At 60.1% G+C, this 51,880-nt stretch carries 50 protein-coding genes and 8 pseudogenes (1 of these 58 only partly in view); 22 read left to right on the top strand and 36 right to left on the bottom strand.

Annotation, left to right across the window (positions count from 1 at the left end):
• The 3 genes from CUN63_RS00595 to CUN63_RS00610 all read left to right on the top strand — a co-directional run.
• Positions 1–661 carry the 3' portion of a DUF3422 domain-containing protein gene (locus tag CUN63_RS00595; RefSeq protein WP_129445037.1) on the top strand. It extends 557 nt beyond the left edge of the window, so 661 of the gene's 1,218 nt are visible here — the last part of the coding sequence; its start codon lies beyond the left edge, outside the window; it ends in the stop codon at positions 659–661.
• 474 nt (positions 662–1,135) lie between these two features.
• Complete coding sequence (locus tag CUN63_RS00605; RefSeq protein ID WP_129436740.1) at positions 1,136–1,336, top strand: hypothetical protein; 201 nt, start codon at positions 1,136–1,138, stop codon at positions 1,334–1,336.
• Between the two features lie 183 nt (positions 1,337–1,519).
• Positions 1,520–1,960, top strand: coding sequence for a hypothetical protein (locus tag CUN63_RS00610; RefSeq protein ID WP_129436741.1), 441 nt, complete (start codon positions 1,520–1,522; stop codon positions 1,958–1,960).
• 20 nt (positions 1,961–1,980) lie between these two features.
• Here the strand turns inward: CUN63_RS00610 and CUN63_RS00615 are convergent.
• The 10 genes and pseudogenes from CUN63_RS00615 to CUN63_RS00660 form a co-directional block, all read right to left on the bottom strand.
• Positions 1,981–2,195, bottom strand: a pseudogene (locus tag CUN63_RS00615) (class II aldolase/adducin family protein); the annotation flags it as partial.
• A 223-nt stretch (positions 2,196–2,418) separates the two neighbouring features.
• Positions 2,419–3,840, bottom strand: coding sequence for a mannose-1-phosphate guanylyltransferase/mannose-6-phosphate isomerase (locus CUN63_RS00620; RefSeq protein ID WP_129436742.1), 1,422 nt, complete (start codon positions 3,838–3,840; stop codon positions 2,419–2,421).
• 133 nt (positions 3,841–3,973) lie between these two features.
• Positions 3,974–5,065: a mannuronate-specific alginate lyase gene (locus tag CUN63_RS00625; protein ID WP_129436743.1), complete on the bottom strand. Its 1,092-nt coding sequence runs from the start codon at positions 5,063–5,065 to the stop codon at positions 3,974–3,976.
• Entirely contained in the window at positions 5,065–6,462 is a 1,398-nt protein-coding gene (locus tag CUN63_RS00630; protein WP_129436744.1) for an alginate biosynthesis protein AlgX, read from the bottom strand. Before CUN63_RS00630 ends, CUN63_RS00625 begins: the two co-directional genes overlap by 1 nt.
• Before the next feature lie 11 nt (positions 6,463–6,473).
• On the bottom strand, positions 6,474–7,991 hold the full coding sequence (gene algG, locus CUN63_RS00635; protein WP_129436745.1) for a mannuronan 5-epimerase AlgG: 1,518 nt from the start codon (positions 7,989–7,991) through the stop codon (positions 6,474–6,476).
• Positions 7,992–8,077: 86 nt separating this feature from the next.
• Entirely contained in the window at positions 8,078–9,466 is a 1,389-nt protein-coding gene (locus CUN63_RS00640) for an alginate export family protein (protein WP_256657744.1), read from the bottom strand.
• 41 nt (positions 9,467–9,507) lie between these two features.
• Positions 9,508–10,908, bottom strand: a complete 1,401-nt coding sequence (locus tag CUN63_RS00645) for an SEL1-like repeat protein (RefSeq protein WP_129436747.1) — start codon at positions 10,906–10,908, stop codon at positions 9,508–9,510.
• A complete protein-coding gene (locus CUN63_RS00650) occupies positions 10,905–12,119 on the bottom strand; it encodes an alginate biosynthesis protein Alg44 (protein ID WP_129436748.1) in 1,215 nt (404 codons plus the stop codon). The genes CUN63_RS00645 and CUN63_RS00650 overlap by 4 nt, the downstream gene beginning before the upstream one ends.
• Before the next feature lie 117 nt (positions 12,120–12,236).
• Positions 12,237–13,718 (bottom strand): glycosyltransferase family 2 protein, encoded by a 1,482-nt coding sequence (locus CUN63_RS00655; protein ID WP_129445038.1) that lies wholly within the window; start codon positions 13,716–13,718, stop codon positions 12,237–12,239.
• Between the two features lie 61 nt (positions 13,719–13,779).
• A complete protein-coding gene (locus CUN63_RS00660) occupies positions 13,780–15,090 on the bottom strand; it encodes a nucleotide sugar dehydrogenase (RefSeq protein ID WP_129436749.1) in 1,311 nt (436 codons plus the stop codon).
• Between the two features lie 623 nt (positions 15,091–15,713).
• Between CUN63_RS00660 and CUN63_RS00665 the strand changes: the two are divergent.
• Positions 15,714–15,981 (top strand): annotated as a pseudogene (locus tag CUN63_RS00665) (transposase); the annotation flags it as partial.
• A gap of 149 nt (positions 15,982–16,130) precedes the next feature.
• Positions 16,131–16,609, top strand: a pseudogene (locus CUN63_RS00670) (hypothetical protein).
• Positions 16,610–16,617: 8 nt separating this feature from the next.
• Here CUN63_RS00670 and CUN63_RS00675 read toward each other — a convergent pair.
• Positions 16,618–17,691, bottom strand: coding sequence for an NAD(P)-dependent alcohol dehydrogenase (locus CUN63_RS00675; protein ID WP_129436750.1), 1,074 nt, complete (start codon positions 17,689–17,691; stop codon positions 16,618–16,620).
• A 156-nt stretch (positions 17,692–17,847) separates the two neighbouring features.
• Between CUN63_RS00675 and CUN63_RS00680 the strand changes: the two genes are divergently transcribed.
• On the top strand, positions 17,848–18,774 hold the full coding sequence (locus CUN63_RS00680; RefSeq protein ID WP_129436751.1) for a universal stress protein: 927 nt from the start codon (positions 17,848–17,850) through the stop codon (positions 18,772–18,774).
• A 137-nt stretch (positions 18,775–18,911) separates the two neighbouring features.
• Here CUN63_RS00680 and CUN63_RS00685 read toward each other — a convergent pair whose 3' ends face one another.
• Positions 18,912–19,724, bottom strand: coding sequence for a class I SAM-dependent methyltransferase (locus tag CUN63_RS00685; RefSeq protein WP_129436752.1), 813 nt, complete (start codon positions 19,722–19,724; stop codon positions 18,912–18,914).
• 37 nt (positions 19,725–19,761) lie between these two features.
• Positions 19,762–20,031 carry a DUF4242 domain-containing protein gene (locus tag CUN63_RS00690; protein ID WP_129436753.1) on the bottom strand — a complete coding sequence of 90 codons (270 nt, stop codon included), beginning with the start codon at positions 20,029–20,031 and terminating at the stop codon, positions 19,762–19,764.
• A 194-nt stretch (positions 20,032–20,225) separates the two neighbouring features.
• Between CUN63_RS00690 and CUN63_RS00695 the strand changes: the two are divergent.
• Positions 20,226–21,218: pseudogene (locus CUN63_RS00695) on the top strand (AraC family transcriptional regulator).
• Positions 21,219–21,227: 9 nt separating this feature from the next.
• Here the strand turns inward: CUN63_RS00695 and CUN63_RS00700 are convergent.
• Together CUN63_RS00700 and CUN63_RS00710 are read right to left on the bottom strand one after the other, a co-directional pair.
• A complete protein-coding gene (locus CUN63_RS00700) occupies positions 21,228–22,439 on the bottom strand; it encodes a cytochrome c biogenesis protein DipZ (RefSeq protein WP_129436754.1) in 1,212 nt (403 codons plus the stop codon).
• A 346-nt stretch (positions 22,440–22,785) separates the two neighbouring features.
• Positions 22,786–23,049: a DUF2790 domain-containing protein gene (locus CUN63_RS00710; RefSeq protein WP_129436756.1), complete on the bottom strand. Its 264-nt coding sequence runs from the start codon at positions 23,047–23,049 to the stop codon at positions 22,786–22,788.
• A gap of 305 nt (positions 23,050–23,354) precedes the next feature.
• On the opposite strand from CUN63_RS00710, the gene CUN63_RS00715 reads away from it, so the two are divergent.
• Both CUN63_RS00715 and CUN63_RS00720 read left to right on the top strand, forming a co-directional pair.
• Positions 23,355–24,095 (top strand): response regulator, encoded by a 741-nt coding sequence (locus CUN63_RS00715; RefSeq protein WP_033060285.1) that lies wholly within the window; start codon positions 23,355–23,357, stop codon positions 24,093–24,095.
• Positions 24,092–25,393, top strand: a complete 1,302-nt coding sequence (locus CUN63_RS00720) for a HAMP domain-containing sensor histidine kinase (protein ID WP_129436757.1) — start codon at positions 24,092–24,094, stop codon at positions 25,391–25,393. Before CUN63_RS00715 ends, CUN63_RS00720 begins: the two co-directional genes overlap by 4 nt.
• 37 nt (positions 25,394–25,430) lie before the next feature.
• On the opposite strand, the gene CUN63_RS00725 is transcribed toward CUN63_RS00720, so the two are convergent.
• Genes CUN63_RS00725 through CUN63_RS00735 form a run of 3 tightly spaced genes read right to left on the bottom strand, consistent with a single transcriptional unit; the run spans position 25,431 to position 27,685 of the window.
• A complete protein-coding gene (locus CUN63_RS00725) occupies positions 25,431–25,841 on the bottom strand; it encodes an SRPBCC family protein (RefSeq protein WP_129436758.1) in 411 nt (136 codons plus the stop codon).
• Positions 25,842–25,868: 27 nt separating this feature from the next.
• Positions 25,869–26,666, bottom strand: coding sequence for an SDR family NAD(P)-dependent oxidoreductase (locus CUN63_RS00730; RefSeq protein WP_129436759.1), 798 nt, complete (start codon positions 26,664–26,666; stop codon positions 25,869–25,871).
• Between the two features lie 2 nt (positions 26,667–26,668).
• Positions 26,669–27,685, bottom strand: coding sequence for an aldo/keto reductase (locus CUN63_RS00735; protein WP_129436760.1), 1,017 nt, complete (start codon positions 27,683–27,685; stop codon positions 26,669–26,671).
• Positions 27,686–27,803: 118 nt separating this feature from the next.
• Between CUN63_RS00735 and CUN63_RS00740 the strand changes: the two genes are divergently transcribed.
• On the top strand, positions 27,804–28,709 hold the full coding sequence (locus CUN63_RS00740; protein WP_129436761.1) for a LysR substrate-binding domain-containing protein: 906 nt from the start codon (positions 27,804–27,806) through the stop codon (positions 28,707–28,709).
• A 190-nt stretch (positions 28,710–28,899) separates the two neighbouring features.
• The gene (locus tag CUN63_RS00745) at positions 28,900–29,820 is read left to right on the top strand and encodes a LysR substrate-binding domain-containing protein (RefSeq protein ID WP_129436762.1); all 921 of its coding nucleotides are present in this window, start codon (positions 28,900–28,902) and stop codon (positions 29,818–29,820) included.
• Here CUN63_RS00745 and CUN63_RS00750 read toward each other — a convergent pair.
• From CUN63_RS00750 to CUN63_RS00760, 3 genes and pseudogenes are all read right to left on the bottom strand, one after another.
• Positions 29,741–30,337 (bottom strand): DinB family protein, encoded by a 597-nt coding sequence (locus tag CUN63_RS00750; protein WP_129436763.1) that lies wholly within the window; start codon positions 30,335–30,337, stop codon positions 29,741–29,743. The two genes, CUN63_RS00745 and CUN63_RS00750, sit on opposite strands and share 80 nt — an antisense overlap.
• Before the next feature lie 244 nt (positions 30,338–30,581).
• Positions 30,582–31,700 (bottom strand): NAD(P)/FAD-dependent oxidoreductase, encoded by a 1,119-nt coding sequence (locus CUN63_RS00755; RefSeq protein WP_129436764.1) that lies wholly within the window; start codon positions 31,698–31,700, stop codon positions 30,582–30,584.
• Positions 31,701–31,716: 16 nt separating this feature from the next.
• Positions 31,717–31,884 (bottom strand): annotated as a pseudogene (locus CUN63_RS00760) (MFS transporter); the annotation flags it as partial.
• On the opposite strand from CUN63_RS00760, the pseudogene CUN63_RS00765 reads away from it, so the two are divergent.
• Both CUN63_RS00765 and CUN63_RS00770 read left to right on the top strand, forming a co-directional pair.
• Positions 31,882–32,034 (top strand): annotated as a pseudogene (locus tag CUN63_RS00765) (OprD family outer membrane porin); the annotation flags it as partial. The pseudogenes CUN63_RS00760 and CUN63_RS00765 sit on opposite strands and share 3 nt — an antisense overlap.
• A gap of 280 nt (positions 32,035–32,314) precedes the next feature.
• A complete protein-coding gene (locus CUN63_RS00770) occupies positions 32,315–32,632 on the top strand; it encodes a DUF2388 domain-containing protein (protein WP_111449117.1) in 318 nt (105 codons plus the stop codon).
• A gap of 51 nt (positions 32,633–32,683) precedes the next feature.
• Here the strand turns inward: CUN63_RS00770 and CUN63_RS00775 are convergent, their stop codons facing one another.
• Together CUN63_RS00775 and CUN63_RS00780 are read right to left on the bottom strand one after the other, a co-directional pair.
• Positions 32,684–33,616: a pyridoxal-phosphate dependent enzyme gene (locus tag CUN63_RS00775; RefSeq protein WP_129436765.1), complete on the bottom strand. Its 933-nt coding sequence runs from the start codon at positions 33,614–33,616 to the stop codon at positions 32,684–32,686.
• Between the two features lie 68 nt (positions 33,617–33,684).
• Entirely contained in the window at positions 33,685–34,476 is a 792-nt protein-coding gene (locus CUN63_RS00780) for an SDR family oxidoreductase (RefSeq protein ID WP_129436766.1), read from the bottom strand.
• 123 nt (positions 34,477–34,599) lie between these two features.
• On the opposite strand from CUN63_RS00780, the gene CUN63_RS00785 reads away from it, so the two are divergent.
• Both CUN63_RS00785 and CUN63_RS00790 read left to right on the top strand, forming a co-directional pair.
• Positions 34,600–35,538 carry a GlxA family transcriptional regulator gene (locus CUN63_RS00785; RefSeq protein WP_129436767.1) on the top strand — a complete coding sequence of 313 codons (939 nt, stop codon included), beginning with the start codon at positions 34,600–34,602 and terminating at the stop codon, positions 35,536–35,538.
• A gap of 128 nt (positions 35,539–35,666) precedes the next feature.
• Positions 35,667–36,326: an isoprenylcysteine carboxylmethyltransferase family protein gene (locus CUN63_RS00790; protein ID WP_129436768.1), complete on the top strand. Its 660-nt coding sequence runs from the start codon at positions 35,667–35,669 to the stop codon at positions 36,324–36,326.
• Positions 36,327–36,431: 105 nt separating this feature from the next.
• Here CUN63_RS00790 and CUN63_RS00795 read toward each other — a convergent pair whose 3' ends face one another.
• From CUN63_RS00795 to CUN63_RS00820, 6 genes are all read right to left on the bottom strand, one after another.
• Positions 36,432–37,100, bottom strand: coding sequence for an HAD-IA family hydrolase (locus CUN63_RS00795; RefSeq protein WP_129436769.1), 669 nt, complete (start codon positions 37,098–37,100; stop codon positions 36,432–36,434).
• A gap of 112 nt (positions 37,101–37,212) precedes the next feature.
• Positions 37,213–37,425, bottom strand: coding sequence for a DUF1059 domain-containing protein (locus CUN63_RS00800; RefSeq protein WP_129436770.1), 213 nt, complete (start codon positions 37,423–37,425; stop codon positions 37,213–37,215).
• 175 nt (positions 37,426–37,600) lie between these two features.
• Positions 37,601–38,008 carry a response regulator gene (locus tag CUN63_RS00805; RefSeq protein WP_129436771.1) on the bottom strand — a complete coding sequence of 136 codons (408 nt, stop codon included), beginning with the start codon at positions 38,006–38,008 and terminating at the stop codon, positions 37,601–37,603.
• A 182-nt stretch (positions 38,009–38,190) separates the two neighbouring features.
• Positions 38,191–38,517 carry a pentapeptide MXKDX repeat protein gene (locus CUN63_RS00810; RefSeq protein ID WP_129436772.1) on the bottom strand — a complete coding sequence of 109 codons (327 nt, stop codon included), beginning with the start codon at positions 38,515–38,517 and terminating at the stop codon, positions 38,191–38,193.
• A gap of 71 nt (positions 38,518–38,588) precedes the next feature.
• The gene (locus CUN63_RS00815) at positions 38,589–39,374 is read right to left on the bottom strand and encodes a molybdopterin-dependent oxidoreductase (RefSeq protein ID WP_129436773.1); all 786 of its coding nucleotides are present in this window, start codon (positions 39,372–39,374) and stop codon (positions 38,589–38,591) included.
• Positions 39,371–39,991, bottom strand: coding sequence for a cytochrome b/b6 domain-containing protein (locus CUN63_RS00820; RefSeq protein ID WP_129436774.1), 621 nt, complete (start codon positions 39,989–39,991; stop codon positions 39,371–39,373). Before CUN63_RS00820 ends, CUN63_RS00815 begins: the two co-directional genes overlap by 4 nt.
• 170 nt (positions 39,992–40,161) lie before the next feature.
• Between CUN63_RS00820 and CUN63_RS00825 the strand changes: the two genes are divergently transcribed.
• Positions 40,162–41,103, top strand: coding sequence for a class I SAM-dependent methyltransferase (locus tag CUN63_RS00825; protein ID WP_129436775.1), 942 nt, complete (start codon positions 40,162–40,164; stop codon positions 41,101–41,103).
• Positions 41,104–41,195: 92 nt separating this feature from the next.
• Here CUN63_RS00825 and CUN63_RS00830 read toward each other — a convergent pair whose 3' ends face one another.
• Positions 41,196–41,969 (bottom strand): helix-turn-helix transcriptional regulator, encoded by a 774-nt coding sequence (locus tag CUN63_RS00830; RefSeq protein WP_129436776.1) that lies wholly within the window; start codon positions 41,967–41,969, stop codon positions 41,196–41,198.
• A gap of 111 nt (positions 41,970–42,080) precedes the next feature.
• Here CUN63_RS00830 and CUN63_RS00835 point away from each other — a divergent pair, with 111 nt between their 5' ends.
• Positions 42,081–43,184 (top strand): extracellular solute-binding protein, encoded by a 1,104-nt coding sequence (locus CUN63_RS00835; RefSeq protein WP_129436777.1) that lies wholly within the window; start codon positions 42,081–42,083, stop codon positions 43,182–43,184.
• 204 nt (positions 43,185–43,388) lie between these two features.
• Positions 43,389–44,519 (top strand): P1 family peptidase, encoded by a 1,131-nt coding sequence (locus CUN63_RS00840; protein WP_129436778.1) that lies wholly within the window; start codon positions 43,389–43,391, stop codon positions 44,517–44,519.
• On the opposite strand, the gene CUN63_RS00845 is transcribed toward CUN63_RS00840, so the two are convergent.
• On the bottom strand, positions 44,467–45,117 hold the full coding sequence (locus tag CUN63_RS00845; RefSeq protein ID WP_129436779.1) for an NAD(P)H-dependent oxidoreductase: 651 nt from the start codon (positions 45,115–45,117) through the stop codon (positions 44,467–44,469). The genes CUN63_RS00840 and CUN63_RS00845 overlap by 53 nt on opposite strands.
• 86 nt (positions 45,118–45,203) lie before the next feature.
• Here CUN63_RS00845 and CUN63_RS00850 point away from each other — a divergent pair, with 86 nt between their 5' ends.
• Complete coding sequence (locus CUN63_RS00850) at positions 45,204–45,884, top strand: TetR/AcrR family transcriptional regulator (protein ID WP_129436780.1); 681 nt, start codon at positions 45,204–45,206, stop codon at positions 45,882–45,884.
• Positions 45,885–46,136: 252 nt separating this feature from the next.
• On the opposite strand, the gene CUN63_RS00855 is transcribed toward CUN63_RS00850, so the two are convergent.
• On the bottom strand, positions 46,137–46,859 hold the full coding sequence (locus CUN63_RS00855) for a GNAT family N-acetyltransferase (protein WP_129436781.1): 723 nt from the start codon (positions 46,857–46,859) through the stop codon (positions 46,137–46,139).
• 393 nt (positions 46,860–47,252) lie between these two features.
• Positions 47,253–47,822, bottom strand: coding sequence for a YceI family protein (locus CUN63_RS00860; RefSeq protein ID WP_129436782.1), 570 nt, complete (start codon positions 47,820–47,822; stop codon positions 47,253–47,255).
• Between the two features lie 206 nt (positions 47,823–48,028).
• On the opposite strand from CUN63_RS00860, the gene CUN63_RS00865 reads away from it, so the two are divergent.
• Together CUN63_RS00865 and CUN63_RS32520 are read left to right on the top strand one after the other, a co-directional pair.
• Entirely contained in the window at positions 48,029–48,784 is a 756-nt protein-coding gene (locus CUN63_RS00865) for an SDR family oxidoreductase (protein WP_129436783.1), read from the top strand.
• 159 nt (positions 48,785–48,943) lie between these two features.
• Positions 48,944–49,066 (top strand): annotated as a pseudogene (locus CUN63_RS32520) (MerR family DNA-binding transcriptional regulator); the annotation flags it as partial.
• 87 nt (positions 49,067–49,153) lie between these two features.
• Here the strand turns inward: CUN63_RS32520 and CUN63_RS00875 are convergent.
• From CUN63_RS00875 to CUN63_RS00885, 3 genes and pseudogenes are all read right to left on the bottom strand, one after another.
• Positions 49,154–49,594: pseudogene (locus tag CUN63_RS00875) on the bottom strand (NAD-dependent epimerase/dehydratase family protein); the annotation flags it as partial.
• An 88-nt stretch (positions 49,595–49,682) separates the two neighbouring features.
• Complete coding sequence (locus CUN63_RS00880; protein WP_129436784.1) at positions 49,683–50,423, bottom strand: transporter substrate-binding domain-containing protein; 741 nt, start codon at positions 50,421–50,423, stop codon at positions 49,683–49,685.
• A 160-nt stretch (positions 50,424–50,583) separates the two neighbouring features.
• On the bottom strand, positions 50,584–51,279 hold the full coding sequence (locus tag CUN63_RS00885; protein ID WP_129436785.1) for a phosphoribosyltransferase: 696 nt from the start codon (positions 51,277–51,279) through the stop codon (positions 50,584–50,586).
• 390 nt (positions 51,280–51,669) lie between these two features.
• Between CUN63_RS00885 and tnpB the strand changes: the two genes are divergently transcribed.
• Positions 51,670–51,880, top strand: a 211-nt coding sequence (gene tnpB, locus CUN63_RS00890; RefSeq protein ID WP_165353219.1) for an IS66 family insertion sequence element accessory protein TnpB, incomplete at its 3' end; no start/stop codon positions are given.

Raw genomic sequence — 51,880 nt, forward strand, 5'->3', positions numbered from 1 at the left:
GGCCTCGCTGTCGTTGACCACGGCCAAGACCCTCAGCGCGCAACTTGATGTCTTTGACAAGACCTTGGTCACCCTCTCCGAGCGTAACGCCGACGCCGACAGCGGCAACGCGAAAACCCTGCTGGCGGACATCTCCAACCTGTCAGCCCAAGTGGTCAGCAGTACCGCGAAAACCCGCCACCGCTTCAGTGCCACCCAGGCCTATGCCCAACTCGTGTACGAACGCCTGGGCGAATTGCGGGAAAGTCACGTAGGCGATTGCCAACGCCTCGGGGTGTTCATCGAGCGCCGTTTCAAACCCACCGTCAGGTACTGCACCGCCACCGAACAACGCCTGGAGCACCTGGCGAAAAGCGTGGCCAACCTGGGCGACCTGTTGCAAGCCCGGGTTCAGGTGGAAATGGAAGAACAGAACTCGGAAATCCTCAAAAGCCTGAACGCCCGCGCCGACGCCCAGATCAAAATCCAGCGCGCCGTCGAAGGTCTGTCGATTATTGCCATTACTTACTACCTGCTGAACCTGCTCAAGCTTGGCTACTCAGGGTTGCACCTGCTCGGCGCCGAGGTGGCCCCTCGAGAGGCGATGCTGGCGATGACGCCCCTCGCGATCGCCATCCTTGCGCTGATTATTTTCCGCATAAAGAAAGTCAAAGAGCACTGAAACGGCGAATCGCAGGGATGCTGAATACCGCACACAAGGGCTCTAGCAAGCGTCAGCGCCTGAAGCATTTAACGGAGTGACTGAGTCAGTGCCTGAAGCAGAGACATTAAGAAAGGAATTCCACATCTCATAAGCATCGTGATGCCGTTTGGTTGCCTCTTCCCATTCCGGCCCTGAAACACATCTGGAAGAGACCAGCGTCATCATTCCCATCGTTGCGGCATCCAGCTCGATCAGGAAAGCGTGAGAGTGGATCCTGAAGTCTTCGACCGATGGCATTACGTGTTCCCCCGGCGGATTCCACCGCTATCAAGGAGCGACTGCTCCTCGGACGGTGGAGTATTGCCACCCGGTAGAATTCAGGCCGTCTGACCGCCGGTACGTTTCGTCAGGTAATCGAGGAACGCCGACAAAAAATCTCGAACTCAAGCCATAGCGTTGAATCCAATGTTCAGGTCAATGGAGGTCAGCGATATGAACAGCGATGACAGTGTTAATGACGTCAAATCAAATGCAACGTCAAACGCCGAAAGAGAGCTTGAGGACAGGGACACGGACGCCAAAGGTGTGGATGAAACCGTTACGCCCTCTTCAACTCGAACCAAAGAGCAGGAAGCTGAGGAACTCAGTCGGAAAATAGCTGGGATAGAACGGAAGGTGGCGGACGGTAACTAGTAAGGCTCCAAGGGACGTGAGGTTGTAATCTTGAAGACACGCCGCTCCTCTCCTTCACCAATGTATTTGCATTGACGTTGGACGGGGCTAGGCCGGTTCCGGTGCTACGCTTTCATTTCCTCGAATAGAGAACGAAGCGATGTCCACCGAACTCTCGATCCCCACACGTTCACGACTGTAGCCATGAAACGGTTCCTGATCGGTGGTATCGCCGTAGCGATTATCGGCACGATGACGTATGGATTTTTCCAATGGAAAGTCGTCGAAAGCCACAAGCACGACATGCTGTGTGGAGAGGCCAAGCAGACGCTGAAAGGCGTGGAAATGCGAGCGAGGGCGTTGGCTGCCGGATTGTCTGTAGACGCCTATGCCAAGGCTGAAGAAGACGAAGTGGCGACACTCATTGTTGCGCTCGATGCCGCCAAGAGCGACGCTGAGGTCGACTCGGTCATAGAGGCTCACGCTGCCGCCCTGGAAGCGGAGGATGCGGCTATTGACGCTCAGGTTGATACCCGAGGCGATCAGACATTCCTCGAGCAGCGACTCGTGAAACAGCGGATACCTGTCGACGTTAAACAAGAACTGCAACGCGCCGCGAAGGCCGTTAGCGTCAAGTGTAGTTAGTGTTCAACTGTGCCCTACCCCACCGCCCCCAAAAGCAGCCCAAAGGCATTGATCAGGAAATGCTCGTCGGGCCCCGGCACTCGCGCCGAAAAATGCGTGTAGATGTGATCAGTCCATTTGAACAGGGCCGCCAGCCGATAGGCCGCGGCCAGTTTCACCCGCACATCCCATTCTTCGGGCTGACGCGCTGGCGAACATTTTTAGAGACGCTGGATAACGGGCTGACGCTGCTCATGGCAAAACTTCCTGGAGGGCCTTAAGGATCTCCAGCAAGCCTATGGGAAGCCAAAAAATAATAAAAAGCACATGTTAATCCAAGCTAATTATCATTTTTTTTATTATATTTCAGCCACTCCATTCATGCCGCGCTCCGAAGGCAGGGGTCGTGGGTTCGATCCCAACGAAGCTCGCGTATCTTCCTCGTTCGATAAACAAGCCAACGCTTCTGGTAAATGGGCTCAACTCTTGACCTGTTGGCTCCTGCCGTAGACATCTTCCAGGCGCTCGATATCGTCCTCGCCCAGGTAACTGCCCGACTGCACCTCGATGATTTCCAGCGGGATCTTGCCGGGGTTGGACAGGCGGTGCACCGAAGCGATCGGGATGTAGGTTGACTGGTTTTCAGTGAGCAGGAAGACCTTTTCGTTGCACGTCACCTGGGCTGTACCGGAGACCACGATCCAGTGTTCGGCGCGGTGGTGATGCATCTGCAGGGAAAGCTGCGCGCCCGGTTTCACGGTGATGTGCTTGACTTGGTGGCGGGTGCCGCTGTCCACCGAATCGTAACTGCCCCAGGGGCGATACACCGCGCAGTGGCTCTGGGTTTCCGAGCGACCTTTGGCATCGAGCGCATTGACCAGTTTTTTCACGTCCTGCACGGCATCGCGGTGCGCGACCATCAACGCATCTTTGGTTTCTATCACGACCAAATCGTTCAGCCCTAGCAGGGTCACCAGCTTGCTACTGCCATGCACGAAGCAATTGCGGCTGTTGTAGCTGACGACATCGCCCTTGAGCACATTGCCGTCGACGTCTTTGTCGTGCACATCCCACAGCGAAGACCAGCAACCGACATCACTCCAGCCAGCGCTTAGCGGGACGACCCAGGCGCGGCTGGTGCGCTCCATCACCGCATAGTCGATGGAGTTGTCCGGGCAGCATTCAAAGGTGACCCGATCGATACTGGTCACGCCTTCGCTGCTGCGGCTGCGCTCCAGGGCCAGCACGCAGGTGTCGTACATGTCGGGTTCGTGAGTGCGCAACTCGTCGAGATAGCGGCTGGCACGGAACAGGAACATCCCGCTGTTCCAGAAGTACTCGCCGGATCGGACAAATTCGCTGGCGGTTTGCTGGTCGGGTTTCTCGATAAACTTCTCGACCTTGAAGGCGCCGGCGCCAGCATCGCTGCCGGCGGCCTTGATATACCCAAAACCGGTTTCCGGACGCATCGCCGGAATGCCGAACAACACCATATTGCCTTTGAGCGCCTCTTCCTGCGCGTGTGACAGCGTGGCGCGCAAGGCGGGCACGTCACTAATCACGTGGTCGGCCGGAAGCACCAGCAGCAGCTCATCGCGGCCCTCGGCGATCAGCTTGAGGGCCACCAGCGCCACCGCCGGCGCGGTATTGCGGCCGAAGGGTTCGAGCAGTATCGCCTGCGGCGTACAGCCGATGGCGGCGAGTTGTTCATTGACGATAAAGCGATGTTCCTGATTACAGACCACGATCGGCTTGCCGATACCCTCGAACGCCAGGCGCTGCAGGGTCTGCTGAAACAGCGATCCCTCGCCTGCCAGACTCAGGAATTGCTTGGGATACAACTTGCGCGACAACGGCCACAACCGCGAACCACTGCCGCCGGACAGAATGACTGGAATCATTGCACTTTCCTCCTGCACCTTCATCACTCGACATGAAGGCGCTTCGAACAGCGAAGGACTGCCTTCTCTTTTACAACACAAGCCCAATTACGAATGGCCCCACCGGGTATCCAGAGCGTGTTGGTTGTTACATTTATTCTTTCTGGTCAGCAAATAGCTGGGTGATGTCGCCGCCCAGGCGGTAGGTTTTCATCGGTTCGAACGATTGGCGCCAGCGGTTGGTTTGCAACGAGCAGTCGTACAGCGCGCAGTAAGGTTCCAGCCAGGCAAACTTGCCATCCTCGTCGAGGTCCTCGAGTTCCTGCTTGTAGCCGGTCTTGCGTTCAAACGTGCGTGGGTCCTTGATCCCCTCCTCCACCCGCGCTGCCAGACGCCGCATGGCACCGTGGTTTTCTTCGCGCAGGTCGATGTCATTGGCTCGGGCAAAGGCAGCGATCATCATCAGCGGCCCCATCGCATAGTTGTGGTAAGCCAGCGCACGGGTTTCGCGGTTCAGTTCGTTGGGCAGGTATCCGTCTGCATCGACCTGGGAAGCGCCGATGCGAAACTGCGCTACCGACCAGTCGAACAGGTCGCGTCGGTCGACCACCACCGAGGCCGCCATGACGGCCCAGGCCGCCCAATACTGGTGATTGTTCAGTCGGTCCAGTGGCTGGTCGCGCCAGTCCCGCACCACCTGATCGGCGAGCTGGCCGATCCAGACCTCGATCGGTCGGGTCTGCGCCTCGCGGCCCCTCAAAGGCTGCGAGCGCGAATACTTGAGCCGCAGATAGGCCGAAGAAATACTGCCCAGCGCCCATTTGCGCATCGACTTGCCGGTATGGGTGTAGGTGGTACTCAGCAGCGCCTGCGCCTTGGCCCAATCGCCCAGCCAACTCAGGGTGCAGTCCACATGGCCGGCGCGGCCGAGCCGTAAATAGGCGGCGACTTGTTTGTTGACGCCCTTCTCCAGTTCGTTGATATCGGCTGACATTTGCTTGTAGCGTTGGTTGGATTCCACGTTGAGCTGATCACGTGCCTTGCCCGAGCCCTCGTACTTACTGGGGATCAACAGGTCACCGGTATAGGGTTTGGGCGCCGCCGGACAGCTCGGCACGTCGCCATTCTTCTCCACGGCCGACGCGTAATAGCCCTGCGGCGGGCGCAGTTGAGCGGCCACCGCCTGCACGGTCGGCCCCATCAGAATGAAGGCCACGCCAATGGCGGCCCAGTGCGCCTGACGCATCAGTGCCCCTCCGTCTGCGCGGTGCGCAGGGAAGGTGTCGCAGAGATGACGGGCTTGGCACACAAGCGGGCCGAGAGCTCCATGGAGGTCGGTCCAGGCGGTGGCTGCACGTCCATGGAAAGAAAAGTCAGTTCGTCCCAGTCCGCATCGGCGCGCAGCTCGAAGGCGAAGCGGCCCTGGGTATTGACCGTCGGCGAACGGCTCAAGCTGATGTTTTCCTGGCGACCGTTCATGTAGGTCAGGGTCGCGCTCATCAGATGCACGGCGGGATCGGCGAACTTTAGGTCGACCTGATAACGATTGCCCTTGATCGGATACACATTGCCGCCACCGCCGTTGAACAACACCTGATTGCGCCCGCTGTGCAGGGTCGAAAGGCTTTTGAGCAGCGGCGCCTGGTTGTCGCAGCCATCGCTCAGCGCTGCCATCGCCTGCCGGTAGAAACTGGATTTGCCCAGGTTGTCGAGATTATCGGTTTCCCACACCAGCACCGTCGGCGGGCGCTTCTGGAAGTCGTCGCCGAGCAGGTAGGCGATCAACGAATCATCATAGCCACCGCCCGGCACACTGAAGTTGCTGACCGGCGTCTGCAGATACTGTTCGAGGAAGCCGGCAAAGTTGAACGCCTCGCCGCTGGCGCTGGTACCGATCAATACGACCTTGGCGGGGACCTTGGCATCGCCTTGGGCCCGGGTTTGATAACGGGTGACAAACTGCGCCGCATAACCGTTGCCGCAGATCTGCGCGGCGGCTTTTTGCAACGTGCCAGAGCGTCCCAACAAGCCGACCGGCTGGCTGGCGAAGACCTGATGCGGCAACGCCTTGAGCACGTCGTTACCGCTGAGCGTCTGGGCCACCAGCTGGGCGCTGCGTTCGGCGCCATAGGGCGTCCAGTTGTGGTCGCCCTTGAAGTAGAAAGGCTGCCCGGTTGGCTGCGGCGCACCCAGCAGGCTGGTGAAGTCGGGGACCAGAATACGTAAGTCGCGCACCCGGTCCAGCGTTTGCAAGTAGTTCTGCCGGGCCTTGGCCTGATCGAAGTTGGCCAGTTCCAGCGGCGTCAGGCGGTCGGCATGCAGCAAGCCGCGGCTGGGTGGCAACACCAACACCAGCTCGACCCCGCGTTGGGCCAGCCCGTCGCGCAGACGCTTGAGGGCTTTGTAACCGCTCTCATCGAGGCCGAAGTCAGTGCGAAAATCGCTTTGGGTGCGAAAGAGCCACTGGTCTTGGGCCTCCACCAGGGTCGCGTAGTTTTTCAGCTCCGGCTGCTCGTAAAGTGTCGCCTGCGCCGCTTGTGGGCACAGCTGACAGCAGGCCTCGGCCGTGTACTCCGGCTGCGCCTGTCCCCACGTCGGCACAGACAGCAGGCACAGCGCGGCAAATCCATGGAGGGTGTTCATCGGCAGGCTCCTCACAGTGTCTCGGGCAGAATCAACGCGGCTGCATGGCGGCGCAGGAGAATGTCCATCAAGTCGCCTTGCACCTCCCCCAGCAAACCGGTGAAGGCAAGGCCGTCCTGTTTCTGCGGCGCCAGAAAGGTCAAGTCATAGAGTTCCAGACGCGAGGGTGAAAACACGGTGATGGGGCTGGAACCGTTGCCGATCAGCTTGCCGCCGACCACGGTGAGCGACAACCTGGCTTCGTAGGGGTCTTCCTTGAGGTCGCGGTCGCTGCCGCGCAAATCCTTGATGTGACCGTAGATACCGGTCAGGGCATTGGCCATCAGCTCGTTTTCATACAGCCGCACACCGGTGCTGTTACGCACCCGGATCCCGTGCCGGTCATTGTCGATCGCGCGGTTGCGCCAGATCAGGTTATTGCCGCTCTCATACAGGGTCATGCCGTCGGAGCGGTTTTTGTAGGTCTCGTTGTAGGCCACCAGGTTATTGACGCTGGAACGGTCCAGAACGATGCCCGACAGGTGGTTGTTGTAGGCGCGGTTGTAGATGATCCAGCTGTCGTTGACCTCGCGTGAGAGGATAATGCCGTGCTTCTTGCGGGTACCAAAGGCGTCGTTGTGGGCAATGATCAGCCGGCGTGAACGGTCGTGCGGGTCGATGCCATAGACGATGTTGTCGCGGTAGGAATTGCCGAGAATCACCACGTCGTCGGCCTCATAGCAATAGAAGCCGTACCAGTTGTCAACGAACTGCGAATTGAGCAACCAGCCGGTCGGCCGCTTGCGCTTCATCTTCGGCGCCATGCTCGGGCTGTACTGGGAAATACTCACCCCATAACTCTTGCTCGCGGTGTAGCCGAAGCTGGTGATGGTGCTGTTGACGATGTAGGTCTCGGTGCCGCCCCAGGACACCAGGAAGGGCCGAAACTCCCCCTCTTTCTTGTACCAGGCCGGGCTGTCGTCCTTCTCGCTCCAGGCGCTGACCTTGGTGTCGGTGATAAACAGCTTGCCGTCATTGACCAGGAAGGAACCGCCCTCCTGGGACAATCGCAACTCCTTGACCGACTTGTCGATATGCAGGGTCCCGCCCGGACGTATGACGATTGGCAAGCGTGCCAGAAACACTCCCGGCGCAGTTTCGCGCAAGGCCGTCGGTGGCAGGCTGCGCGCCAGTTGCGTCAAGTTCATGTAGCCCCGATCGATGAAGATCGCCACCGGCATTCGCTGCTGGCGCACCACCCATTCCTTGAGACGCTCCTTGCCGCCGATGAACTCGTCGAGCGAGTTTTCCTTGAGCATCGGCTGGATCAAGGCACTGCCGGCGGGCTTGTAGGAAATCTTCGCCATGGCTGCCTCGGCCGTATAGCCGGACAGGTCGGGGATCTTTGGCTCGCTGATCAGCAAGGGCTTTCCCGGAGCCTCGCTAATGGTATAGCGCGGCGCGAATACGAGACCCGCCGCGCTGACACCCGCGGTCTGCACCAACAGCAGTCCGGCGAGCAACAGCCCTATCTTGACGACACTGTCCATAAGCCTCACTCATCAAAATAAATGCAACCTGGTGTGATCAAGGCGCTGTTGCCCACGATGGCATCACTGCGGGCAACAACCTGGGCCTAGATTTTCCAGACGAAATCAATGAACGCCCGGTGCATGCTCGAGTCGGTGTCGCTGGCGTACGCGTCACCCGGGAAGAACACGCCGAGGCGCAAGCGGATCAGCGCCGAGGGTTCGTCGACCCAATCCACCATGCTCGCGGGCAACAGGCCTTGTTTGAAGTACTTGGTCATGACCAGATCGACTTCCTGGCCCAGGTCCTTCTCACCGTCCACCAGTGCCGCATTGATGATCCCGCCGTCGCCGGTGTCCTGCTGGTCGTCGACCCGCCAGAAGCGGTGGTAGACGAGGCTGGCGTCGTAGTCCTCGCGCAACTGCCAGGAGCCGAACAGGGTAGCCACCTGGAGGTTGCTCAGTTCACCGCGAAAGGCTTCGCCGAAACGGTGAACGCGCGAACGCGTGCCGGTGTAGTTCGAGCGATTGCTCTGCAGGCCGGTTTGCTGGAACTGATTCTCCTGGTCGTTACCGCCGCCGTCGCCGCGGGCTGCGGCAGCGCCGAGGCGCCAGCTTTCATCGATGTTCCAGCGCAAGCCCAGGTCCGCGCCCCAGGCGTTGACGTCGCCACTGGTGTGGCCCGTCGCAACTCGATCGCCGTTAGCATCGATCACGCTGGTAAGGTTGTCGCGACTGCCGGTCAGCCAGGTCGCGTTGAGCCAGTAATTGACCGGCATCGTCGAGCGATAGTTGTAGCCGTCACCGTTCGCTTCGAGACCGACCCAGGTCAGGCTGCCGGTGTTGGTCTTGTCGAGCGCATCGAGCTGCTCGCCCGTATTGGGCAGACTGCCGCTGTCCTCGGAGTGATGCACGCGCAGGCCCAACCAGTGATTGGGCGCCCATTGCGTAGAGATGTCGGCGAAGGCATGGGAGCGGTCTTTGTCTTGGGGCGCCAGGTCGCTCAAGTCAGTGCGGTAGTCGGAAAAGCGTTCAGCGGCGCCGAGGTGGGCGCGCAACAGCGTGGTCTCGAAGGTCCAGTTGAGCGCTTCGATGTTGGTGTCCATCCACTCGCCGCTGTCCTCGCGCAAACGCTGGCGCCCCAAGCGCAAATGCTCGCCCGGATAGGCGGTGATGCCCGAATAGTCGACCCAGAACTCGCGCATCGCCAGGTAGCTGTCATCGGTCCCGCGGGCGTTACTTTCGTCGACGCCGTTGTTCACCGTATCGGTGTCGATGGTATCGGTCGCTGCCACCGCCTGCCCCATCAAATAGGCACTCCAGTCACCCCATTGGCCAAAGGCCCAGGGGCGCAAGTCGATGCCAATACCGTTGAGGGTGCCACCGGGTGCGGTGCCCAGGTCACGGTCGTCCTGCGACTCACCGGTAATCTTCACATCCAGGCCGAAATTCTTCGGAGCCACCTCCGCCGCCAGCACCAGACCGGCACTGCACATCAGCGAAACACCCAGACCACAACCTGCCAATAATGCTTGCTTCATAGTAAGTCCTGTCCATTTTCCGGAGTTTGCAGTCTGGCTAGCGCCGCGCCCGTCAGACGGGCCTGGGCTTCCCCTTCAAGCAAAGGCTGCGCGATTTTCCTTTCTGCCGGGGTCAGCCCCGACTGCAGGGCCGACAGCACTGGCTCTGCATTTACCACGCCCTGACGCTGCGCGAGTTGCGCAAAGACATAGGCATTGATCCGATTGACCTTGACCCCGCGGGAGTCGGAAAACATGTGCGCCAGGGCCAGGTCGGCATTGGGCGAACCGTTGCGGGCCGCCAGCAACAAATGTTGCAGCGCCTTCTGCGGTTCGACCTGGCCCAGATAACCGCGCCGGTACAACTGGCCCAGGTAGTAATGCGCCCCGACTTCACCGGCCGCGGCCGCCTTGAGCAAATGCTCTTCAGCCAGACGCGGGTTCTGCGGCAACCATTTGCCGAGGTAATACAGCCGCCCGGTCAGCAGTTCCGCCCGTGGGTCGCCCGCCTCGCGCCCGCGCTGCAAGGCCGAGAGCAATTGCGGCGCATCGCCTTGCACGGGGTAGTCGTTGATCAACCGTGCCAGGCTGGTCCAGGCCGGCGCATAGACCGGCGCCAATTCCTCGAGCAGGCGCTGGGCGCTTTGTGCATCGGCCGGGCCTTCGAGGGCTGGCGACGATAGAACGCGCGCCACCGACTCGACCCGCAAGGGCGCGACTCGTCCCTCGCGCCAACCCTGGCGCAACTCCACCAGCAAGGCCGCTTGCGCATTGGGCTGGGCGCGCATTCGGTTGATGGTGGCCAGCTCCACATAACAGGCATCGAGTACCGCAAGCCGAGCCCGGCACATCTGCTCGATCTGCGGCAGGTGAGCCTTATAGGTGCCCTGATTGCGGTAAATCAGAATCTGCGCCAGATCCGCCTCGACAATGCCCTGGGCGCGCCAGCCATCGACCTTCTGCTGCGGATCCACCCCAGGCACCAGTTGCGGGTAGCCCAGGTACAACAACGTCAGCGGCACCACCGCACTGAACTCGCCTTTATCCAGCGCGCCTTCCAATAATTGCTGGGCCTCGCGCACTTGCTTGGGATCACTCGGTCCCTGACGCAACAACAAGCGGCCCAGACGTGACTGCGCCTTGACCGACTCCGGCGCGGCCTGCCGGTACAAGGCTTCAGCCTCTTTCAGGCTCGCCGGGTCGCCCGCCGACGCCGTCAGGTCGCCCATCCCGGCCTGGGCATCGGCATAGCCGTCCTGGGCCAGCGCCGCATAGTGCTTGCGTGCCGTTTCATAATCGCCGCGCAACATGGCCTCGCGCGCCAACCCCTGATCCGGCAGGGTGCCGCAACCATGAATCATCATCAGAGCTGCGGCCAGCGCAGAAAACCGCAGCCCCGATCGCCATGCGCCGTTCATTTTCCGGCCGCCATGGCTTTATTCTCCCAGGCATTCTTCACCCAGGTATTGGCCGCCCAGGCATTCTTCACCCAGGCATTGCTTTGCAGGTTTTCGATACTGACTTCCACCGGACGCCCGGCGAGATCGGTCTGCAACGCGCTGTCAGGCTCAATGGTGACCCGCAGGTCGGAGGCCAGGCCGCCGTTGTCCAGCACCACCGTGGCGATTTTGCCCGTGCGTGGCTGTTCTTCACCCACCAGTTGGAAGCTCACTGCCTTGCCAGGCTGGATCTTGGCAAAGTTCTTATAGGGGAAGCGCGCCTCGATGGTCGCCACACCATCGATCGGCATCAACTCGTATACCGTGGTGCCCTTGCCGACGACCTGGCCGTCCGGCACCAGCTGCGCCACCACCCGGCAATCGCAAGGGCTGGTCAGCGAACCTTGCAGGGTCCGGCTGAACAGGCGCTCGAGGTTTTCCGGGGTCGCCTGCCCGGGTGGCAGGTTGCCTTTCATCACATCCAGCAGCGACGCGGAAAAGGTCGCCAGCGGCGCCCCCTTGGACACCACCGCCCCCACCTTGACCAACGACTTGACGCTGCCGTCGCGCGGCAGGCCGATCAACTGGCCGGGCACGTTGACCCGCGCCGATTCGGCATGAGTGACGAAATAAATGCCATACAACTGGTTCAGCACATAACCAAAGGCACCCAGTCCCACCAGGAACATCAGCAGGCTCACCGTGGTCGCCCGCAAGCGTGCGAAAAAGCCCAGGCCGTTGCCGCTATCGTGCTTTCGCGGCTTGGTGAAGTTGTCGCGCTGCTGGGTCGCGAGCATGTCACCCAGGCTGATCACCCCACCCGAGAGGTAGGAGGTGATCAGATAACGCAATGCGGAGATCGCACGTGGAGGCAGGTTGTGGAACTCGCAACCCACCCGCAGCCCCTCGCTGCCTACCGAGCGCACGACAAACTCCACGTCGATGGCAAACCCAAGCGCATCGACCTGAAACACCAGTTTGCCTTTGTGCTGTCGGCCCACGATCAGCGGTGGGTTCAGCTGACTCAGGCTGAAGCCACCGGCCGACAAGTCGATCAGTTCGCAATCGAACATCTCCCGGTTCGGCACGTGTAACTTGAGCCTCGCCGGTAGATTCAGCCGCGCATGCTGACGCTGCACCTCCGACTCATGCACAACATTGTCATCAACAGCAATACAAGCTGTGTTCATAACGCGTCCCTTCCCTTCCACGATTGAGAACGATCCGGCAGGTCAGAGCCGGTATGCACCTTTATCCTTTACCGCTGTGCAGACCGGCACGGCATGCCGACTGCCCTGACACCTGCGCTACACCATCCACATCAGCAGCGCGCAAAACACACTGCCGGCCGAAAAGGTCATGGCCCGCGACGACCAGGTATTGAACCAGCGCTGATAGCTGGCCAGCCCGCGGTCGAGTCTGGTTTTCTGGCGCGTCCACGATTGCCGGTCGAGACGGAAGAACACATAGATCTTCACCACGGCGCCGACCAACTGGTTGTAATAGAGAATCAGTGGATAGGCCGGCCCGACCGGGTGCCCCGAAGCCAGCAACAGCAGACTCAGGAACAAGCGAGTCAGGCCGATCCAGAGCACATAGATCAGCAGGTAGGCCATGCTGTATTTGAGGCTGGCAATGATCGCCACTGACGGCCCGAGCAGGCTGGCCCACATCGATACGCGTTGATCGAACAGCACCAGCGAGGTGAACCAGCCCAACCGCTGCACGCCCAAGTGCAGCGCCCGCGAGTTCTGCCGCAGGTTATTGCCATACCAACGGAACATCAGCTGGCGGCTGGCCTTGAAGAAGCTCTTTTCCGGGGGGTGCTCGACCGTGTTGATCGCCGCATCGGGCACATAAAAGGTGTCGTAGCCCAGCCGCATCAGGCTGTACCAACTGGACTTGTCATCACCGGTCAGGAAGCGGAAACGCCCCAGGCGCCAGTGCTGCAGATAATCGCTCTCTACGTCTTGAATAAAGCCGGGGTCGGTCACCACTTGGGCGCGAAACACCGACATCCGCCCGGTCATTGTCAGCACTCGCTTGCCCAGTGCCATCGAACACATATTGATGTGCCGCTGGGCGAACCGCAGCTTATGCCATTGGCTCATCAGGTAGCTTCCGCGCACCTCGCAGAACTCATTGGTGGTCAGCCCGCCGACGTTCGGGAACAGCTTGAACCAGGGCACGGTCTGACGCACCAGCCCGGGCGAGAGCACGGTGTCGCCATCGACCACCGCCACCACCGCATCGGCATCCGGCAAATACCGGGAGATCGCCCGAAAACCATGGGCCAGGCCATCGCGCTTACCGGTGCCGGGAATCCGCACGAAGCTCAGCTTGACCTGCTCCGGCGGGGTATAGCTGTCCCACAGCGCTTTGATCAGCAGTTCATCGGCCAGCTCGACGATGGAACAGACCACCGTGGTCGGGTAACCACAACCGATGGCCTCTTCGATCACCGAGCGGTAGACCTGCGCCGTGGTCAACGCATCGATACGAAAACTGGTGACCAGCAAAAACACCTGCGACGGATCGGCAGTGCTGCCCAGCCTGGTGACTCTGCGTCTGTAATAAGGGAATACCAGATAAAGGAACAGCATCCCCCGCAGGTAATGGATCGCGCCCATCGAATAACGCCAGATACCGACCGCCCCCAGCAACAGGAGAAAGTCCCTGGATTGGGGATCGAACACGGTGCGCGGCAGCAACAGTGCAAGCCCCATCAGCGCGGTGACGTAGAACAACCAGCCCGCAGCTTCGCGCAAGTAAACCCTGGAATCAGCCATACCTATGACCCCCCGTTCGATAAACCCATGTTGTTTGGGGCGCATCAGCTCCGCGCCTCGCTTACCAGCAGATACCCTCGAGCCGATCGTCACTGGCGTGTGGCAGGAAGCCCACCAGGTCAACCACCTGCTTGCCCTCGGGCACCTGAAGCGCAATGGCTTTGAAGGACTCGTCACTGTTACCCAGCACGATCACCTCCGCCTGCTCGATCACTTTCGCAAGGTCAGGGCACAACAGCGAAGCCAGGTGCGGAATCTTCGACTCGATGTACTCTTTGTTGGCCCCGTAGATACGCGCGTATTCAACGTTGCGGTCGAAGATATGCAGGTCGTAGCCCTTGCCTATCAGCATCTCGGCCAACTCCACCAGCGGGCTTTCGCGCAGGTCATCGGTGCCCGCCTTGAAGCTCAGGCCGAGTAGCGCGACACGCCGCTTGCCGTAACTGCTGATAATGTCGAAGGCTCTCTGTACCTGCACCGCATTGCTGCGCATGATCGAGGCCAGTAGCGGGTGCTCGACGTCCATTTGCCCGGCGCGATAGTTCAGCGCACGCACATCCTTGGGCAGGCAGGAACCGCCGAACGCAAAGCCGGGGCGCATGTAATAACGCGACAGGTTGAGTTTGGTGTCCTGGCAGATCACGTCCATCACATCGCGACCGTCCACGCCGGCGGCCTTCGCGATATTGCCGATCTCATTGGCGAAGGTCACTTTGGTCGCGTGCCAGACATTGCAGGTGTACTTGATCATCTCCGCCACTTCGATGCTCCTGCGCAGGAGCGGCGCGTCCAGCTCTTGATAAAGCGTGGCGAGCATGTCACCGCTGCGCTGGTCGAGTTCACCGATCACCGTCATGGGCGGACAGTTGTAATCCTTGATCGCGGTACTTTCGCGCAGGAACTCCGGGTTGATCGCCACGCCGAAGTCGACCCCGGCCTTCTTGCCGGAATAGTCTTCAAGTATCGGGATCACCACGTTCTTCACCGTGCCCGGCAGCACCGTGCTACGCACCACTACTGTGTGCCAACTGTGCTTGTCGTGCAGGGCTTCTCCGATCTCGCGGCAGACCGACTCGATGTAGACCAAGTCCAGATCGCCATTCTTCTTGCTGGGCGTACCGACGCAGAGGAACGACATGTCCGTGCCCATCACTGCCGCCTTCACATCACGGTCACCACGCAGCCGCCCAAAACTCACACCCAGCTCGAGCAGCGGCTCCAGGTCGGGTTCAACGATGGGCGACTTACCCTGGTTGATCAGGTCAACCTTGACTTGCGAGACATCCACCCCGATTACGTCATGACCGCGAGCACAGAGACAGCCCGCACATACAGCGCCCACGTACCCCAAACCAAATATGCTGATCCGCATGGGTGAATCCCCCGTATACCTTGATTCAAGAATGCCATCGGCATGCCGCGCAGGCCGACAGTCGCTCTACCGCACCAACTAATAACCGATCGTTAGGCACAACTTGACTCTCGACCCACACCGTAAAATTGGAGTGTAGACAAACATCAAGCACGTTCTGTTTTTTTTAAAATAAATTTCGAACACTTCGCGCCGACAACATGAGTAGTTAGATCAGCAAAGTGAGTACCCACATCGTAAACACGTTAACCATTGATAAAATTACTATTAAAATCAGTGGCATATAAAAATTATCGTGACTGACACCTCAAACAAAAACATATACCCGCGCACCAAAAACAAGCAGATACTTACGATACTTACCGGACAGACACGCCTAAAGCCCTGACACAGTGCAATGCCAACGTTGCAACATTGTAAGCGTATCTAATAAATTCCTCGTACTGTGTAAAGCTACTGAAACACGTCAATTTTTTTAATAACTATTTATTGGCGCTCGCCCTACACGCAATAGTTAATACCTTTTAAAGAACAAACTCTTTAGGGACTCTCCGAATAAGTCCTCGAATGTGCTGATATATGTCCTGACTACCTGAGCGAGCCGCCCATGAACCCGATGAGCTCTGCTGGCGCTGATCGAGCCGTACTATCCCAAGGCCGGCGGCGGCGCACACCTTATTCTCCGGACGCTATGCTGCGCATTCATCGGCTGCAAAACGGTTTGCATTGAGCGATTCGGCGATGGAAGAGGCGCTCTATGAAATCACTTCGCTGCGCCAGTTCGCCCAGCTCACGCTGGGCGCTCCGATCCCTGAAGACACCACCCTCATGAATGTCCGGCATCTGCCGGAAAAACACCCGTTGGCGGCGGGAATCCTGGCCGTCATCAATGCCGCGACGGTGGAGCTGGCGAACACTCGCCGTAGCTATGACATCGTCCCGGTCAAGGTTGATGAGCTGGCCGAGCAGCAACGCATCGCTGACACCAAAACGCTGAAGCGAAATACCGTCGCCCGGTACTGGCCGGTCTGGTCGTTGCAATGGCCTTGTCGTTCACCTTTGCGGCCCAGGCCCGGGAAACGGTACGAATCGGTTACCAGAAGTCATCGACCCTCATCACCTTGTTGAAAACCCAAGGCACGCAGGAAAAAACCCTCGCGCAGAAGAACATCGATGTGAGCTGGCATGTGTTTTCAAGTGGTTTGCCACTGCTGGAAGCGCTGAATGTCGGCAACGTCGATATCAGCGCTGACGTGGCGGATACCATGCCGATTTTTGCTCAGGCTGCGCAGGCTGATCGCTGCCTTGGAAAAAGCAGGCGGCGCAAATACTCAGCCCATTGTGGGGCAACCTTGATGTAACAACCATCGAGACGGCCAACACCCATCGCAGCTACCAGGTACAGCCGGTGCAAGGCGATCAGTTGGGTGAGCAGCAGAAAATCGCCGACGCTTTTTTTGCCGCGGGTTTATTGCCCAAGGCAGTGGATGCGAAAGACGTCGATATCTGGAAACCCTGAGGACAAGCTCAAGGCGTGATCGCAACTTTCATCACCCCGTCCCGCTGATGCGCAAACAACTCATACGCGGCTTCGATGTCGTCAAGCTTGAAGCGATGCGTCACCAGCGGCGACAGATCGACGCCACCGCTTTGCACCACCGCCATCAACCGTCGCATGCGTTCTTTACCGCCGGGGCACAGGGTGCTGACGATGCTGAAATCCCCGAGCCCCGCGGAAAAAGCTTCGAGGGGAATGCGCAGATCACTGGAGTAAACCCCCAGGCTGGACAAACGACCACCGGGGCGCAACACCCGCAGCGCGGACTCGAAAGTACCCTGGGTGCCCAGCGCTTCGATGGCCACGTCGACACCTCGACCGTCGGTCAGGGCCATGATCTGCGCGACCACGTCGCCGTCCTTGAAATTGACCACGTGGGTCGCACCCAACTGCCGGGCGACGCTCATCCGTTCTGCCACGGTATCGATGCCGATAATGGTGCTGGCGCCCTTGAGGCGCGCGCCGGCCACGGCACACAGGCCGATCGGCCCGAGGGCGAACACTGCCACGGTATCGCCAATCTTGACCTCGCCCCGCTCTGCCCCGGAAAACCCGGTGGACATGATGTCCGGGCACATCAGCACCTGTTCGTCGCTGAGGCCATCGGGGATCGGGCACAGGTTGGCCAATGCATCCGGCACCAGCACGTACTCGGCCTGGCAGCCATCGATGGTGTTGCCGAACTTCCAGCCACCGGCGGCGCGGAAGCCATGGCGGGTGTCCGGGCCATCCTGTGAACTGCAACCGCACAGGCAGGCGTAACTTTGTCCGCTGGGGGTAATGGCGCCGGCAATCACCCGCTGGCCTTCGACAAAACCACGCACCTGCGAGCCCAGCCGCTCGATGATGCCCACCGGTTCGTGACCGATGGTCAGCCCTTTGGCCACCGGGTATTCACCCCGCAGGATGTGCACGTCGGTGCCGCAGATCGTCGTGGTAGTAATGCGGACCAGCGCATCCAGCGGCCCGACCTCGGGGATCGGTTTGTCATCCAGCACGATGCGGTTTTTCTCAACGAATATCGCGGCTTTCATGGTTGCCATCGGGGTTCTCCTGAGCGTTCACGTGCGCTTGAGTTCAGCATGAACCTCAGCCTGCGCCCGGTTTACGGACGGGAGGTTGATCATGGTCAATACTTAGAGACTGGATGTACGTCGCACGAGCCGCACGTCGGGCGGCTAATCCACGGGAGGTTCGTCATGTCTGGTCAATCCCGCTTCATGCTGGTTGCATCACCGCTGATGGAACACAGCCCCGCTTTCGACAGGGCCGCTGCGCTGGCCAAGGCCGAAGACGCCGCGCTGCACATCGTCGCCTTCGATTATCTGGAAGGCCTGGCGACCGCCAGTCTGGTCAACGAAAAGGCGCTGGAACAAATCCGCGTGGGCTACGTCGAGCGCCACCGCCAATGGCTTGAGGAACAGGCCCGCCCCTTGCGCAAAATCGGTGTGCACGTCACCACCGAAGTGGCCTGGGTCGAACGCCCCTTGGAGGAAATCCTGATTCACCTCAAAGAGCAGCCGATGGACGTGCTGATCAAGGCGCTGGAGCACGAATCGCTGCTGTCGCGGCTGATGTTTACCCCGCTCGATGTGCATTTGTTGCGCGAATGCCCGGTGCCGCTGCATTTCGTGAGCCACGCCGTGCACGCCTTGCCGCGAAAGATCGTCGCGGCGGTCGACCCCTTTCATCGCGATGACCATTACAAAACCTTCAACGACCGGATCCTCCACGAGGCGGCGAAACTGGCGAGCGCCTGTAATGCCGAGCTCGATGTGGTCTACGCCTATGACCTTTCATCCATCAGCGCCGACGAATTCGGCTTCGACAACGGGTCGGCGTTCTTCTCGTCGGGCAAGGCCAAGACCGTATTCGATTACCAGGAGGATGCCTTCAACGACTTGGCCGAGCGCAACGGCATCGCGCCGGAGCAGCGGCACATGATCATGGGCAACCCGGCCAAAGTCCTCACCCGCTATGTCGATGCATATGACGTTGACGTGATTGTCATGGGCCGGATCGGTCATCGCGGCATGGGCCGGCTGATCGGCAGTACGGTGGAGCATCTGCTGTACAAAATGCCGTGCAGCGTTTGGGTGGTGTACACCGAGCGGCTGGATGAATAGCCGCGATACACGCAGCCCCTGTAGGAGCTGCCGCAGGCTGCGATCTTTTGATCTTGACCCTATTGCGTCGAATGAAGATCAAAAGATCGCAGCCTGCGGCAACTCCTACAGTGTTCTCTTCAGATAGGTGAATGAGGTCAACGCCGGGTGATCACCACTTCCAGGTATTCACTCGGCACCACCAGCGATTTTTCTCCCGCTCTGTTCATACGGTTGATCAGTTCGGTCAGGTCGTTTTCCAGCCCTTGGGCGCCTTCAGGAGGCAGCGCCGCGAAGGCTTTGTGGACCGGGCCGTACCAGGTGCGGAACGTATCGATGAAATGCGCCGCCGAGCGGTAACGGAAGTTGAAGGTTTTGCGCGTCACCTGGACCTGAAAGTCACGTTCGTCGAAGTGCGTGTGCAGCCAGGCTTCGGTGCCCCACTGCGAAGGCGGTTGAGCGCCCGGCGGTGGCGGCAGGTGGCGGCCGAGGGTCTTGAACATCTGGCCGACGAACCCTTCGGGCGTCCAGTTGGCGAGGCCGATCCGCCCTCCGGGGCGACAAACCCGCGCCAGTTCCGTGGCGGCCTTGGGTTGGTCCGGCGTAAACATCACACCGAAGGTCGAAAGCACGGCATCGAAGCTGGCATCCTCGAACGGCAAGGCTTCGGCGTCAGCCACTTGAAACGTGACTTCCAGGTGTTCTGCCCTGGCCCGGTCTTCGCCGCGTTCCAGCAGCGCGGCCACGTAGTCGGTAGAAGTGACATGGCAACCACGGCGCGCGGCAGCGAGCGTCGCGTTACCGTTGCCGGCGGCCACGTCGAGTACCTGTTCATCGCAGAGCAGGTCGCAGGCTTCGGCCAGTTGCTCGCCGACGATCTGCAAGGTGGTGCCGATCACGGCATAGTCGCCACTGGCCCAAGAGGCCATCTGACGGTTTTTCAAGGCAGTAAGATCAATGCGTGTACTCATGAATTCCGCTCCGTTGCGGGTTGGAACGCAACCCGGCTTATTCGGCCGTGGTGGGATCGATGATGGCCGTGACCTGGGAAATGCGGTTGGCCGGGAAACCGCTCTGCCTGGCGTGTTCCTTGATCAACTCTTCGTTGGGCGCGATGTACACGCAGTAGAGCTTGTCACCGGTGACATAACTCTGCTGCCACTGCACCTCTGGCAAGTCGCGCAACGTCTTGCAGGACTTTTGCGAAGCGGCTTTCAAATCCCTTTCTGACAGTGTTCCAGCACCCGGAATCTCGCGTTCTATAACGAACTTAGGCATGGCAACCTCTCATTCTTGTTATTGATGACAGGGTCGGCAGACCCTGTAGGTCAACTATCGCGCCGGGCAACGCTGGCGTCCTGCCCGATCGTCGGCCAACCCTGCCCGATCGTCCGGAGATTTCACGCTCTGGCGCGACAGGCTCACAATCAAGCTCACCACCCAAAGCTGCCCGCCAACACGGGAAAACCACCATGGACGCCCTGTCCCAGACGTTGCGCGTCGTCCACCTGGTCGGCGCGATTTTCATCAATGCCAGGTTCACTGCACCCTGGTGCTACCAATCGCCGAGCGCCGACGCGGCGGCTCCGTTTCTGGAGCCCGGCGCCGAACGCGTGGTGATCTTCCACTTGATCACCGAAGGCGAGTGTTATGTCGAACTGGGTGATGATCCCCCGCTCCTGCTGACGGCCGGCGATGTGGTGGTTTTCCCTCAGGGAGACGCCCACCGCATGAGCTCTAACCCGGGGCTCGCACCCGCCACCGGTGCGCGGCTGGACGTGGTGCTGGCGCGCCGTCCACGGCAATTGAGCTATGGCGGTGGCGGCGCGATAACGCGGTTGGTGTGCGGCTATCTGGCGTGCGATACCCGTCTGGCCGGCATGTTGCTGACCGGGTTGCCGGCGGTGGTCCGGGTTAATGTGCGAGGCTCGAATGCCGGTATCTGGCTGGAATCGTCGGTCCGTTATGCACTGGCCGAAGCCCGATCGCCCCGCCCCGGTGGCGAAGGTGTGCTGGCGAAACTGGCCGAGGTGTTGTTCATTGAGGTGCTACGCCTGTACATGCACGAACAGGGCGAAGGTCGCACCGGTTGACTGGCGGGTGTGGGCGACCGGATTGTCGGCGCCGCCCTCAACGCATTGCACAAAAAACCGTGTCACGCCTGGACCCTGGATGAACTGGCGCGCACTGCCGGTACTTCAAGATCGGTGTTGGCGGAGCGCTTTCAGCAACTGGTGGGAAGTTCGCCGATGCAGTACCTGACGCAATGGCGGATGTTGCTGGCGGCCAACCTGTTACGCAGCAGTAACAGCTCGTTGATGCGGATTGCCGAAGAGGTGGGCTACCAAACTGACACGGCGTTCAGTCGGGCGTTTCGTCGAGAGTATGGAGCGCCACCGGCGGCGTGGCGGCGCAGTCAGGAGAAAAAACCAATGACCCACGGCGCACAGCCTGTGAGCCATTGATGTGAAGCCTTACGCAGCGGGTGCTTTGGCCTCTTCCAGTAACTGCTGAATCACTTTCTCCTGAGTCTCGTAACTGCCTTCACCAAAGTGGGTATAACGCACCTGACCCTTGGCATCGATCAGGTAGTGAGCGGGCCAGTACTGGTTGTCGAAGTTGCGCCAGATCGCGTAGTTGTTGTCGATCGCCACCGGGTAGGTGATGCCGAGCTTTTTCACTTGATCCTTGACGTTGTCGATGATGCGCTCGAAACCGTATTCAGGGGTGTGGACGCCGATCACTACCAGGCCGTCCTTCTCGTATTTCTTCGCCCAGTCCTTCACGTACGGCAAGGTGTGCTGGCAGTTGATGCAGTCGAAGGTCCAGAAGTCCACCAGCACTACTTTGCCTTTCAGCGAATCGTTGCTCAGGGCTGGCGAGTTAAGCCATTGCACTGCGCCGGCAATTGACGGCATGGCGCCTTTGGCGTTGTCCATGGACGAGTCTGCGTTGACCTTGCTGACGAAGTAATCGACGACTTTCGGTACGGTTTCCAACACACTTTTCTCGATGCTGCTGACGCCTTCGGACGAAGTGCCGGCCAGCAGTGTTTTGTCGGCACCGGTGGAAATCACCGCCGCAGCCGCCAGCACCGCAGCACCCGCACCACGACGCAGCCAACCGGTGACCGGGATCGACGCTTTCAAGCGATTGACCAGGCCGCGACCGGCGAAGATCAAGGTGCCCAGGGACAATGCGCTGCCCAGGCCATACGCCACCAATAACAGGCTGGTTTGAGCGTTTGCACCTTGCAGCATGGCGCCCGTGAGGATGACCCCGAGGATCGGTCCGGCGCACGGTGCCCAGAGCAGACCGGTGGCAACGCCGATCATGAGCGAACTCAACGGGCCGGACATTTTGCGTGTGTCCGGATCGAGGCGGTTGCCCAGCGCCACGAAGGGACGGGCCAGCCAGTCACCGACACGGGCGGAAATCAGCGACAGGGCGAACAGCACCATCACGATCAGCGCTAAGTGGCGACCGGTGTTGTTGGCTTGTATCACCCACTCGCTGCTGACCACGGCCAGGCTGGAGATCAGGGCGAAGGTCAGGACCATGCCGCCAAGGGTGAGCAGGATCGAGGAACGTGTACGTTTAACACCGGCGAACAGGAACGGCACGACCGGGAGGATGCAAGGGCTGAGGACGGTCAATATGCCGCCCAGGAAAGCGATGAGAAACATGGGATCACCTTGGAAAATTGAGTGCGGCGGTTTACACACATCCCCTGTGGGAGCGGGCTTGCTGGCGAAGAGGTCAGTACATTCAACATTCATGTCGACTGACTCTCCGCTTTCGCGAGCAAGCCCGTTCCCACACTGGATCGGTGGTGTTTACAGATCAGTGTTCCGGGCTTCAGGCCGTCTGGTTGTCCAGCTGCTGCCCCTGCGGCGTACGGCTGGAACCGTCCTGCGCCAGAAAGACGTCCCCGCCCTTCTCCGCCACCGGCGTCAGCTGGAAGCAAGTCGCACTGCCACAGCTTTTCTGTTCAACAGCAGCGTTGGCATGGGCAATGGGTCAGCGCAGGACTCAGTTCTCTGAGTTGCAGCCATCAGCAAATTTGCGATAGTCCAGAACCTGGGTTTGGTTATGGGAATCCAGGTAAGTCAGCTGGGCATCCACAACCCCACAGGAAGTCGAGGCGTCCTGTTTCAGCGACACCACTTTCTTGATGTCCAGGTGCGTGCCGTAGGTGTAGGTTTTAGCGGAGACATCAGCTTCGGCGCGGGCCGACAAGGTGCAGATGTTCAGGGCGGCAAACAGGCAAGCGGCGTAGACGGCTTTGGTGTTCATGGTGGTTTCCTCAAGGCTTCAATAGGTCAATCGTTTATTGGGCCGAGGCGGTTTGATTTGCCTCGATGGAACCTATTAGAAGCCCGCGAGGTATCCCGACTGTGTCGGGAACAGGCGCGTGTAAATCGGTACGTATCAAAACCGGGCCGGGATACACAGCGATACAAAAGCCCTGAAAATGAGTGTTTTTGCGTCCACGTGTATCCGCCGACATGCCAGATACACTGCAATACAAAGGACTGCGGGCGAGCGGGCCAAGGCTCGATAGACTGCGCGACATCCCCCATCTACAGAGACCTGGCCAAATGGAACACGTCGATCACATTCTCATCGTGGACGATGACCGCGAGATCCGGGAACTGGTAGGCAACTACCTCAAGAAAAACGGCCTGCGCACCACCGTCGTGGCGGATGGACGGCAAATGCGCACGTTCCTGGAATCCACGCCAGTGGACCTGATCGTGCTCGACATCATGATGCCGGGCGACGATGGCCTGATGCTGTGCCGTGAGTTACGCGCCGGCAAACACAAGGCCACGCCGGTGCTGATGCTCACCGCGCGCAACGATGAAACCGACCGCATCATCGGCCTGGAAATGGGCGCCGACGATTACCTGGTCAAGCCGTTCGCTGCGCGTGAACTGCTCGCCCGAATCAACGCCGTGCTGCGCCGCACACGGATGCTGCCGCCCAACCTGGTGGTCACCGAAAGCGGTCGTTTGCTGGCCTTCGGGCGCTGGCGCCTGGACACCTCGGCCCGGCACCTGCTCGATGAGGACGGCACGATGGTCGCGCTCAGTGGCGCGGAATATCGGTTGCTGCGGGTGTTCCTCGATCATCCTCAGCGGGTGCTCAATCGCGATCAATTGCTGAACCTGACCCAAGGCCGCGATGCCGACCTGTTCGACCGCTCCATCGACTTGCTGGTCAGCCGCTTGCGCCAGCGACTGCTGGACGATGCCCGCGAACCGGCCTACATCAAAACCGTGCGTAGCGAAGGCTATGTGTTTTCGCTGCCGGTGGAAGTCCTCGGGGCGCCCTCATGAATCTCTCGATGCGCTGGCCCCGCACCCTCGCCTCGCGACTGTCGCTGATCTTCCTGATCGGCTTGATTCTCGCGCAGGCGCTGTCCTTCGGCGCGCAGTACTACGAGCGATACGAAAGCACGAAGAACACCATGCTGGGCAATCTGGAAACTGACGTCTCGACCTCCATCGCCATCCTCGACCGCTTGCCGGCCGAAGAACGCATGAGCTGGCTGCAACAACTGGATCGACGTAACTACCGCTATTTGTTGAACGAAGGCTCGCCGGGCATGCCCATGAGCGATTCGCCCATAGCGATGACTTCGATCAAAGAGGCCATCGGCAAGGATTACCCGATGACGGTCACCGACATCCCCGGGCCGGATAAACATTTTCAGGTCCACCTGAAACTGGCGGACGGTAGCCCGGTAACCATCGACGTTCGACCCTCGATGGTGCCGTTGTCGCCGTGGTTACCCATCGTGTTGCTGGGGCAACTGGCACTGATGCTCATCTGCACCTGGCTGGCCGTGAGAATCGCCATCCGCCCCCTCACCCGCCTCGCCCAAGCGGTAGAGACCCTGGACCCCAACACCCACGCGGTGCACCTGGACGAAAAAGGCCCGACCGAAGTCGCCCATGCCGCCATGGCCTTCAATTCGATGCAGGCGCGCATCGCCGCTTACCTCAAGGAACGCATGCAACTGCTGGCGGCGATTTCCCACGACCTGCAAACCCCGATTACCCGCATGAAACTGCGTGCCGAATTCATGGACGACTCCGTCGAGAAAGGCAAACTCTGGAATGATCTTGGCGAGATCGAACACCTGGTGCGCGAAGGCGTGGCCTATGCCCGCAGCGTGCATGGCGCCACCGAGGAAAGTCGCCGCACCCATCTGGATTCGTTCCTCGACAGCCTGGTGTTCGACTATCAGGACATGGGCAAAGACGTTCAGCTCGGCGGTAAAAGTGACGCGGTGATCAACACCCGGCCGCACGCCTTGCGGCGAGTGCTGGTGAACCTGACGGACAACGCACTCAAATTTGCCGGCGCCGCCGAGTTGTGGGTGGAAGCGAAGGCTGACGGCAGTTTGTCGGTGAAGGTGATGGACCGCGGGCCAGGGATTGCCGAGGAAGAATTGGCTCAGGTGATGGAACCGTTTTATCGCGTGGAGAACTCACGTAACCGCAGCACCGGCGGGACCGGGTTGGGGTTGGCGATTGCACAGCAGTTGGCGTTGGCGATCGGGGGATCGTTGACGTTGAGCAATCGCGAGGGGGGTGGGTTGTGCGCGGAGCTTAGATTGTCGGTTCAGTAACATGATCGTTCCCACGGTGGGAACGATCAGTCCAGGGTCAGGCCGGGTAGTTCGCGCGCAGGGCTTCGAGGCCGCCTTGGTAGATACCGGTAAACAGCGCCACCACTTCCTCGTCACTCACACCGACAGGTGCAAACCGCCCAGACCACGTCACTCGCGCGCCCTGCCCCTGCGCTTCAACACTGATAGTCGCCAGATAGTCAGTAGCCGGAAACGGCGCCTGCAAAATCGAATAACTGTAAGTCTTCCCAGCGTTATCAAACGCCTCCAACCGCTCAACCACCACCGCCCCATCCGCCGTTTGCAAGCTACGCACCCGGCCGCCTTCACTCAGCTCGCTTTTCGGGATAAACGGCAGCCAGTCCGGCAGCGAGTTAAAGCCGCCGATCAATTGCCAAACCTGGTCGGCGGTCGCCGGGATGTCGATGAATGCTGATGCTGCAGCCATGAAATATTCTCTCTCAATCAATAAGGTTCAGATCGCCATGCTGTCGACAACACCACCGTCGACCCGCAACGCCGCGCCAGTAGTGGCCGAAGACAGCGGCGAGGCGATATAAGCCACCAGATTCGCGACCTCCTCGACATCCGCCACGCGCTGGATGATCGAACTCGGCCGGGCCTTGCGCACGAAGGCGTCGGCTTCTTCCCGAACGCTGCGCCCGGATTCGGCGGTGGCGTCCTTGAGCATCTGTTCCAAACCATCGGTCAATGTCGGGCCGGGCAAGATCGCGTTGACCGTCACCCCGGTGCCCGCCAGCCGCTTGGCCAAACCATGGGACACCGCCAGGTTGGCGCTTTTGGTCACGCCGTAGTTGATCATGTCGGCCGGTGTTGCGACCCCGGATTCCGAGGACAGGAAGATCACCCGCCCCCAGCCCTGCTTGACCATGTCTGGCACGTAATGCCGTGACAGGCGCACGCCGGAGATCACGTTGACCTCATAAAAACGCGTCCACTCGCTGTCCGGTGCATCGAAGAAATCCACGTCGTTGAAGATCCCGAGGTTGTTCACCAGGATGTCCGCCCGTGGTTCGGCGGCGAACAACAACTCGGCGCCTTCGGCCGTGCCGAGGTCTGCGGTCAGGCCACGCAACTGCGCGTCCGGCACGCTCTGGCGAATGCTCGCCAGCGCCTGTTCGACCTTGGCCGTCTCGCGGCCGATCACCACCACCGTGGCGCCGGATCCGGCCAGCGCCTTGCTGATGCCCAGGCCAATGCCGGCGGTGCTGCCGCTGACAATGGCGCATTTTCCACTCAGATCGATTTTCATGCTCAACCTCCAATGATCGGCAATGGCGCACGTTCGGACACCAGTTTCGCGTCGCGCATCGCCTGCCAGAAAGCAGCGGGAATGACGGCCGACATCGCGGCAACGTCTTCAGCAATCCGGTCCGGACGGCTGGACCCCGGAATCACCGCCGCCACGGCCGGGTTAGCCAACGAGAACTGCAACGCAGCTGCCTTGATGTCGACACCATGCGCGGCAGCAATGCGTTTGATCTGCTCGACTTTATTGATGATCGCCGGGCTGGCTTTCTGGTACTCGAAGTGTGTGCCACCGGCCAAAATGCCCGAGCTGTAAGGACCACCGACCACAATCTCGACGTTCTGCGCCAGCGCGGCATCCATCAAACGCTGCAAGGCACGGTCGTGGTCGAGCAGCGTGTAGCGACCCGCCAGCAGAAAACCGTCCGGCTGAGCTTCGGTCAGATCCAGGGTCAGTTCGCACGGTTCAACCTTGTTCACGCCCAGGCCCCAGCCCTTGATCACGCCTTCTTCGCGTAAACGGGTCAGCACTTTGAAGGCGCCGGTGCGGGCCTGGTTGAAGTATTCCAGCCACTGATCGCCGTAGAAGTCCTGGGCGATGTCATGCACCCAGACGATGTCCAGACGATCGGTTTGCAGGCGCTTGAGGCTGTCTTCGATGGAGCGCATCGTGGCATCGGCGCTGTAGTCGTTGACGATCTTGTTCGGGCGGCCGTGTTCGAACACGCCGCTTTTTTCGCCCAAGTCACGGGCCGCCGCATCTTCAACTTCATCGAGAATGACCCGACCGACTTTGCTGCTGAGTACATAGTCGTCACGGTTGTACTGGGCCAACGCGGCGCCCAGACGAATTTCCGACAGGCCCGAGCCGTAAAACGGAGCGGTGTCGAAGTAACGCACACCGGCATCCCAGGCGGCGTGGACAGTAGCCATCGCCTCTTCTTCAGGAATGGCGCGGAACATGTTGCCCAATGGAGCGGTGCCGAAACCGAGGGTGCCAGGCAATTTGTCTTTCAAGCTCATGGGTTTTTCCTCTTGAGTGTCAGGGGTCATCAGAGGTGACCGTTGAGCAGATGCTAGATTGCGATGATCGGACCGTCCAAGACATAATATGCAGCACTTGAGTCCTGATAGGTCTGACATGATCGACATCCGCCAATTGCGCTACTTCGTCGCCGTCGCCGAAGAAGAACACGTCGGTCGCGCCGCCGAACGCCTGCACATTTCCCAATCGCCCCTGAGCCGGCAGATCGCCCAGCTCGAAGAGCGCCTGGGCCTGACCCTGTTCGAACGCAGCCAGCAACGCATTCGCCTGACCCGCGATGGCCAGACTTTTCTGGCTGAAACCCGTGCCCTGCTGACCCACGCCAATCGCCTGGAATCCCTGGGCAAGCGCCTCGGTCGTGGTGAAGAAGGCGGCTTGTGCATCGGCTACATCGAAAACGCCATGCACGCCGGCGTCTTGCCCAATGCCTTGCGGGTGCTGCGGGTCGACCGGCCGAACGTTCACGTCGCGCTGTACAACCTGAATTCCGCCGAACAACTCGAAGGCCTGCGTCAGCGTAGTCTGGATATCGCACTGGTCAGCGAACCGCCCGTCGCCGACGACCCGGACCTGCTGGGTTTTCAGGTGCTGGACGATCCGATGCTGCTGGCCCTGCCCGAACATCATCTTTTGGCGAACCACACAACACTGACCCCGGCGGACCTGGCCGATCAGGAATGGATCGGCGTGCAACCCCGCCAAGACGCCGCCAGCCGCGACGACTTCGTCAGCGCCTGCATCCGCGCTGGTTTCACCCCGGACATTCGCATGGAAGCCACCGAACCTTTCACCGCGTTGGGATTGGTGGCATCGGGGCTGGGCATCGCCATGATTCAGAAAGGCCTGAGCCGCAACGCACCGCCCGGCGTGGTATTGCGGGAAGTGCCGTGGATTTCCTTCACCACGCCGCTGTGGGCCGCGTGGCACCGGATCAATTTGCGGCCGCTGGTGGAGACGTTCAGGAAGGTGCTGACGGAGCCATGTTCGGCTGACTCGCCCTGAGATTTCAAGATCAAAAGATCGCAGCCTCATTGCACTCGACAGCTCCTACAGGGTTTGGCGCACACCTGTAGGAGCTGTCGAGTGCAACGAGGCTGCGATCCTTTGATTTTCTAAGCGAATGGATCTTCGACTGCCACACAGGGTTTGGTGCTTTACTGAAAAGACCCCGAAATCCTGCGAGCAACCCCACATGAACCGCAACGACCTGCGTCGCGTGGACATGAACCTGCTGGTGATTTTCGAAACCCTGATGTTCGAAAAGAACCTGACCCGTGCCGGGGAGAAACTGTTTCTCGGCCAGCCTGCCGTCAGTGCCTCGCTGGCCGAGTTGCGCGACCTGTTCGACGACCCGCTGCTGGTGCGTAACGGTCGTGTGCTGGAGCCGACCCAGCGCGCATTGGCGATCCTCAAGGAGTTGCAGCCGGCGATGGACACCATCTCCGGCGCGGTCAGCCGGGCCAAGGATTTCGACCCGTCCACTAGCCGCGATGTATTCCGCATCGGCCTGTCCGACGACGCCGAGTTCGGCCTGTTTCCGCCGCTGCTCAAGCAAATACGCGAAGAGGCGCAGAACGTCGTGGTGGTGGTGCGGCGGGTGAATTTCATGCTGATGTCGTCGATGCTGGCCAGCGGGGAGATTTCCGTCGGGATCAGCTACACCACGGAACTGCCGGCCAACGCCAAGCGCAAGAAGCTGCGCGACCTGAGCGTCAAGATCCTGCGTGGCGATGACCGTCCCGGCACCCTGACCCTGGATGAGTATTGCGAGCGCCCTCACGCGCTGGTGTCGTTTTCCGGGGATTTGACCGGTGCCATCGATAGCGACCTGGCCCGTATCGGTCGTTCACGCCGGGTGGTGCTGGCGGTGCCGCAATTCGCCGGCCTGCGCGCCTTGCTGACCGGCACCGATATGCTCGCCACGGTGCCGGACTACGCGGCGTGCGCGCTGATCGAAGGCAGCAGCCAGTTGCGGGCCGACGACCCGCCGTTTGACATCGTGCTGTCCGAACTGTCCATGGTCTGGAACGGGGTCAACGATAACGATCCGGCAGAACGTTGGTTGCGCTCGCGAATTGCCCAACACATGGCCGCTCCACTGCCGGGGCATTAATCGATTTGAAAGACTCGGGGTCGGTCTCGCGCAGGTAGACCGGCAGGTCAGTGACCGGCGGCATGACCGGAATTTCGAAGTACATCTGGACCACCCAGCCGCGGTGGTAGCTGGCGTGGTTGACCACGTGCATCAGTATCGCGCCGGCGCTCATGGTGCCGCTTTCCCCCGAGACAAAGCTGAACTCGACGGGTTTATCCAGCGAGGCATCGGTCTGCCGTTCGCTCCAGTCGCAGTACCAGTGATCGATGTCCTTTTGCGCCAGGCGCAGCTCGGCGAGTTCGGGGTGCAGCAGATCGTGTGACGTCTTGAAGCCGTGCCCTCGGCCTTCGAGGTGGGCCTGCCAGATGCAGTCCACCACGTAGAGGTGGTTCAGGGTGCCGATCATGTTCTTGAACACCGACACGCGCTCTTTATTGACCTCACCCGGCGGCAGTGCGGCCAGGCTGTCAAAGAGGCGTTGATTGGCCCAGCGCTTGTAATCGGCAAGCATGCGGGCAGTGCGTACGTTAATCATCGGAGGTCTCCCATTGTGATGGGCGCACTGCCAAGCATAGCCCTCAGGGCGAGCGGCATTGCAAACGCTGATTACCGGTCACTTCGCAGTAACACGATCTGTGTAGCAGCTGCCGAGCAACGCGAGGCTGCGTTCGGCGGCGAAGCCGTCGTAAAACCTGAGACCGCGTTGCATCAGGTAGACCGCATTCGCCGGACTACGGCGGCTTCGCCGCCGAACGCAGCCTCGCGTTGCTCGGCAGCTGCTACACCGGTCGTTGTGTGGCTAATACCGTCGTCACCCGATCAGCCAGCGCCAGGCAACTGGTCAACCCCGGTGATTCAATACCGAACAGATTCACCAACCCCGGCACACCATGCTCGGCCGGACCACTGATGACAAAGTCGGCCGCCGGCTCGGTCGGGCCCGTGATTTTCGGGCGGATACCGCTGTAGGCCGGTTTCAGGCTGTTATCGGGCAACGCCGGCCAGTAGCGCCGGATTGCCTCGTAGAAGCCATCGGCTCGGCGTGGATCCACACGGAAATCGACGTGATCGACCCATTCGACGTCCGGCCCAAAGCGCGCCTGACCGCCCAGATCCAGCGTCATGTGCACACCCAACCCCGCACTCTCCGGGGCCGGATACACCAAATGCCGGAACGGCGCCCGGCCGCTGAAACTGAAATAGCTGCCCTTGCATAGCCGGGCAGTTGGAACGTGCTGCGACGGCAAGCCATCAATCCGGCTCGCCACCTCAGGCGCGGACAATCCCGCGCAATTGATCAACGCACGGCAGCTCAAGGTAATCGGTTGGGCGCCGCCCATCCGCAATTCGAAACCTTGCTCGGTGCAACGGGCCGACGCCAGCGGCGTATGAAAAACCAGCGACGTGCCACTGGCCTCGGCATCCGCCTGAAGCGCCAGCATCAGGGCATGGGAATCGACAATCCCGGTGGACGGTGACCAGAGCGCAGCGACGCAGGACACTGCCGGTTCAAGTTCCCGCGCCTGTTCGGCGTCCAGCCATTGCAGGTCATCAACGCCATTGTGCAGGCCCTGCTCCAGCAATTTGCGCAAGGCTGCGCATTGACCGTCATCCGTGGCCACGATCAGCTTGCCCAGGCGCTGGTAATCGACGCCGCGCTCATCGCAAAAGGCGTAAAGGCGTTGTTTGCCCTCCACGCACACTTGCGCCTTGAGGCTGCCGCTCGGGTAGTAAATGCCGGCGTGGATCACTTCCGAATTGCGCGAACTGATGCCCACGCCAATGCCCTCGCCCGCCTCGACGAGGATCACTTCCCGCCCGCTGCGGGCCAGGGCTCTGGCGACCGCCAGCCCGACCACTCCGGCCCCGACCACCACGCATTCGATATCGACGCTCACCTGCCCTCCGCTCCTTTCACGCCAGCCCTCGTTCCCGATAATCGATCAGGCTGGAGAATATCGCCAGCAGCATGGCCATGACCACGAAGAAGATCAGCACCAGGAAATACGACCCGGTGAACTGCACGATCAGCCCGATCAGGATCGGCACGATCACCCCGGCCATGTTCCCGCAGAAGTTGATACCCAGAAAGAATGGGAGCGGGACATCGCTCTGGACTACGTGATTCAGCCCGGCACGCTTAAAGGTGTCGGATTCGGATGGCGTAACGGCGCGTCCCGCAACCAGGATCAGAATCGCTTGATCGTGAGCTACAGCATTCCTTTGCTTTAGCAGAGCGACCTAAGCCCGCCTTGCCTCTTGGACTCAGCGCTGACACTGGGTCAGCGCTTTGCCTGGGCTGACCAATGGCCGCGGCCCGCGCGTGCGGCGAAGCAAAGCGAGCTGATCCAGCGTTTTCGGTGGAGATTATTGTGTGTGCGGCGAGGATCTGAGCCTTTTCAGACGCAGGCGTTGGACTGATCACGCATCGACAGGGAACTCCTGACGACCGCCACGCATCTTACAGATGAGGTACTTCCTTTTTTGCTTCACGCTTTCAGAGGACACCGTCATGCGCCGTCTGATTATCATCTCTTCCCTTTTGCTGTGTTTACCCTTCGGCTCCGCTATGGCCAAAGTGGATGCGGGCGATGTCGCCACGTCAGCCGGGGTTTCCGCATCGTTGTACTCGACGTTCAAGGACCACAAACTCATGATTCCTGCCCGGGATGACGCCTCCAGCTTCGTTGCCAGTGGCGGCGCGATTCGTGGTGTTTATCTGGAGTCATACTTAAAGCAGATTCGTCAGGAACATCCAGGCCTCAACGCCAGCGACGAAGATCTGGCCAGAGCGATCCTCGTCCAGGAAGGCGTTGCCGCGGGTCAATAAAGGCTGAAAAAGTAGCGGTGGGGCTGCAGCACCCGGATAGCGTTTGCAGCCCTACCTTGCTTCAACACCGGTGGATAATCGCGCCCAACCCGCCACCAATTGCGCGCTGATGCTCACGCCGCCGCACACCACAATCACCACATCATGGGCCTCGGCAATCGCCGGATGGTCCAGGTATCCAATCGCCAACGAAACGCCGCACGCCGGCTCGACCAACTGACGCAGGTCGTTGGCGTAACGCACCACGCCCATGATCGCCTCGTCATCGCTGAGCGCGACACACTCGTGCGGGAAATCGAGGATATGCTGCACCGGCCAGGCGGCAACCTGAGTCGCGCCGAGCGACTTGGCGACCGTATCGATCCGGGGGAATTTGACCGGATGTCCGGCACTGACAGCGGCGGCAAAAGACGCAGAACCCTGGGTTTCACACGCGATGATCCGGCAGTCCATGCGCTTGTGGCGAATCAATCCGGTGAGAATCCCCGCCAGCAAACCTCCACCCCCTACCGACATCACGAGCGCATCGACCTGAGGACAATCCTCAAGGATTTCGTCGACCATCGTGCTGTGCCCTTCCCACAACACCGGGTGATCGAAGGCTGGCACGTACTCGGTGTCCGCGCCCTGCGCGAGTTCTTTGGCCCGTAGATTGGCTTCGTCCCAGACCTTGCCATGAACGATCACCTCGGCACCGGTTTTCCTGATCCGTGCGCGGGTGGTTTCCGGCGTGGTGTGCGGCACCACAATGCAGGCTTTCAATCCCAGTCTGGCGGCAGCCACGGCGGTGGCGAACCCGGCGTTGCCGCCGGAAGGACAGATCACTTTGCGTTTCCCTTGCGCCGCTGCCTGGCTGCACAAGAGCCCAATACCGCGAAGTTTGAAAGAGCCGCTCGGTTGCAGGTTTTCCAGCTTGAGCCATATTCGTCGAGATGGGGTCGACAGGTCTGGATGCAGAATCAACGGCGTTCTGATGTGAAGCATGGCGGAGCTCCTTTAGGGTGAACGGTCCTAATCCAAGCTTAGTTCACCCCGCTCCCACGGTTACCGCTTCAGCGATAACGCGGTGCTGCCGTGGAATGGCCGAACAAGCCTGAAAGCCTCTGACGCTGGGCTTCGTAGGCATCCCACTTATCGCCTTGGTGCAGGCCCGGAATGGTCACCACTTCGCCTTGCGCCAACCCCGTCAACGCCGCATCGACCATGTCCTGGGCGGACATCACGATCTCTTGCGGCAGGTTTTCCACCGGGTTGCCGGCCTCGCTCCAGAAGTCGGTGGCGGTAGCGCCGGGCAATACGGCCTGGATCCGAATGCCTTTGTCGGCCAGCTCGCGGTGCATCGATTGGCTCAGGCCGAGGACAAATGCCTTGGTCCCGCCATACACGCCGTTGAGAATTTCCGGGGCGATGGCAACGATCGAGGAGATATTGATCACCGTCCCGGTGCCCCGAGCGACGAAGCCTGGCACCACCGCGTAAGCCAGGCGCATCAACGCGGTCACGTTGAGGGTGATCATGTCTTCCATCTCATCCACGGGGCTGCCGAGCAGCGGCATGACAGCGCCGACCCCGGCGTTGTTGACCAACAGGGTGATACTGGCGTCGGAGCGTAGAATTTCTTCGACCCGCCGCAAGTCGGCCTTGTCTTTCAAATCGGCGGCGACCACTTCCACGGCGCGGCCGGTTTCATTACTCAAGTGGTTGGCCAAGGCGCTCAGTTTCGCCTGGCTGCGGGCGACCAGAATCAGATCGTAACCCTGCCGCGCGAGACGGTCGGCATACACCGCGCCGATGCCCGAAGAAGCGCCAGTGATCAGAGCGGTACCTTTGGATGAGAGGGCCATGTCGATTTCCTTCACAGTGAGGCGATAACGTCGCCGGGTGTGAACCGTTATAAAGGGTCTAACGCCCGTCTCAAATGACGTTTAAAGTACGTTTTTCGGACATGACCTTTTGAGGACATCTCGATGACTTCCGTGGCATTTGTAGTGTTTGAAGGGTTCCAGTCCATGGCGCTGGCGGCCATGCCGGTGTTCGAGTACGCCAACTTCAGCGCCGGCGAGGCGCTTTATGACGTCAGCGTATTGTCCGAAGACGGCCGCACATTACGCGCTTCCGGTGGGCTGAGCGTCGGCACCGAGGCCTTTGGTGAGCGGGTGTTCGATACGGTGATTGTGGTGGGCGGCGATGCCATCCTCGAGCAGGCACCCGAAGGCGTGCTGAGTTACCTGCGCGACAGCGTTAAAACCGCACGGCGCACGGCGTCGATCTGCTCCGGAGCGTTCGTCCTGGCCCAGGCCGGTTTACTCGACGGACGGCGCGCCACCACCCACTGGGCTTATGCACGGGAGCTGCAAGCGCGGTTTCCGTCGATCAAGGTCGAAGAAGACCGCATCTACGTCGTCGACGGTTCGATCTGGACCTCCGCCGGGATGACCGCCGGCATCGACCTGGCGCTGGCCATGGTGGAAAAGGATCACGGCGCCGCACTGGCCCGTTCCGTGGCGCAGAAACTGGTGATGTACCACCGCCGCGCAGGCGGCCAGTCGCAACACTCGGCGCTGCTGGAACTGGAAGCGAAATCCGACCGCATTCAAACAGTCCTCGGCTATGCGCGAGAACACCTCACCGAGACGTTGTCGGTGGAGCAACTGGCAGACGTCGCGCGCCTCAGCCCTCGGCAGTTCAGCCGAGCCTTCCGGACGGAAACCGGTCAATCACCGGCCAAAGCCATCGAAAACCTGCGCCTGGAAACGGCGCGGCAGATGCTGGAACGCGGGCGCCTGACCCTCGATCAGATCGCCGAAGAATCCGGCTTCAGCGACTGCCGCCGCATGCGCGAAGCCTTCCTTCGGGCGTTCGGACAGCCGCCGCAGGTGATTCGGCGTAATGCCAGGGCCCTGTAGGAGCTGCCGAAGGTTCGGGCCGCGTTCGGACGATCTTTTGATCTTGTTTTTAAAAGCGAAGATCAAAAGATCGCAGCCTGCGGCAGCTCCTACAATGAACGGTGTCAGGTCCGTTTGTGGAGGTGCAGATGAAAATCTCGGCCAAACTGGCGTTTTTCGCCGTTGTTTCCACCCTCGCCTACCTTGGGCTCGCGGTGTGGGGGCTTGGCGGATTATCGGCGTTTTTCTCTCATGCACCGCTGGTGGTCATTGCGCTTGCCACTTTGGTGATGGCCATCGCGTCCTTGTTCACCGAGGTCAACCTGAGTTCCGGCGAACGTGAAGACCGGGCCAATCGCTGGGTGCTGCCGGCGTTCGGGGTGATCGGTTTATTGAGCGGGTACCTGCCGGCCTATACCGACCGAATCGATTTCTGGACCTTTGGTGACGAAGGTGTGCGCTGGCTCGGGGCATTACTGTTCATCATCGGCGGCACGCTGCGGCTGTGGCCGGTGTTTGTGCTGGGCAAGCGTTTCAGCGGACTGGTGGCGATTCAGCCGGGGCACACGCTGGTCACCGACGGGATTTATCGCACCTTGCGCAACCCCAGTTATCTGGGGCTGATGATCACTGCAGTGGGCTGGGCACTGGCCTTTCGCTCCGGCGTTGGCCTGTTGCTGGCCGCGGTGACGCTGATCCCGCTGATCGCCCGCATTCACGCCGAAGAAGGGCTGTTAAGGGCGCAGTTCGGCAGTGAATACGAGGCTTATTGCGCCCGCAGTTGGCGGTTGATTCCCGGGGTTTACTGAAACAACACAACCCTAATGTGGGAGCGAGCTTGCTCGCGAATGCGGTGTGTCATTCGCCATCGATGTGCCGGACACACCGCTTTCGCGAGCAAGCCCGCTCCCACATTAGATTTTCTGTAGGCGGACATGTCCCTCAGGGTCTACTAGCGCGACGACCGAGTCGTAGCTGGCCAATGTGGCATGCGGGGTCTGGAGCGGATGGTCGTGGGTCGCGGTCACCACGATAAGGCCCGCGCCCGCTGCCTCGGCGGCGAGAATGCCCACGGTGGCGTCTTCGAAAATCAGGCAATCGGCCGGTTCAACACCCAAGCGTTTGGCCGCCAGTCGATAGCCCGCAGGATCGGGTTTTCCGGCGCTGACGTCTTCGGCAGTGACCATCACCAAAGGCTGCGCAATACCCGCCGCGGCCATCCGCCGCAGCGCCAATGCCTTCGGCGCCGAGGTGACGATCGCCCACTGGTTCGCGGGCAGCGACTTCAGAAAGTCTGCCGCGCCAGGCACCTCGATGATCCCCTCGACATCCTCGATTTCCGCCTCGGTGATGAACGCCGCTTCAGCCTCGGCATCCACCCCGGGCAACGCCAGGCGATTGATGGTGTCGATGGCGCGAACGCCATGGATAGTGGGCAGGAATGAGACGACATCAACGCCGTGGCGCAAGGCCCAGGCCGCCCAGATCCGCTCGGCAGCGGCGATGGAATTGAGGACGGTGCCGTCCATATCGAACAGAAAAGCGCGGTACGGGGTGTTGAAGACAGATTCTTGAGCAGACAAGGGGGAGCTACCTCTCGCAAGTGCCAGGCGGGTTCGCCGAGCAATGTAGCATTTGCGAGGAGCTGCCGAACGCGGCCCCAACCTTCGGCAACTCCTGCAGAGGATTTCCTTGCTAAGCGGGACGCGGTGCTTCAACAGGCGGGGTGCCGTCGTGAAACATCGTCTTCAGTTGAGCACGCAGTTCCGGTGAGTCGATGTGCTTGTGAACACTGACCGCATGCTGTGCGGCGGCTTCGAGCAGTTCGTTTTCAGAGTCTGCGGACAGTGCGACCGAGCATTTGGCATCGCTTGGAAACTCGCGGCAGTCGATGTATTTACGCGCCATGATCTTCTCCTCCCTACGACGAAGGCAGGCCGTGGCCTGCGTGAACGATCACTCGACGCGCCATCCCATCCATCAAACACGATTGCAGGTCGCACCGAGTGTGCCGACTCTTGAAGTATAGGCCCGCCACAAGGCGCAACGTGACAGGTTGTAGTGATCAGATGTGCCGCAGGTTCTAAAGGGTACGTTTCGACTTCAAGGCACCTTCCAAACAGTCCAGCAACTGCCCAAGCGCCCACGGTTTCTTGATGAACGACACCGAATGCCTGACCCCGGCGCTTTCCGGCGTTTCGAAACCGGACATGATCATGATCGGTTTGTCCGGCCAGCGGTCGCCAAACAGATTGGCCAGGTCCGCACCATTGAGTTTGCCCGGCATGGTGATGTCCGTGAGCAATAGACGGACGCCGTCCGAGTGCTGCTCCAGATACTTCGACGCGGCATCCGCGCTGGTCTGAGGTTCAACCACAAAGCCTTCTTCCTGAAGAACTTCACAGAGAAACTCCAGGATCAGCGGGTCGTCCTCAACCACAAGAATCAACCCGCCAGGAAGGAGCTCACCCGCCGTCGATACTGGACTCATGACCGTGACACTCCCTGATTGCATGAATGATTTCGCGCGCTTAAATCCGCCACCTATCAGGTATGAGCAGCGGACTTCGCGGAAATTCATTTTTGATACAACCGGGCGATTAAATCGGGCGCCATACAGCGGCGTATGGGCGTCTGCAAACCAGGGTCTGGCCTCGAAGGAGGGTGTTCGGATCAGTACGAAGGAGCCTCTTTTTTCATTGTGTCCTTGGACATCGCGTCCTTCTTCATTCCGTCCTTGCTCATGGCGTCCTTGGACATGTTGTCTTTCTTCATCGCGTCCTTGGACATGTTGTCTTTCTTCATCGCGTCCTTGCTCATGGAATCCTTGGTCATGGCGTCCTTTTTCATCGTGTCTTTATGCATGGCGTCTTTAGACATTGAATCCTTGCTCATGCTGTCGTTGCTCATGCCGTTATTGGTTGTAGCATCGGCGGCAAACACGCTGGCGGTGCCAAACACCAGGCACATGGACAGTACGGTGGTCGCTAACTTTTTCATGATGGAACTCCTTGAAGCACAGGTTGCGAATGAGCGCAGCGGGCGCTACGCAGTGAAGTGGCCAGGCGCCATCAGCTACCACCGAACCAGTTGTAGCCCTGGTCTTCCCAGTAGCCACCCGGATAGGTGTTGGTGACGAACATCGCCTGAATGTGTTTGGGATTCTTGTAGCCCAGCTTGGTGGGCATACGCAGCTTCATCGGGAAGCCGTACTGGCGAGGCAGCACCGCGCCGTCATAGGTCAGCGTCAACAAGGTTTGCGAATGCAGCGCGGTGGCCATGTCGATGCTGGTGTAGTAGTCGTCCGCGCATTTGAAGCCGACATATTTGGCATCCGTGTCGGCACCGACCCGCTTCAGGAAGTCGCTGAACCGTACGCCGCCCCAGCGCCCGATCGCGCTCCAGCCTTCGACGCAGATGTGTCGGGTAATCTGTTCGGTCTGGGCCATGGCACGCAGTTCTTCCAGGCGCCAGCTGCGCTTGTCGGCGACCATGCCGGTCACTTCCAGTCGATAACTCTCTTCCTCCACCGTCGGCGCCTCGTCGATGCCGTAAAAGGCATTGAACGGAAACGGCCGGGTGATCATTGACTCGGGATAGGTCGGCGCCAGCGCATTGGGGTTGAACAACCAGCCCTGCACCCGATCGTTGAACCGGGACATGGAGGACAACGCGGTGTCGACGCTTTCGTTGTCGGTGAGGTTGCAGCCGGACAACATGGCCACGCCGCCGAGTGTCAGGCTGCGCATCAGGAACGAGCGTCGTGAGCGGTCCTCGATCTGTGGGGCAATGATTTTCCTGGCATCTGTCAGGATGGACGACTCGTCCAGCCCTGAGCCTTGAATGCGCTTTTTCATACGACCTCCTTGCGACCGACAATCATGGCCCACAACGTTTTGGGAACCAGCGCGACCATCACCAGATGAACTGCGACAAAGGCCACCAACAGCGACATCGCGATGAAGTGCACGTGCCGCGCGACTTCGTAACCGCCCAGCAGTTCACGCAACAGCGGAAACTGGACGGACTTCCACAACACCAGACCGGAAATCACCAGCAGCGTGATGTCGACCATCACGAACAGGTACGCCACCCGTTGCACGTGGTTGTAATGACTCAGATCGGCATGCCCCAACCGCCCTCTCAACGCGGCCCACAGGTCATGCAGGACACCTTTAGGCGAAACCGGGAAAAAGCGCCGTTTCAGACGACCACTGACGAGGTTGATGATCAGGTAGACAAGACCGTTGACGGCCAGAAACCACATCGCCGCGAAATGCCATTGCAATGCGCCGCCGAGCCATCCACCCAAGGTGATCGTTTTGGGAAAACTGAAGTCGTACAGCGGGGAAGCGTTATAGATTCGCCAACCGCTGGTGACCATGACCAGCACCGCCAAGGCGTTCAGCCAATGGGTCAGCCGTAGCCAGCGGGGATGGCTACTGACGGCGGGTGAAGCAGGTAACTGCGACATGATGGGCTCCCGGCGGTTGATCGTTGGAGCCGAGTATGTGGGCCTACAGATCGCCAAATCCTCACGTAAAGTTAAATTAAACGTGATAACTACCCCCCAATAGCCTGTGGGAGCGAGCTTGGCTCAATTGTGGTTAAAATGCCGCCCCAACAAATTGCTGGCCCTGCCCGATGAACGCTGACGCTCTCTCCACCCTCCACGACCATTTACTGACGGCTCTGGCGGCTGCCCCCGCCGAAACCCGCCGGCTGTTCCACGGCCGTGGCCGGTGCTGGCCGGGGCTGGAGCAATTGACTGTCGACTGGTTGCAGGGCGTGGTGCTGGTGTCGCTGTTCAAGGAACCCGACGCGTCGCAGCTGGAAGCGTTGAAACAGAAGCTGATGGATGTCACGCACTCGCCTGCGTGGACGCAATCCGGCGCGCACACGCTCCTGCTGCAACATCGCTACCTGCTGCAAAGCACCACCGAGTGGCTTTTGGGGGACGCGATCGACGAGATGACGATCACCGAGGGCGGTTTGCATTACCGGGTGGACCTGGGCCGCAAACAGAACACCGGCCTGTTCCTCGACATGCGTTATGGCCGCGACTGGGTGCGGGCCAATGCCCAGGGCAAGCGCGTGCTGAATCTGTTCGCCTACACCTGCGGATTCTCGGTAGCGGCCATCGAGGGGGGAGCAACGCACGTGGTCAATCTGGACATGTCCAGCCCGGCCCTGAGCCGTGGCCGCGACAATCACCGACTCAACGGCCACGACCTGAGCAAGGTGACTTTCCTCGGACATGACCTGTTCAAGTCCTGGGGCAAGGTGATTGGCAAGGGCCCTTACGACCTGGTGATCATCGACCCGCCGTCCTTTCAGAAAGGCAGTTTTCTGCTGACCAAGGACTACCAGCGCGTGCTGCGCCGACTGCCGGAACTGCTCAGCCCACAGGGCACGGTGCTGGCGTGCATGAACGATCCGGCGTTCGGTGCGGACTTCCTCATCGACGGCGTCACCCGCGAAGCACCGAGCCTGCGTTTCGAGCAACGGCTGGATAATCCACCGGAGTTTCCGGACGCCGATGTTGAATGCGGGTTGAAGGCGCTGGTGTTCAGGCTGGCTAGCTAAAAATCAAAAGATCGCAGGCTTCGCCAGCTCCTACGTTGGGATGGCGTACACCCTGTAGAGCTGGCGAAGCCTGCGATCTTTTGATGTTGATTTCAATGCGGCTGCAACACCAAAGCAAACAACTCACCATGCCCATTCACATTGAGCTTGTGATAGAGATTGCGCCGGTGCACTTTCACCGTCTCCGGGGAAATGCCCATCTGCTGGGCGATGGCCTTGCTTGAGAAGCCCTGAAGAATCAGCCGTGCCGTTTCGATTTCCCGCACCGACAGGCGCGCATCGAAACGATCCAGCAGGGTCGCCAGATCCCCGGCCACCGCTTCGGCGGCCGGTCCTTCCGGCGGCATCAATTGCAGGTGACGGCGCATCGCCGCCAGCACCCAATCGCGCACGCAAAGCAGGCGCCCCTGTTCCTCAAGCGTGAATCGCGTCGAGCGTCCCAACGACAAACCGAGCACGCCGCCCTCGACGTTGACCATGAACTGCAACTCGTCACCGCCCACCACAGTACGGAAATAGCTCAGGTAGTACTCGCTCTGCTGGAACTGGTCGGGGGCCACCGATTCGAGGCTGTGCAAGCCGTCGACAATGCCGGCACAGGCGGCCTGATAAAACGGATCGAGCAGGTACATGCCGGCGCTGTAATCCGCCAGTTCTTCTTGCTCGGTAGCACCGCCCTTTGAGTCGAAGTCGATCAGCAGGCGCGGCACCCGCCCGGCCCGCATTACCGCGACCAACGCGTTGTCCATCGGCACCAGCAGCCGCAGCGTGTCGACCAGCGCACGCCAGAACCCGTCCTGCCCCAAGGCACCAAATACCCGCGCCAACCCTTGGTGCACCGGTAACTCTTTCAACAACGCGTCCACGCCCTACCCCTTTCGAGTAACCCATGATGGGAATGGGTGAGTCCACTCCCTGCCGATACGCTGCAAGCACCTGATCATCACCGGCCTGCAACAGGCCAGGAGTGCCGCATCATGAGTCGTCACCGCTCGTATATCAATCTTGGACTGGGCACCTGTTTGTCGGTCTCGCTATCGGCGGTTGCCGCCGAGGGCCCGACGGTTCACGTCTACAACTGGTATGACTACATTGGCCCTACGACCCTGCGGGATTTCAAGCGTGACACCGGGATTGCGCCGGTCTATGACACCTTCGACAGTGCCGAAGTGCTGGAGGGCAAATTGCTCACCAGCCGCAGCGGATACGACGTGGTGGTGGCCAGCAACTTCAGCTTGCCGACCCTGATCAAGGCCGGCGCCCTTGCGCCTCTGCCCCACGCTCAGATGCCGGACTTCAAAAACATGGACGCTGACCTGTTGGCAAAACTAGCCAACAACGACCCGGGCAACCAGTACGCCGTGCCGTATCTGTGGGGCACCAATGGCATCGGCTACAACATCGACAAGGTCCGCGCCGCGCTGGGCGACAAGGCGCCGGTGGACTCCTGGGACCTGGTGTTCAACGAAGAAAACCTGGCCAAACTCGGCCAGTGCGGCGTGGCCATGCTCGACTCGCCGGCCGAGATGTTGCCGGTCGCCCTGCACTACCTCGGCCTGCCCCCCAACAGCACCAACCCCGAGGACTACAAAAAGGCCGAAGCACTGCTGCTCAAGCTGCGTCCACACATCGCCTACTTCAACTCGTCCAAGTTCATCAGCGACCTGGCCAACGGCAACATTTGCGTGGCGGTGGGCTGGTCCGGCGCGATGCTGGAAGCCAAGACCAATGCAGAGCAGGCCAACAATGGGGTGAAAATCGCCTACAGCCTGCCGAAAGAAGGCGCGCCGGTGTGGTTCGACACCCTGGTGTTGCTCAAGGACGCACCACATCCGGAACAGGGTTTGGCCTTCATCGACTACCTGATGCGTCCCGACGTCATAGCGCCGGTCAGTGATCACCTCTCCTACCCCAACGGCAACCGCAGCGCGACGCCACTGGTGGCCGAAGCGACCCGCAACAATCCTGCCGTGTATCCGTCGGCCGAAGCCATGGCCACGTTATTCACGCTTCAGCCCTTGCCGCCCGCCACCGAGCGCGTGCGGACGCGGATCTGGAGCAAAGTCAAAAACGGTCAGTGAACCCGATGGGATCTGTAGCAGCTGTCGAGCTTGCGAGGCTGCGTTCGGCTGCGCAGCAGTCGTAAATTCTGAAATCTCGGTCTACCTGGAACAACGCACTGCCTGATTTCACGACTGCTTCGCAGCCGAACGCAGGCTTCGCCAGCTGCTACAGGGATTGTGTTAGCCAATAATTTTTTGAATGAATTGAAGATGAGAGAAACGATGAAACCACGTGCCCGCGACCTGAACATCCAGTTCGGCCAACTGCAACCCGGCCCGCTCAACGCCATCACCGATGTGCCCGGCGTACGGGTCGGCCACAGCAATGTGCGAGGACGCACCTCGACCGGCCGCGACATCCTGACCGGCGTCACCGTGATCGAGCCGCGTGCCGGCTCTACCAGCCTGCAACCATGCTTTGCCGGCGTCCATGTGCTCAATGGCAACGGTGATGCGACCGGTCTTGAATGGATTCGCGAAGCAGGTCTTTTGACCAGCCCGATCGCCTTCACCAACACCCACAGCCTGGGTGTGGTGCGCGATGCGCTGGTGACGCTGGATCGCCAGAACCAGCCCGATGACGGGCGACTCTACTGGAACATGCCAGTGGTGCTGGAAACCTTCGACGGTCTGCTCAACGACATCAACGGTTTCCACGTGAAGCCTGAACATGTGGCCGAAGCCCTGCGCACGGCGGTGGGTGGTCCGGTGATCGAAGGCGCTGTCGGCGGCGGCAGCGGCATGATCTGCCACGAATTCAAGGGTGGGATCGGCACCGCTTCGCGACGTCTGAACAGTGCTCAGGGCGGCTGGACCGTCGGCGCCATCGTCCAGGCCAACCATGGCATCCGCAACGAACTGCGGGTCGACGGTTACCCGGTCGGGCGCTACATGGAAAAGGCCGACTCGCCATTTCTCAAGGCGTCCTTGCCGCATCCGGGTATGGGCTCGATCGTCGTCTGCCTGGCCACCGATGCACCGTTGCTGCCGCATCAGTGCACGCGCCTCGCGCAGCGCGCCAGCCTCGGCCTGGCCCGCACCGGCGGCGGCAATGAAGACCACAGCGGAGACATCTTCATCGCCTTCGCCACCGGCAATCAACACGTGCCGCCGGCCGCTTACGAGAGCAAGCGTGCGCCGACCACCGACAACCTGAGCATGGTCAACAACGACCACATCAGCGAGTTGTTCCTGGCCGCCACTGAAGCGGTGGAGGAAGCAATCATCAATGCCTTACTGGCCTCCGACACCGCCGAAGGCAATGGCCATGCGGTACCGGGACTGGATGCCGGGACGTTGCTCAACGCCTTGCGTCGGGCGGGCTGGCCGGGTGAACAGGGCTATCAGGATTGAGGTGTCTGGATGCCGCAAAGAGCTCGCGACCGAAGCTTTTCGCGGCGTCCAGGTGCACCGTCGGGTCCTGAATTTCCGATTCGAGCAGCAACTCGGACGTCACCACCCGCGCACCGCAATAATCAAAAATGCCATGGTCAATCTGCGTCCTCATGGCCTCGGCATAACCGTGCCGGGCGTAGGTGGCAGCGTCGGCACCGCCCACACCGATCAGGTGAACCCGCAGGTGGCCAAGCTTCTTTTCCAGCTTGGCATCGGCAGTGAAATCGAACGCCCAGCCGTTGGCGAACACCCGATCAATCCAGCCCTTGAGCAGCGCCGGCATCGACCACCAATAGACGGGATAGACCAGCACCACCGCATCGGCGCGGTCTATCCGCGCTTGCTCGGCAACCACATCAGCAGGAGGCCGCGCTTCCCGGTGATGCACCGCCAGATCAGCGGCGCTGAACCTCGGATCGAACCCTTCGGCCGAGAGGTCGGCGATTTCAACGGTATGACCGGGATCGTCCAGGGTGATGCCCTGAGCGACTTGCGCAACCAGGCTATGGGTAAGCGAACGAGGATCGTGATGAGCCACAACGATAAGCGCGTGCATGCTGGAAACTCCTGATTGAGAGCACAAGGCGGACCTTATATACTCTTGGTAAGTTACGATCAGTAAGTTACTTTTGGTACATAGCCATGTCAACCACCGAAACAGACGCGCAAGATTCCACGCCGCAACCGCGACGACGAATGTCCCGGGAGGACCGCCAACGCCAGTTGCTGGACGTCGCCTGGCAACTCGTTCGGGAAGAAGGTACGGACGCGCTGACATTGGGGCGACTTGCCGAGCTAGCCGGGATCACCAAACCGGTGGTGTACGATCACTTCACGACGCGCCCCGGGCTGTTGGCGGCGCTCTATCAAGACTTCGATGCCCGGCAGACTGCACTGATGGATGCGGCGCTTCAGGACAGCGAACCGACTTTACCCGGCACCGCCAGGGTGATTGCTTCGTCATACGTCGACTGCGTGCTGCTTCAGGGCAACGAGATTCCCGGCGTCATCGCGGCACTGGCCAGTTCCCCGGAACTGGAGAAGATCAAGCGCGAGTACGAAGCTATTTTCCTGAACAAGTGCCGAACCGCCCTCGCCCCTTTCGCTGGCGTGGGTGAGATCAAGGCAGCGGGATTGCGGGCGATGCTCGGTGCGGCGGAAGCTTTGTCACACGCCGCCGCGAATGCAGAAATCAGCGCCGTGCAGGCACAGGACGAGCTGTACGAAACCATCATTGCAATGGTCGAAAGAAGTGCCCGTGGCGACGTTGGAAACATCGCGGAAACTGACACCAGAAAGATGGATTCGACTAGCGGTACTTGAGCGCCAACCCCCAACTTTCTACGATGATTCTACGCAGCCGCTTGTTTGCTCAAGCCACTGCGTAGGTGGTGAGTGAACTGAACCCCCAACAAGCTCACCACTTGTTTCATGCGCATCTTGAGCCTCAAGGGCTCTACTTCCTCCCCATCAAAGAGCGTTGAGGCTCTTTTTTAACTGCGCGAAATCCAGACATGAAAAAGCCCTTGGCGCGTTGTCCGCACCAAGGGCTTTTTTTGCGTTGAGTCGAAGCAACTAGACCAACCGCAGTCGAGGTGAAGGAGCTGGCACCGCCCCTTCACCCAATCGCTCCCGAACAAACTCATTCACCTTGCGCGTCATCTGGTCCAGATGCCGGTCACGCTGTTTTTCCGCATCGAGCATGGCCCGCTTGCCGTGTTTTTGCAGCAGGTACGTATGAATCTGTCGCACCTCGAGCGAGCTGTAGATCGACGCCACGTCCAGCACGGCCATCAAGCCATCAGTGCCGTGATCGCGGGTGTTCATCAACACCTGAGTCGCGCGCACGCCCACTACCTGAAACCCCATAGCCTCAAAATAAGGAACCTTGGCGACCGCGCACGTCAGCTCGGCATGAGGGTAGCGGCCGACCATCTCCCGCAGCATCTTTCGGGCGACACCCTGACGCCGATGGCTGGCACTCACCGCCATATACGCAACACCGCATGCATCGGGATCGTCCTTGACCGGCAGGTACAGCAGGAAGCCGACGACCTTCTCGGGGTCGTCTTCGTCGGTCGCGACGAGCAATTCCACCGCAATCCCTTTCGCCCCGTTCAATGCTTCCAGATAGAGGTGAACCTCGTAGCCGATCGCGTACTGGTACACGTTGTACAACAGATTGCTCGGCGTGATAGCGATCATGCTGATGTCGGTCAGGTAATCGACCACCATCTGCAGGATCTGGCTATTGATGTGCTCGGGGCACGGGGTTTTGAAATGGGTGATCTGGGGCATTCGTGGCTCTGACTCTGGGGCGGACGTGAAGAGTGTGTTCGCGGGCGTGCCTATCATAACGTGCTGACGTGACCGAAGGTGGTGTGTCAGTCGACAGCAATGCTGGATGCCCAGGCCCCATCGCGAGCAAGCTCGCTCCCACATTGGATCTGTGGCGTTCACAAATCCCCTGTGGGAGCGAGCTTGCTCGCGATGAGGCCAGAGGCGACACAACTAAACGGTAGCTTTAAACCCCTCCTCCCGCTGCAATGCCCGCGCCTGAATCACATCCAGAACGGCGCACCCTTCGCGTGTCAGCAGATGCACCGCGCGGGAGCGTGGGAACGATCGTCGGCCGCCATTGATGAGCCCGCCTCATGACTCGCAATGACCACTTGGGACCCCGCATGCGTGTTACCGCTGCGGCGCAACCATCCGAAACCGGATATTGATCTTGTCGGAGACGACACCGTCGGCCCATTCGCCCTCACCGACTTTGAAGTCGCTGCGCTTGAGCGTTAACTGCCCATCGAAAATCCCGATGGCGTTCTCGGCCTTCAAGAGGACCGGCACCTCCACTTCACGCGTGATCCCCCTGAGCGTGAGTTTGCCGGTGATCGAGTAACGGTTGTTGCCCAGTACCTTCACGCCGGTCGACACAAACTTCGCCACAGGATACGTTGCCGTGTCGAACCAGGCCGGTTTTTTCAGTTCGCTGTTAGCGTCGCTGCTTCCGGCATCGATGCTGTCGAGCTGGATGGTGAGCGCGGCCCGGCCTGCTGATGGTTTTGCCGTGTTGAAATCAAGCGTGGCCTCGAACTTGCCGAACGTGCCGTATACCCGCGAGGAGAACTGTTTATACGTGAAGGAGATCGTGCTTGCGGTTTCATTGACCTGCGTGTATTCGACCGCCTGGACGCAAGGCATCGCGCCGAATGCAAGGGCGGCAACCAGCACGGCGCAGGTCGGGAATCGGTGTTTCATGGGATTCTCCGGTTGGGCTCCCGTCATGAGCTGAGGCGCCGCACACGTGAGCCAGCGATAGGTGGACTAAAGCAAACAAACGCCGTTAATTCCACCTGCCGCTCAGACTTCCGACCACCTGTCGGCCCACGCAAGTGTCCGCCCCGATAGGGCCGCTGTCCGGGTGTTTAATGACTGTCCCAACACACCGCATCGGGAGACCGGCCATGAAATTCGTCATCATTGGAGGAAGCGGGCTGATTGGCAGCAATGTCTGCAAGAACCTCCAGAATCAGGGGCATGAAGTCATAGCGGCGTCACCGAGTACCGGCATCAACGTCATCACTGGCGAGGGCCTGGCGGACGCGCTCAAGGGCGCCGAGGTGGTGGTCGACGTGGCCAACTCCCCCTCATTCGAGGATCACGCGGCGTTGCATTTCTTTGAGACCGCCGGGCATAACCTGTTCGCTGCCGAGAAGGTTGCCGGCACCAAACACCATGTTGCCCTGTCAGTCGTCGGCACCGAACGGATGCTCGACAGCGGATATTTCCGAGCCAAAATGGCCCAGGAAAAACTCATCAAGGCATCGGGTGTTCCCTACACCATCCTGCGCGCCACGCAGTTCTTCGAGTTCATTGGTGCCATTGCTTACTCGGGTCGCGAGGACGGCAACACCATCCATTTAACGTCCGCCGCCCTGCAACCGGTGGCCTCGGTCGATGTCGCGGCCGCACTGACGGCTATCGCTCAAAAAGCGCCGATCAATCAGACCGTGGAAGTGGCCGGGCCGGATCGCCGACCCATTGTCGAATTCGTGAGTGAGTACCTGAAACATACCAAGGACCCGCGCGAAGCCGTCTCGGATGACACGGTTCCTTACTTCGGCGCCCCGATCAATGACAAGTCCCTCACGCCAGGCGATAACCCCATTGTCGGAGCGACCCGGTTTGAAGATTGGCTAGAGATCGCGCATCCCTCTTGAGTCGCTAGTGGCGATGATGATCAGCGGGTCCAGCGAAACTGAACCCGCTCTCGCCGTCAGGTATCACCCTTCACAGACAATGGCTTGCAAGCAAACCGGGCTGCGATAGGATGGCTTGCGGATTTTCGATAGCGACTCGCGTGGCGAGAAGGATTGCTGATGTTCATTGGAAGACTCGCCGGGCTTACCGGCTGCACCCCGAAAGCCATTCGACTTTACGAACAGATGGGGTTGATCCCGGAACCGGATCGCCAGGGTCAATATCGCGTCTACACCTCACATCACCTCACGCTCGCGCGCCTGATCCGCCGGGCACAGGTCGCCGGTTTCAAGCTCGCCGAGATGGTGCCTCTCATCGCTGCAAAGAACGAGGATCATCCCCAGGGCGACATCTCGCACGTCGACAAAATTGAAATGAAAGCCCGGGTCCAGAAGCAGCCCGTTCTGACCGATGGCCGCAACGGAACTGACATACACCACGCGCTTGACCCCGGCCTTCGCCGCCGCCTGCAAAACGCGACGTGTTCCTTCCACATTCGGTTCGATAATCTCGGCGTACGGATGCCTCGCCCAGTGCTTGAACACCGCCGCAACCTGAAACAACAAGTCCACCCCGTTCAACGCCTCGAGCATGGCCGCTTCGTCGAGCAGTTCGGCATACACCCTTTCGCAATCCAGCCCCTCGAACGCTGCCGAATCGTTCACATCACGAACCCCGGCGCGGACTCGGTAACCCTGATCGAGCAAGGCTCTGACCAAGGTATTGCCCAAATGCCCATTGGCGCCCGTGACCAAACATAACTGACTCATACAACTGTCCCCCTCGCTTGAACAAACATCCGTTTTGGCGAGGACGACCTTAGGCTCTATCCCGTGGGACAGAGTCAATATCAGCGGATCAAAAGATCGCAGCCTGCGGCGCCACCGTGACATCCGCCTGACCGCTGGCCTTCAGTGCCGCGTGCACGAACCCTTCTGCTTTTTTACGCTCCACAAATGCCCTCACATAAGCAGCACCTGCCTCTCGATCTCGAGGCACAGCCATTGCCTGGCGAATGGCCGTGAAGGCCCCTTCAAGCACGCGATAACGCGGGTCAGCATCGGCTACTTTCTGCAACGGTTGGCGCACGCCTGCCGCGGCATCCAGGTCCTTGTCGAAGAACAAGTCGACCGCAGCGGCGGAGGTTTCCGCCCGCGCCAGCTGCGCGTGTTTCAAGGTGCGCGCGAGGAACAGGTCATAGGCCGCACCCTTGCCGACCGCCAGCCGCAATCCTGGCTGATCGAGATCTTCGACGGCCACGAAGGGCGAATCGGCCGCTACCAGGTAAGTGCCTTCAATGATCACGTAGGGCGCACTGAACGCGATCTGTTGCTCGCGCACGGGCTCGATGGCAAGGAACGCAAGGCTCCAGGCCCCCTCCTCCAGCGCGGCAAACACTTTACCGGCGGCGTCGAACGTCACCATCTCCAGACGCACGCCAAGCTCTTGCGCCAGTGCCTTGGCCAATGCGACGGAGACGCCTTGTGGCGATCCATCTTGGCCCTGCTGAGCCAATACCGGATTACCGAAATTGATCGCTGCACGAAGGACGCCTTGCGGGGCGAGATCTTCAAGCACTGCGGGGGTGATAGCACTCATCATTTGCTCCAGGTAGCGCGGGTCAGGTTGCGCTCCTGCGCCACCGTGATGAAAAGATCCAGGCTCGTGAGGTCGTATCGCAATGGAAGAATCCTTGACTCGAGAACGCTGAGTGAAGCACGCCAGGCAACGCGTTATCCAGTGAAGGCTCTGATCCTTATCAACTATGACCGGAGCGTTGCTGTGCGGCGCTGGACTCTCGCTGCCACGCCCGCTGCAACAGCTTGATGACCTCTGCATCCGAGGTCTGGGTAAAGTCCATGTACCAACGGCTGATCGACATCAGCCAGTCGGGAATGAGCGGGCATATCAGCTCATCCACCTCGCGGCGTAGCGCCTCCGCCGTTTCTATCGGTGCCACCGGCACGGCGACGACGATACGAGACGGCGCTTGCGCACGCACCGCGTGGATCGCCGCCATCATCGAGGCGCCTGTCGCCAGGCCGTCGTCGATCAGGATCACCACCTGATCCTTGAGTTGCACAGGCGCGCGCGTTCCCCGGTAAAGCTGCTCGCGACGTAGCAGCTCCCGGGTTTCCCGTGCGACCACGTCATCGAACGTAGCCGGGTCAATCGGGTGAACCCGCAGTGCATGTTCATTGAGGATCTGTATGCCGCCACTGGCGATGGCGCCCATGGCAAATTCTTGATGAGACGGAACGCCCAGCTTGCGCACCACCATCAGGTCCAGACGAACGTCCAGTGCGGCGGCCACTTCATAGGCCACCGGCACACCGCCACGGGGCAAGGCGAGGATGATGACATCGGGGCGATGAGCGTATTTGAGCAGCGGTTCCACCAGACGTCGCCCGGCCGCGGCCCGGTCCTGCAGGATGGTGGGCGATGAGGGACTCATTTGAAAACCTCCTCAGGCGATCACGCCTGTCGGTTCGCATCACACGGTCACTCAGGATTGTCGGTCTGACGGTAGCTGACATCAAGCTCAGCCATGACGCACGCGCCCGCCGATCGCATGGCCGGCGTCAGCGCGAATGACTCAAAAAAGCGACCTCCCTGATGCAGGACTTTATTGTCACCTTCACTAAGAAGGTCGCACCTGTCAGCTACGAATAAGCCCTAAGGCTTACACGCGGAATCGGCCTAGCATGCGCTCGCTACTGTCCGTGGAGAAATAACGACGGAGTCCTGTCGTTTCACAGTATCCGCTCCATGAACTCCACATTCCAAGCGGATAGCTGACGGCTGATGCTGTGCTCCCGATTTCCATCAGGAGCCCATCACCATGATGCGTCCCAATGCCAGCGTTGAAAAAGTGTACCTCTACCCAAAGCCTGTCGATTTTCGAAAGTCCATCGACGGCCTGGCTGCATTGGTCGAACTGGACATCAAAGTTGCGGTGTTCGACCCTGTGCTTTTCGTCTTTCTAAATCGCCACCGCAACCGCGTCAAAGTGTTGTACTGGGAGCGCAACGGCTTCTGCCTTTGGCTCAAGCGCC

The sequence above is a fragment of the Pseudomonas sp. ACM7 genome, assembly GCF_004136015.1.
Taxonomy (GTDB): domain Bacteria; phylum Pseudomonadota; class Gammaproteobacteria; order Pseudomonadales; family Pseudomonadaceae; genus Aquipseudomonas; species Aquipseudomonas frigoris.

What these genes read in the sequence shown, in the direction of transcription:
- CUN63_RS00640 (WP_256657744.1), bottom strand. Translation starts at nt 9,466, where the DNA reads ATGTGCAGTGCCGGTCTGGTGCTGGCGGCGGAGGTGGCTCCGAAGAAT.
- CUN63_RS00620 (WP_129436742.1), bottom strand. Translation starts at nt 3,840, where the DNA reads ATGATTCCAGTCATTCTGTCCGGCGGCAGTGGTTCGCGGTTGTGGCCG.
- CUN63_RS00715 (WP_033060285.1), top strand. Translation starts at nt 23,355, where the DNA reads ATGGAACACGTCGATCACATTCTCATCGTGGACGATGACCGCGAGATC.
- CUN63_RS00805 (WP_129436771.1), bottom strand. Translation starts at nt 38,008, where the DNA reads ATGAGTCCAGTATCGACGGCGGGTGAGCTCCTTCCTGGCGGGTTGATT.
- CUN63_RS00610 (WP_129436741.1), top strand. Translation starts at nt 1,520, where the DNA reads ATGAAACGGTTCCTGATCGGTGGTATCGCCGTAGCGATTATCGGCACG.
- CUN63_RS00785 (WP_129436767.1), top strand. Translation starts at nt 34,600, where the DNA reads ATGACTTCCGTGGCATTTGTAGTGTTTGAAGGGTTCCAGTCCATGGCG.
- CUN63_RS00790 (WP_129436768.1), top strand. Translation starts at nt 35,667, where the DNA reads ATGAAAATCTCGGCCAAACTGGCGTTTTTCGCCGTTGTTTCCACCCTC.
- algG (WP_129436745.1), bottom strand. Translation starts at nt 7,991, where the DNA reads ATGGACAGTGTCGTCAAGATAGGGCTGTTGCTCGCCGGACTGCTGTTG.
- CUN63_RS00660 (WP_129436749.1), bottom strand. Translation starts at nt 15,090, where the DNA reads ATGCGGATCAGCATATTTGGTTTGGGGTACGTGGGCGCTGTATGTGCG.
- CUN63_RS00685 (WP_129436752.1), bottom strand. Translation starts at nt 19,724, where the DNA reads ATGAGTACACGCATTGATCTTACTGCCTTGAAAAACCGTCAGATGGCC.
- CUN63_RS00880 (WP_129436784.1), bottom strand. Translation starts at nt 50,423, where the DNA reads ATGAGTGCTATCACCCCCGCAGTGCTTGAAGATCTCGCCCCGCAAGGC.
- CUN63_RS00735 (WP_129436760.1), bottom strand. Translation starts at nt 27,685, where the DNA reads ATGAGCTTGAAAGACAAATTGCCTGGCACCCTCGGTTTCGGCACCGCT.
- CUN63_RS00845 (WP_129436779.1), bottom strand. Translation starts at nt 45,117, where the DNA reads ATGCACGCGCTTATCGTTGTGGCTCATCACGATCCTCGTTCGCTTACC.
- CUN63_RS00860 (WP_129436782.1), bottom strand. Translation starts at nt 47,822, where the DNA reads ATGAAACACCGATTCCCGACCTGCGCCGTGCTGGTTGCCGCCCTTGCA.
- CUN63_RS00855 (WP_129436781.1), bottom strand. Translation starts at nt 46,859, where the DNA reads ATGCCCCAGATCACCCATTTCAAAACCCCGTGCCCCGAGCACATCAAT.
- CUN63_RS00775 (WP_129436765.1), bottom strand. Translation starts at nt 33,616, where the DNA reads ATGCTTCACATCAGAACGCCGTTGATTCTGCATCCAGACCTGTCGACC.
- CUN63_RS00720 (WP_129436757.1), top strand. Translation starts at nt 24,092, where the DNA reads ATGAATCTCTCGATGCGCTGGCCCCGCACCCTCGCCTCGCGACTGTCG.
- CUN63_RS00690 (WP_129436753.1), bottom strand. Translation starts at nt 20,031, where the DNA reads ATGCCTAAGTTCGTTATAGAACGCGAGATTCCGGGTGCTGGAACACTG.
- CUN63_RS00630 (WP_129436744.1), bottom strand. Translation starts at nt 6,462, where the DNA reads ATGAACACCCTCCATGGATTTGCCGCGCTGTGCCTGCTGTCTGTGCCG.
- CUN63_RS00680 (WP_129436751.1), top strand. Translation starts at nt 17,848, where the DNA reads ATGTCTGGTCAATCCCGCTTCATGCTGGTTGCATCACCGCTGATGGAA.
- CUN63_RS00650 (WP_129436748.1), bottom strand. Translation starts at nt 12,119, where the DNA reads ATGAACACAGCTTGTATTGCTGTTGATGACAATGTTGTGCATGAGTCG.
- CUN63_RS00850 (WP_129436780.1), top strand. Translation starts at nt 45,204, where the DNA reads ATGTCAACCACCGAAACAGACGCGCAAGATTCCACGCCGCAACCGCGA.
- CUN63_RS00740 (WP_129436761.1), top strand. Translation starts at nt 27,804, where the DNA reads ATGATCGACATCCGCCAATTGCGCTACTTCGTCGCCGTCGCCGAAGAA.
- CUN63_RS00700 (WP_129436754.1), bottom strand. Translation starts at nt 22,439, where the DNA reads ATGTTTCTCATCGCTTTCCTGGGCGGCATATTGACCGTCCTCAGCCCT.
- CUN63_RS00815 (WP_129436773.1), bottom strand. Translation starts at nt 39,374, where the DNA reads ATGAAAAAGCGCATTCAAGGCTCAGGGCTGGACGAGTCGTCCATCCTG.
- CUN63_RS00885 (WP_129436785.1), bottom strand. Translation starts at nt 51,279, where the DNA reads ATGAGTCCCTCATCGCCCACCATCCTGCAGGACCGGGCCGCGGCCGGG.
- CUN63_RS00655 (WP_129445038.1), bottom strand. Translation starts at nt 13,718, where the DNA reads ATGGCTGATTCCAGGGTTTACTTGCGCGAAGCTGCGGGCTGGTTGTTC.
- CUN63_RS00730 (WP_129436759.1), bottom strand. Translation starts at nt 26,666, where the DNA reads ATGAAAATCGATCTGAGTGGAAAATGCGCCATTGTCAGCGGCAGCACC.
- CUN63_RS00750 (WP_129436763.1), bottom strand. Translation starts at nt 30,337, where the DNA reads ATGATTAACGTACGCACTGCCCGCATGCTTGCCGATTACAAGCGCTGG.
- CUN63_RS00710 (WP_129436756.1), bottom strand. Translation starts at nt 23,049, where the DNA reads ATGAACACCAAAGCCGTCTACGCCGCTTGCCTGTTTGCCGCCCTGAAC.
- CUN63_RS00820 (WP_129436774.1), bottom strand. Translation starts at nt 39,991, where the DNA reads ATGTCGCAGTTACCTGCTTCACCCGCCGTCAGTAGCCATCCCCGCTGG.
- CUN63_RS00865 (WP_129436783.1), top strand. Translation starts at nt 48,029, where the DNA reads ATGAAATTCGTCATCATTGGAGGAAGCGGGCTGATTGGCAGCAATGTC.
- CUN63_RS00800 (WP_129436770.1), bottom strand. Translation starts at nt 37,425, where the DNA reads ATGGCGCGTAAATACATCGACTGCCGCGAGTTTCCAAGCGATGCCAAA.
- CUN63_RS00745 (WP_129436762.1), top strand. Translation starts at nt 28,900, where the DNA reads ATGAACCGCAACGACCTGCGTCGCGTGGACATGAACCTGCTGGTGATT.
- CUN63_RS00645 (WP_129436747.1), bottom strand. Translation starts at nt 10,908, where the DNA reads ATGAACGGCGCATGGCGATCGGGGCTGCGGTTTTCTGCGCTGGCCGCA.
- CUN63_RS00625 (WP_129436743.1), bottom strand. Translation starts at nt 5,065, where the DNA reads ATGCGTCAGGCGCACTGGGCCGCCATTGGCGTGGCCTTCATTCTGATG.
- CUN63_RS00770 (WP_111449117.1), top strand. Translation starts at nt 32,315, where the DNA reads ATGCGCCGTCTGATTATCATCTCTTCCCTTTTGCTGTGTTTACCCTTC.
- CUN63_RS00840 (WP_129436778.1), top strand. Translation starts at nt 43,389, where the DNA reads ATGAAACCACGTGCCCGCGACCTGAACATCCAGTTCGGCCAACTGCAA.
- CUN63_RS00810 (WP_129436772.1), bottom strand. Translation starts at nt 38,517, where the DNA reads ATGAAAAAGTTAGCGACCACCGTACTGTCCATGTGCCTGGTGTTTGGC.
- CUN63_RS00725 (WP_129436758.1), bottom strand. Translation starts at nt 25,841, where the DNA reads ATGGCTGCAGCATCAGCATTCATCGACATCCCGGCGACCGCCGACCAG.
- CUN63_RS00780 (WP_129436766.1), bottom strand. Translation starts at nt 34,476, where the DNA reads ATGGCCCTCTCATCCAAAGGTACCGCTCTGATCACTGGCGCTTCTTCG.
- CUN63_RS00675 (WP_129436750.1), bottom strand. Translation starts at nt 17,691, where the DNA reads ATGGCAACCATGAAAGCCGCGATATTCGTTGAGAAAAACCGCATCGTG.
- CUN63_RS00825 (WP_129436775.1), top strand. Translation starts at nt 40,162, where the DNA reads ATGAACGCTGACGCTCTCTCCACCCTCCACGACCATTTACTGACGGCT.
- CUN63_RS00605 (WP_129436740.1), top strand. Translation starts at nt 1,136, where the DNA reads ATGAACAGCGATGACAGTGTTAATGACGTCAAATCAAATGCAACGTCA.
- CUN63_RS00835 (WP_129436777.1), top strand. Translation starts at nt 42,081, where the DNA reads ATGAGTCGTCACCGCTCGTATATCAATCTTGGACTGGGCACCTGTTTG.